Here is a 54,427-nt window from a genome sequence, read left to right as displayed (position 1 = left end):
GTCGCGGCCGAAGCAGCGCACCTTGCTCGCGCTCGCAAGCGCACTGGTCGAGCGGCGCTTCGCCTTCGAGGCGCTCGAACACGCCTCGCCGGAAGAGGTTCACGCGCAGATGACGGCGATCTCGGGCATCGGGCCCTGGACGGCGGATGTCTATCTGCTGTTCTGCCTCGGCCACCGCGACGGCTTCGCCGCCGGGGACCTCGCCATCCAGGAAGCCGCCCGCCACGCCTTCGGCCTCACGGCCCGACCGAAGCCGGCCGAGCTTCAGGTCATGGCGGAAGCCTGGCGGCCATGGCGCGGCGTCGCGGCGCGACTGCTCTGGGCGGACTACGCCCTGCTGAAACGCCGCGAGGGCATCAACGCCTGAGGCGCGTCGCATGTTTAAGAAGAGCGCGGGTCATCCCGGACGCAGCGAAGCGGAAATCCGGGATCCATGCCTGAACCTTTATCGGGACCGGTCCGGCATGGATTCCGGGTCAAGCCCGGGATGACGGCGTGTTTCCTCGTAAAAGCGAGAGGCGAGGAGACGTAATCCGAGATCAGCCCCGTGTGATCTTCAGCGCCGCCTGCGCAGCCGCCTTCAGCATCCCGGAATCGCTCATCACCGTGACCATGCGCGCGCCCATCTCGAGGCCCTGCTTGGCGCGTTCCGCCGTCGCGCAATAGAAAGCGACCGGCTTGTTCACCGCCGAGGCGCGGGCGACGACATGCTTGAGCGCTTCATCGACCTCGCGCGCGGTGGCATCGACCTTCGCCCCGCCGGACAATGCGATCGACAGGTCGGACGGCCCGACGAACAGGGCGTCGATCCCGTCCAGCGCCAGGATGTCGTCGACGATCGCCATCGCCTCGCGCGTCTCGATCATCGCGAAGGTCATCGAGAAGCTGTTGGCGGTCTTGAGATAGCTGTTCTGGTCGAGGCCCGAGGCGCCGAGACCGCCATAGCTGCCCCAGCTGCGCTCGCCCATCGGCGGATACTTGGCATAGGCCGCGAAGCGACGCGCATCCTCCATCGTGTTGATCATCGGCGCGATGACGCCGGAGACGCCGCTGTCGAACAGCTTCGAGACGTTCTGGAACTCGCCGACCGGAATGCGCGCGATCACCGGCTTGCCGGCAGCGTTGATCAGCGGGATCGCGCGAATGACCTCGGCGAGCGTGATCGGCCCGTGCTGCATGTCGAGCGTGATCGCATCGAAATCCTCCTGCGCCAGGATCGCCGAGACGGAGGGGTCGGGCAAACCGCACCAGGCCGAGACGACGCTGTCACCCCGGGCGAAACGATCGGCGAGGGAAGCGAGGACGGTGGGCTTGGCCATGATGCGTTCATCCGTGTCTGGCCGCATTTCGGGCGTTGCGGCGGTCGATGCAGGTTGAACAGTGTCAGCCCGGAAAAGCAAACGGGCGCCCATGCGCCCGTTTCAAAGACGTCCTGCGTCAGCCGGGACGCGGCCGAAGGCGTGCGCTTAGCGTGCGGCCTGGATGTCGTCGGCCGCCTTGATCAGCAGCTCGGTCATCACCGTGCGGATTTCGGTATCCGTGACGGAGACGCCGGCAAGCGCGAAGTCGTTCTTGACCTTGCGCACCACGTCCTCGTCGCCGGCCTCCTCGAAATCGGCCACGACGACCGACTTGGCATAGGCCTCCGCATCGGCGCCGCTCTTGCCGAGCTTCTCGGCAGCCCAGAGCCCGAGCAGCTTGTTGCGCCGGGCTGTCGCCTTGAAGCGCAGCTCCTCGTCATGGGCGAACTTGTTCTCGTAGGCATCCTTGCGCTGGTCGAAGGTCGTCATTCGGCGTCCATGTCCTTGTCTGGGGCGATATATAGCCCCAGACATATAGGCCGATGGCAGGGCAAGGACCAGCCTCGATCGGGATCTTCAGCGGTCTTTAAGCGTCCGGAGGCCTCCGGACGCCGATTTGTTGCGTTTGCGGCGCAGACACTCCATATAGCAGGCGCGAGGGCGCCCTTGGCGCTCCCGCTCACAACCGGCGCCGTTGCCGCCGCTGGATTCGCCTTGTGCGGCTCCGGCAAGCCGACGGCGAAGGACAAGAACAGATCAGGGGCCAGATCCCGCCGCGACCCCATCGCGTCCAGAGAAGGGCCAACCTTTGGATTTCCTCAAGCCACGGTACATACCCATGAATCGCCGCCGTCGCATTTACGAAGGCAAGGCGAAGGTCCTCTATGAAGGACCCGAGCCCGGTACGCTGATCCAGCATTTCAAGGATGACGCCACCGCCTTCAATGCCAAGAAGCATGAAGTGATCGACGGCAAGGGCGTGCTCAACAACCGCATCTCCGAGCACATCTTCTCGAATCTCAACGATATCGGGGTGCCCACGCATTTCATCCGCCGGCTGAACATGCGCGAGCAGCTCATCCGCGAGGTCGAGATCATCCCGCTCGAGGTCGTCGTGCGCAACATCGCCGCCGGCTCGCTGGCGACGCGGCTGGGCCTTGAGGAAGGCACGCAGCTGCCGCGCTCGATCATCGAGTTCTACTACAAGAACGACGCGCTGAACGATCCGATGGTCTCGGAAGAGCACATCACCGCCTTCGGCTGGGCGACGCCGCAGGAGATCGACGACATCATGGCGCTCGCCATCCGCGTCAACGACTTCCTCTCCGGCCTGTTCCTCGGCGCCGGCATCCGCCTCGTCGACTTCAAGATGGAGACGGGCCGCCTCTGGGAAGGCGAGATGATGCGCATCGTCGTCGCCGACGAGATCAGCCCGGATTCCTGCCGTCTCTGGGACATCAAGTCCAAGGACAAGATGGACAAGGACCGCTTCCGCCGCGACATGGGCGGCCTGATCGAGGCCTATTCCGAAGTCGCCCGCCGCCTCGGCATCTTGGGCGAGAACGAGAACCCCGGCCCATCCGGCCCGCGCCTCGTGCAGTGAAGGCCATCGCGGCGCCATTTTCGCGAATGACACGGGAGCGCATGCGCTCCCGTTTTCATGTCGCGGCCCTGCTCTTGACCGGCAGCCTCCTACTCGGAGCCTGCTCGCATCATTTCGGACCCGGCATCGCCGATCTGCCGGCTTCAGAAGGCTGGCAGCCCCTGCCGATCGGCTCCTGGGTGCTGAATGACGGGCTCGAAGCCCGCTCGATGGTGTTCTGTCCGCGCGACAGCTGCACGCGCCAGGGCTTTGCGGCGGTCGTCGCCCTCGAAGGCGGCCGGGCGCGCGACATGGAAAAGGCCCTGTCGGAAAGCCCAGCCAGCCTCGGGCAAGCCTTCGCTCAGCTCGCGGCTGCGAAGGCGGCCGAGCGCCGCAAGGCGCAGCGCAACCAGAAGAAGAAGCCGGAAGCGAAACCGGAAGCCCGCAGCACCACCGATGTCGCTCGCATCGATTCGGCTGAAGCCAAAGGCGTTCTCGTCACCATCCGCTCGCTTGACACCGCCGGCCGCCAGGCTGTCACCGCGATCCTCTACGGCCGCGAGAGCGACCGTCTCGTGCTGGCGCTTGCCGTGAGCGAGACCGCCGAAGCCGCCCGCCGCGACGCCGAGGCCGCCTGGCGCAGCCGCTGATTCACGTGAAACGGTGGGAAACGGTTGAGCCCGCCCCGATTCGCCTCTAAAGCACCCCGTAACAATCCGCGTCCGGAGAACACCATGAAAGCCCGCGTCACCGTCACCCTGAAGAACGGCGTGCTCGATCCGCAGGGCAAGGCGATCGAGGGCGCGCTGAAGTCGCTCGACATCGCCGGCGTGGAATCGGTGCGCCAGGGCAAGGTCTTCGATATCGAGCTCTCGGGCTCGGACAAGGCCGCCGCCGAGGCCGCCCTCAAGGCCGCCTGCGAAAAGCTCCTCGCCAATACCGTGATCGAGAACTACCGCGTCGAGATCGGAGCCTGAGCGATGAAAGCCGCCGTCATCACCTTTCCCGGCTCCAACCGTGAGGGCGACGTCGCCAAGGCGTTGAAGCAGGCCGGCGCCGAAGTCACCCATGTCTGGCACGGCGACACCGAGCTGCCGGCCGGGACCGATCTCGTCGTGCTGCCGGGCGGCTTCTCCTATGGCGACTATCTGCGCACCGGCGCCATCGCCGGCCGCGCCCATATCATGGACGCGACCCGCGCCCATGCCGCCCGCGGCGGCTATGTGCTGGGGATCTGCAACGGCTTCCAGATCGCCTGCGAGGCAGGGCTCCTGCCCGGTATCCTCGTGCGCAACGCCCATCTGAAATTCGTCTGCAAGCGCCAGTACCTCAAGGTCGAGCGCAACGATACGCCCTATACGAGCGCCTATGCCAAGGGTCAGGCGATCGATGTCTGCATCGCCCATGGCGAAGGCAACTACATCGCCGATGCCGAGACGCTCGCCCGCCTCGAAGGCGAAGGCCTCGTCGCCTTCCGCTATGCGGATGCCGAGGGCAATGTAACCCCGGCGGCAAACCCGAACGGCTCGCTCAACAACATCGCCGGCATCTATTCGCCCGGTTTCAACGTGCTCGGCCTGATGCCGCACCCGGAAAACCTGATCGATTCGCTGGTCGGCGGTACGGATGGGCGCGGCCTGTTCCAGAGCCTCGTCGGCTCCAGGCGCGCGGCCTGAGGCGCAGCCTTCCCTTCTCCCCCTGCGGGAGAAGGTGGCTCGGCAAAGCCGAGACGGATGAGGGGTCGCTCAGGCCTCTCCGGTTAGCGCACAACCGACCATAAAACGATTCAGCACAGCGCGACCCCTCACCCCACCCCCTCTCCCGCAAGGGGAGAGGGGGTGGGTCGTGCCTTGTCAGCGCGCCTTCAGCGCCCGCTGCAGCAGCTTGCTCGCCGCATTCTGGTCGAGCGGCCCGACATGCTTGTCGAGGATATGGCCATCCGGCCCGATGACGAAGGTCTCGGGCACGCCGTAGACGCCCCATTCGATCGCGCCGCGCCCGGCCCGGTCGACACCGACCGCCGAGAACGGATTGCCGAGCGCACCGAGGAAACGGCGGGCATTCTCGGCCTCGTCCTTGTAGTTCATCCCGACCAGCGCGACCTTGCCTTGCTTGACGGCGTCAGTCTCGGCGAGGCCCATCAGCACGGGATGCTCGACGCGGCAGGGCGCGCACCAACTCGCCCAGACATTGACCAGCGTCGCCTTCCCCCCCGCGAGATCGGCACTGCCGAAGGCCGGCACCGGCTTGCCGTCCCGCTGCAGCCCGTCCAGCGGCGCAAGCGTGATCGCCGGCGCGACACGCCCGATCAGAGCCGAGGGCACCTTGCTCTTGTCGCCACTGAACAGCCCGATGCCGAAGACGATGGCAAGCAGGCCGAAAATGATCAGCGGCGCGAGAAAAACCAGCGGCGAACGCCGCCGCGGCGTGACTTCGACCTGGCTCATGCCGCCTCCCGGCCCGAACGGCGACCGGCGCCGCGACGCTCCAGCGCATCGAGTGCCCGTTTCTGGGCGGCATGGTCGCGCAGGATCGCCAGCGTCAATCCGAGAAGGACGAGCGCCGAGGCGCCATAGGAAGCCAGGATGAAACCGGCATGCGGCCCGATTGCGTCCAGAAATCCGCTCATGCCGGCACTCCCTGCGCCGCCAAGCGGTCGAGCCGCTCGGCTTCGAGGATCGTCAGTGTCCGCACCCGCCTGCGCATGATCTCGGCGCGCATCGCAACCATGTGCAGCGACAGCGCCATCAGCGTGAAACCGACCGCCAGGATCAGCAGCGGCCACAGCATCGCGGGATGGATCGTCGGCCCGCCCATGCGCAGCACCGAGGCCGGCTGGTGCAGGGTGTTCCACCAGTCGACCGAGAACTTGATGATCGGCACGTTGACGAAGCCGACCAGCGTCAGGATGGCGACGGCCCGCGCCGCGCGCGAGGGATCGTCGAGAACCCGCCAGAGCGCGACGATGCCGAGATAGATCAGCAGCAGCACGAGCATGGATGTCAGCCGCGCGTCCCAGACCCAATAGGTGCCCCACATCGGCTTGCCCCAGAGCGCGCCGGTGATCAGGCAGATCAGCGCGAAGCAGGCGCCGATCGGAGCGGCCGCCTTCTGCGCGACATCGGCGAGGGGATGGCGCCAGACCAGCGTGCCCAGCGCCGAAAGCGCCATCATCGAATAGAACATCATGGCGAGCCAGGCGGCCGGCACATGGATGAACATGATCCGGATGGTCTCGCCCTGCTGGTAGTCGGCCGGCGCCTTGAACCAGGCGAGGTACAGGCCAACAATGATCGACAATGTCGCGATCGCGGCAAGCCACGGCAGCAGCACGGCCGAGAAGCGCATGAAGCGCGTCGGATTCGCGAGGTCGATCAGGCTGGCCATGATGCCGGCGATGTCAGTTGCGGGGGCTTGAGCGCCATGGTGGCAGCTTTAGCAATCTCGACGGGTTCCAAGCAATGCGTGGGAGCTGGCTGCGACATCACGAACCGGAGGGGCATCGCTCAATCGGCCGAGCGCAGGGCCGCCGCCGCGGCCACGGTGCCGACCACGATCGCGCCCAGCGAAATCGCGCACAGGATCAGGAACGGCGTCAGGAAAGGCACGGTGCCGCCGACAGCAGCGTTGGCGGAGGACACCCCGAAGATCAGCACCGGCACCGTCAGGGGCGCGACCAGCACCGGCACGATCAGCCCGCCCCGCTTCAGGCTCGCGGCAAGCGCCGCTCCGCCCGCCCCGATGAAGCTCAGGGCCGGCGTGCCCACCAGAAGCGTCGCGACCAGCGGCAACACACCTTCCCCCGGCAACGCCACCAGCAGGCCGAGCAGCGGCGAAACCAGCGCCAGCGGCAAGCCCGTCGTCAACCAATGCGCCAACCCCTTGGCCAGAACCGCCAGTTCCAACGGCAAGGCCGAAGCCCGGATCAGGTCGAGCGAACCGTCCTCCTCGTCGCTCTGGAACAAGCGGTCGAGCCCGATCAGCACCGAAAGCAGCGCGCCGAGCCAGAGGATCGCCGGACCGATCCGTGAGAGCAGGTTGAGATCGGGCCCCAGCGCGAAGGGCACGAGCACGACCATCGTCAGAAAGAAGACGAGCGCCAACTCGCCGCCCCCACCGGCCCGGCTGGCGACGGCAAGGTCGCGCTTCAGGATTGCGAGAAAAGCGCGCTTCATGCCCCGATCCTGATCTCGCGCGTGCCTTCGAGCCCGAGCGGGCCGTGAGTTGCGGCCAGGATCGCACCGCCCTGCGCGAGATGATCGCGCATCAATCCGGCGACCATCGCCTGCGAAGCCGTATCGAGCGCCGAAAGCGGCTCGTCGAGCAGCCAATAGGGACGGCGCGAGACCAGAAGCCGTGCCAGCGCGACCCGCCGCCGCTGCCCGGCCGAGAGATAGCCGGCCGGCAGTTCCGCGGCATGGCCGAGCCCGACCGCCGCCAGCGCCTCGTCCGGGGTCGCTGCGGCATGCCCAAGCACATCCTGCGCGAAGGCGAGGTTTTCGCGCGCGGTCAGCGCAGTCTTGAGTCCGTCGCGATGCCCGACGAGATGCGCGATCTCCGCGAGATCGGCCTCGTCCTCCACGCCCTCCAGCCGGATGCTGCCGCCATCCGGCCTGAGCCTTCCGCAGAGCATCGCGATCAGGCTCGACTTGCCGGCGCCGTTACGGCCGGTCAGCGCGATGGCCTCGCCCGGGCGCAGCGCAAAGCTCAAGCCTTCGAAGATCAACCGGCCGCCACGGCGGCAGGCGAGTTCTTCAGCGTGAAGGCTGGTCGGGGGAAAGGAAGCGGGTTTCAAGGCAGCGCTGCCGCAGATACGTCCGAGCTCATTTCGTTCATCTAGCGCGCTTCTTGGAATTGCTCTATAGAACCCGCGGCTACGCCGCACGCCGATCCGGCGCGGGGCTCGGGCACTCCCGAGGCGGCGCGCGCGTCATGCGCATTAGGCCTTCGAACGGCATCGTCCGCAAGGGCAGTATCCCTTGAAGACATGTCGGTCGCGACCGCAACCCCTTGATCAGGATCAAGCCCGAATGGCCTCGCTCGACTCATTCAAAGCCCGCAAGACGCTCACCGCCGGCGGCAAGACCTACACCTACTACTCCCTTCCCGATGCCGAGAAGAACGGCCTGCCCGGCATCTCCAAGCTGCCCTTCTCGATGAAGGTGCTGCTCGAGAACCTCCTGCAGTTCGAGGACGGCCGCTCCGTCACCAAGGCCGATATCGAGGGCTTCGTCGCCTGGCTCGACGACAAGGGCACCGCCGGCAAGGAGATCGGCTTCCGCCCCGCCCGCGTGCTGATGCAGGACTTCACCGGCGTTCCGGCGGTGGTCGACCTCGCCGCGATGCGCGACGGCGTCAAGGCGCTCGGCGGCGACCCGCAGAAGATCAACCCGCTCGTGCCCGTCGATCTCGTCATCGACCACTCGGTCATCGTCGACGAGTTCGGCACGCCCAAGGCGCTCTCGCAGAACGTCGAGCTCGAATACGAGCGCAATGCCGAGCGCTACAAGTTCCTCAAGTGGGGCCAGGGCGCCTTCGACAATTTCCGCGTCGTCCCGCCCGGCACCGGCATCTGCCACCAGGTCAACCTTGAGTACCTCGCCCAGACCGTCTGGACCCGCAAGGAGACCATCGACGGCGTCGAGGTCGAGGTCGCCTATCCCGATACGGTCGTCGGCACCGATTCGCACACCACCATGGTCAACGGCCTCGCCGTCCTCGGCTGGGGCGTCGGCGGCATCGAGGCCGAGGCCGCGATGCTCGGCCAGCCGCAGTCGATGCTGCTGCCTGAGGTGATCGGCTTCAAGCTGACCGGCTCGCTCAAGGAAGGCATCACCGCGACCGACCTCGTGCTCACCGTCACCCAGATGCTGCGCAAGAAGGGCGTCGTCGGCAAGTTCGTCGAGTTCTTCGGCCCCGGCCTCTACAACCTGACGCTGGCCGACCGCGCCACCATCGCCAACATGGGCCCGGAATACGGCGCGACCTGCGGCTTCTTCCCGGTCGACAGCGAGACGCTGGACTATCTCACCACCACCGGCCGCACGGCCGAGCGCATCGCGCTGGTCGAGGCCTACAGCAAGGCGCAGGGCCTCTTCGCCACGCCTGAGACGCCCGACCCGGTCTTCACTGACACGCTCGCGCTCGATCTCTCCACGGTCCAGCCCTCGATGGCCGGCCCGAAGCGCCCGGAAGGCCGCGTCGATCTCTCCGCCGTCAAGGCCGGCTTCGCCGCCGCGATGGACACCGACTACAAGAAGGGCGCCGAGATTTCGCGTCGCGTTGAGGTCGAGGGCGAGGATTTCGATCTCGGTCATGGTGACGTCGTCATCGCCGCCATCACCTCCTGCACCAACACCTCGAACCCCTCGGTGCTGATGGCGGCGGGCCTGCTCGCCCGCAACGCCGTCGCGAAGGGCCTCAAGGTCAAGCCCTGGGTGAAAACCTCGCTGGCCCCCGGCTCGCAGGTCGTCGCCGAGTATCTCGCCAAGTCCGGCCTCCAGACCGATCTCGACAAGCTCGGCTTCAACCTGGTCGGCTTCGGCTGCACCACCTGCATCGGCAATTCCGGCCCGCTGCCAGCGCCGATCTCGAAGGCGATCAACGAGAAGGGCCTGATCGCGGGCGCCGTCATCTCCGGCAACCGCAACTTCGAAGGCCGCGTCTCGCCGGACGTGCAGGCGAACTACCTCGCTTCGCCGCCGCTGGTCGTCGCCTATGCGCTCGCCGGTTCCATCCAGATGGACCTGACGACGCAGCCGATCGGCCAGGGCTCGGACGGCAAGGACGTCTACCTGAAGGATATCTGGCCCTCCAACAAGGAGATCCAGAGCTTCATCCAGCAGAACGTCACCCGCGCCATCTTCGAGGCGAAATATGCCGACGTCTTCAAGGGCGACGCGCATTGGCAGGCGGTCAACGCCCCGACCTCGGAAACCTATGCCTGGGACGATGCGTCGACCTATGTGCAGAACCCGCCCTATTTCCAGGGCATGGGCAAGAAGCCGGCCGCGATCGGCGACATCAAGGGCGCCCGCATCCTCGGCCTGTTCGGCGACAAGATCACCACCGACCACATCTCCCCGGCCGGTTCGATCAAGGCCGCCTCTCCGGCCGGTCACTACCTGACCGAGAACGGCGTCGCGGTGGCCGACTTCAACCAGTACGGCACGCGCCGCGGCAACCATGAGGTGATGATGCGGGGCACCTTCGCCAATATCCGCATCCGCAACCACATGCTTGGCCCGAACGGTCGCGAGGGCGGCTACACCATCCACTATCCCAGCAAGGAAGAGCTGCCGATCTACGACGCGGCGATGAAGTACCAGGCGGAGAAGGTGCCGCTGGTTATCTTCGCCGGCGTCGAATACGGCAACGGCTCCTCGCGCGATTGGGCGGCGAAGGGCACCAACCTCCTCGGCGTCAAGGCGGTGATCGCCCAGAGCTTCGAGCGCATCCATCGTTCGAACCTGGTCGGCATGGGCGTCGTTCCCTTCACCCTGCAGGAAGGCACGAGCTGGGCCTCGCTCGACCTGAAGGGCGACGAGAGCGTCACCATCCATGGCCTGGCCAACGTCAAGCCGCGCCAGATGATGGAAGCCGAGATCACCTATGCCGACGGCTCGGTGAAGAAGGTGCCGATCCTCTGCCGCATCGATACGCTGGACGAGATCGACTACTTCAAGAACGCCGGCATCCTGCATTACGTGCTGCGCGGCCTCGCCGCGTAAGCCGGAAACGTAGCGACGAGACAGATCATGGCCGGCGCAAGCCGGCCATGACGCATGGGGGACGCCTCCCGGTTGTCCTCGCGCCCGCCGCAGTGTAAGGGGGCGGTTCAGTCATCCTCGGTGGCGACTTGGGGCAAGCGCAGGGCGATATCCCGCGCTCGGATGTCGTCCGCCATCACCGATACCAGACGGGAGCACCCGCAGCATGTCCGCCACGTTCGAGACGGTCGCCGGCATCATTTCCGAAACCTGCGATATTCCGCGGGAGAAGATCACCCCGCAGAGCCACGCGATCGAAGATCTCGGCATCGATTCCCTGGCCTTCCTCGACATCGCCTTCGCGATCGACAAGGCCTTCGGCATCAAGCTGCCGCTCGAGCAGTGGACGCAGGAAGTCAACGAGGGCAAGGCGCCGGCCGAGCAGTATTTCGTGCTCGAGAACCTCTGCAAGCGCATCGACGATCTCGTCGCCGCCAAGAAGGCGTAAAGCCTGCGCTTGAGGCCGCCGGGCTTGAGCCGGCGTCCCTCTCCCGATAGAGCATAGGGGCCGTCGCGCGGATCATCCGATCCGTGTCGCGGCCTTGCGCCGTTCTGGTGCCCAGCAGACCTAAGGATCGCATGCGTCTCGAATATTTCGACATGATCGACAGGGTCGTGACCTTCGATCCGTCGCAGAAGCGCATCGTGACGCGCTCCACCGTCCCTGCCGAGAGCCCGGTTTTCGAGGGTCACTTCCCCGGCCACCCGCTGGTGCCCGGCGTGTTGCTGACCGAGACCATGGCGCAGGCCTCGGGCTATCTCCTGCTCGGTCTCAACGGCCTCTCGCAGATGCCCTTCCTGATGACGGTCGACAAGGCGCGGTTCCGCACCTTCGTCGAGCCTCGCACCGAGCTGGAAGCCAGTGCAGAGCTGATCATCGAGGGTTCCGGCTACGCCGCGACCAAGGTGAAGCTGACCAGCGAAGGCAAGCCGATCTGCGATGCCGAGCTGCGCTTCCGCCTGATGCCTTTCCCCGCCGATATGCGCGCGCTGATGCAGAGCCGCATCGCAGCTATCGGCCTGACACCGGAGCCTGCCCCATGAACCGCCGCGACGTGGTCATCACCGGCATCGGTATCGCCTCCAGCCTCGGCGAAGGCGTCGAGGCCCATGCCGCCGCGCTCGCCGCCGGCGGCCCGCCGGTCGTCGATACCGAGAGCTTCAAGCCCTATCCGCTCCACCCGCTGGCGCCGCTGGAGCTGGACAAGCAGATCCCGAAGAAATCCGACCAGCGCCAGATGGAACCCTGGCAGCGGCTTGGCGTTTACGCAGCCGGCCTCGCCCTCGATTCCGCCGGGCTGAAGGACGACACCGAGGCGAAGAGCGCGCTGCAGGTCATCGTCGCCGCCGGTGGCGGTGAACGCGATCACGCCGTCGATGCGGCGATTCTGGAAGGCCTGCGCGGCGCCAACGAGCCCGGTGCCTTCCTCAACGAACGCCTGATGAGCGATCTCAGGCCGACGCTGTTCCTGGCCCAGCTCTCCAACCTGCTCGCCGGCAATATCGCCATCGTCCACGGTGTCACCGGCCCCTCCCGCACCTTCATGGGCGAGGAGCAGGCCGGCGTCGACGCGGTCCGTACCGCCCATGCCCGCATCGCCTCGGGCCAATCCGACCTGATGCTGGTCGGTGGCGCCTACAATGCCGAGCGGCGCGACATGCTGCTGCTCTTCGAGCTCGGCGGCTATCTGCACCGCGACGATTTCAAGCCGGTCTTCGAACGCGAAAGCGCTCCGGGCCTGATCACCGGCAGTGCCGGCGCCTTCCTCGTGCTGGAATCGGCCGAGCGCGCCGCGGCTCGCGGCGCCAAGGCCTATGCGAAGCTCAAGCATACCGGCGCCGCGCGCAGCCGTCGCGAGGCTGGCACGGTCCAGTCGGCCCTGACGACGCTGCTCGGCGGCTTCGGCCCGGTCGGCGGCGACGCGCTCGCCATCTCCGCCGCGACCGGCTGCGCCGGCATCACCGGCGAGGAAGCGGCTGCCATCACCGCGGCCGCCCCTTCCGCCAAGCGCATCGCGGCCGGCGATCTCGTTGGCCATGGCGTCGAGGCAGCCTTCCCGGTTTCGGTGGCGCTCGCGGCAATCGCCCTGTCAGCCGGACAGGCCAGGGAAGCGATCGTCACCGGCGCCGGCCACTGGCGTGGCGAAGGCGCCGCGCATCTTGTTCAAGCGTGAGGGTAAAGCCATGACCACGCATCGCGACGCCAAGGGTCGTCCGCTCGTCGCCGTCACCGGGCTGGGCGTCGTCACCTCGCTCGGCCAGGGCAAGGACACCAACTGGCAGGCCCTGACGGCAGGCAAGTCAGGTATCCACCGCATCGATCGCTTCCCGACCGAGGGTCTGAAGACCAGCATCGGCGGCACCGTCGATTTCCTGTTCGACGGTCCCTTCACCGCCCCGCAGCTCTCCGAGAAGCTCGCGACGCTCGCGGCCGAGGAGGCCGTCAGCCAGAGCGGCATCGGCTCGGCCGGCGATTTCCCGGGCGAACTCTTCATGGCCGTGCCGCCCGTCGAGATGGAATGGCCGCAGAAGCAGGCGATGGCCCAGGCCACCTCCGGCGAAGCGGACTACGACGGCCTGCTGCGCACCGCTGCCACCGGCAAATTCCGGGCGATGCACGAGCTCTTCGTCTTCGGCGGCGTCGCCGACCATATCGCCGACCGGTTCGGCACCAAGGGCTCGCCGATCTCGCTCTCGACCGCCTGCTCGTCCGGCGCGACCGCGATCCAGATGGGCGTCGAGGCGATCCGCCGCGGCGATACCCAGGCCGCTCTCTGCATCGGCACCGACGGCTCGATCCATGCCGAGGCGCTGATCCGCTTCTCGCTCCTCTCCGCCCTCTCGACCCAGAACGATCCGCCGGAAGGCGCGGCCAAGCCGTTCTCGAAGAATCGCGACGGCTTCGTCATGGGCGAGGGCGCCGGCGCCCTGGTGCTGGAGGACTACGACCATGCTCTGGCACGCGGCGCGACCATCTTGGGCATCGTCGCCGGCTGCGGCGAGCGCGGCGACGGCTTCCACCGCACCCGCTCGAGCCCGGACGGCAAGCCGGCCATCCTCGCCATGCAGGACGCGCTGGCCGATGCCGGTCTGACGCCTGACGATGTCGATTACATCAACGCCCACGGCACTTCGACACCGGAGAACGACAAGATGGAGGCGATGAGCTGCGCCGCCGTCTTCGGCGAGCGCATGGCGACGCTGCCGATCTCCTCGAACAAGTCGATGATCGGCCACACGCTGACGGCGGCCGGCGCGGTCGAGGCGGTGATCTCCTTCCTCACCATCGCCAACGGCACGATCCCGCCGACGATCAATTATGTGAGCCCCGATCCGGCCATCGCACTCGACGTCGTGCCGAACGAGGCCCGCAAGGCGAAGGTCAGGACGGTGATCTCCAACTCCTTCGGCTTCGGCGGGCAGAACACCTGCCTCGTGCTGACGGCACCTCCGGAGGCTGCATGACCAAGATTCTTGTCACCGGCGGCGCCAAGGGTGTCGGCGCCGCGATCGTGCGCGCGCTCGCTGCGGCAGGGCACGATGTCGACTTCACCTTCCGCTCCTCCGCCGACCAGGCGAAGGCGTTGGCGCAGGAGATCGCCGCCAGCCATCCCGGCCGCGCCATCACGGCGCTGCCGCTCGACCTCTCCGACAAGGAGGCGCTCGACGCCTTCTGCGAGGCGCGCGAGGGCGAGAGCTATTTCGGCCTCGTCCACAATGCCGGCCAGCCCTATGATTCGCTCGCCGCGATGATGGTGCAGGACAAGGCGGAAGCGGCGATGCAGGTCAATTTCTGGGCCTTCACCCGCCTCGCCAAGAGCCTGATGCGCACCATGATCCGCGCCCGCGCGGGACGCATCGTCGCAATCGGCTCGGTCGCAGCTTTGCGCGGCAATCCCGGCAACGCGGCCTATGCGGCCTCCAAGGGCGCGCTGATCTCCTATGCCAAGACGCTTGCGGTCGAGACCGGCAAGCGCGGCGTCACCGTCAACGTGATCGCGCCGGGCTTCGTCGACACCGACATGATGGCGCCCTACGCCGCCTATCGCGACAAGATGCAGGCGCAGATCCCCGCCGGCCGCTTCGCCAAGCCCGAAGAGGTCGCCGGCCTCGCCGCCTTCCTGATGAGCGAGCCCGCCGCCTATATCAGCGGTACCGTGCTGCCGATCGATGGCGGCCTGACGGCGCAGCTCGGCGTGCATCGCTGAGTTCGACCAGGGCCGCCGTTCATGCTATGGTTCACCTCGAACCGGAGTGAACCGACATGACGGCAGCCTTCACCATCCGCCTCGACGACGAGATGCTGGCCAAGCTCGACGCGCTGGCCGCCGACACCGACCGCTCGCGCAACTGGATCGCGGCCAAGGCGATCCAGGACTATGTCGAACTGAATGCTTGGCAAATCCAGCGGATCAAGGAAGGCATTGCCGAAGCCGATCGGGGCGAATTCGCGACGGATGAGGAAGTCGCGGCGGTGTTCAATAAATACAAGGCCATGGCCGAGTGAAGCTCATCTGGACGAAGCGCGCGCTACGCGAACTCGATCAGATATTTGCGTTCGTCGCGCGGGATAGCCGATCCGCTGCGACAGCACTGGTCGATCTGGTCGAGAAGCGATCCGCGATGCTCGTCAGCCACCCGGAAATCGGGCGGCCGGGCCGGAGCGATGGGACCCGCGAACTCGTCCTCACTGGAACGCCCTATATCCTGCCCTACCGCGTCCGCGACGGCCGCGTCGAAATCCTCGCTGTGATTCATACCTCCCGGCAGTGGCCGGACCAGCTCTGAAAGAACTCGAACCCTCATGCGTTCCCTCCAACTCCATGGCGACCGTGATCTCCGTCTCGAGGAGATCGAGCCGCCGCCGCCGCCCGCTCCCGGCGAGGTGCAGATCCGTATCAAGGCAGTCGGGCTCAACTATCTCGACCTCTGGGGTTTCCGCGGCATGGCCTTCGCCAAGCGCAAGATGCCGCAGGCGGCCGGCGTCGAGGCGGCCGGCGAGATCGTCTGCGTCGGCGAGGGCGTCACTGGCTTCGCACCCGGCGACACCGTCACCGCCTATGGCGCCGATACCTGCGGCCAGTGCAAGGCCTGCCGCGAAGGCCGCGACAATCTCTGCGAGAACGTCGCCGGCATCATGGGCTTCCATATCGACGGATTCGCCCGCGAACTGCTCAATCGTCCGGCTCGCCTCACCATCAAGGCGCCCAAGGGCGTCTCCTTCGAAGATGCGGCCTGCGCGCCGATCGGCTTCGGCACGGTCCAGCACATGCTCTTCGACAACGCGAAGCTGGAGCCCGGCGAATCCGTGCTCGTCCATGCCGGCGGCTCCGGCATCGGCACGGCCGCGATCCTGATGGCCAAGGCCATCGGCTGCACGGTCTATACGACGGTCGGCGATGACGAGAAGGGCGCCAAGGCCAAGGCATTGGGCGCCGACCACGTCATCAACTACCGTGAGGACCGCTTCGAGGGCGTCGTCCGCAAGCTCACCGGCCGCAAGGGCGTCGATGTCGTGTTCGAGCACGTTGGCGCCGACACCTGGAACGGCTCGCTGCTGTGCCTGAAGCGCGGCGGCCGGCTCGTCACCTGCGGCGCGACCTCCGGCCCCTCGGCGACGATCAACCTGATGCAGCTCTTCCAGCAGCAATACCGCATCACCGGCTCCTTCGGCTGCCGCATCGAGAACATCGCGCAGTCGCTGGAGAAGATGGCCGGCGGCATGAAGCCGGTGATCGATTCGGTCTTCCCGCTTGCCGAATTCGAGAAGGGCCTCGCCCGGATCGAGGGCCGCAAGGTCTTCGGCAAGGTCGTCATCGCCTTCTGACCGGGAGCTGTTTCCCGCCAAGGACTTGACGCGGGCGGCTTCCTGCCCCAGATCGCCCGTTCAAGGCCCGGTCTTGCTCTCGGCACGGGCGATCTAGAGCATTTTCAAGCGAAGTGGGCACCGGTTCGCGTGAAGAAAATGCGACCAAACAAATGGGCGGAGCAGGTGTGCGTTGCGCAGCAACGCGGACTTGCTCTGAGGCAGGACCGACCTTGAGACGATTGAAGGCTATCGCCGCGCGCGCCGGCGCCGCGGTGATGATCGGCGTGATCCGCGCCCTGTTCGCATTCCTGCGCATGCTCGGCCCCGAGCGTGCCAGCGATCTCGGCGGCTGGCTGCTGCGCACCGCAAGCCCGCTGATCCCGGTCAATCGCGTCGCGCTGGCCAACATCCGCGCGGCCTTTCCCGAGAAGGACGAGGCCGAGGTCAAGCGCATCGCGCGCGGCGCCTGGGAGAATCTCGGCCGCGTCGCCGGCGAATACGCCCATCTCAAGACGCTCTTCGATTACGACTACCTCAACCCCGACAAGCCCTCGCGCGTCGAGGTCGCGGGGATCGAGCACTTCATCGCGCTGAAGGACGACGAGAAGCCCGGCCTGATCTTCTCGACCCATCTCGCCAATTGGGAGCTGCCGGCGATCTGCGCCCAGGCCTACGATCTCGAAACCACCGCCGTCTTCCGCGCCCCGAACGACCCGGCAATCGCTGCCGTCGTCCACGAGATCCGCTCCGGCACGATGGGCGGGCTAGCCGCTGCGAAGCAGGGTGCAGCCTTCGCCATGCAGGGCGTGCTGGAGAATGGCGGCCATCTGGGCATGCTGATCGACCAGCATTTCACACGTGGCGTCGTGGTGCCGTTCTTCGGCCGCCCGGCCTTGACCAACCCGATCATGGGCAAGTTCGCCAAGCGCTTCGAATGCCCCGTCCATGGCGTACGCGTCATCCGCCTGCCGAACCACCGCTTCCGGCTCGAACTGACGCCGCCGCTCGATCTGCCGCGCGACGCCAATGGCGAGATTGACGTGCAGGGCGCAATGGCGATGATGACGGCCGTGGTCGAGGGCTGGGTGCGCGAGTATCCCGAACAATGGCTCTGGATGCATCGCCGCTGGCGGCCCAATATGATCTCGGCCGTTGCGCGCGACGCCTTTGATCACGCCAGCGCGACCGTGCCCGTTTTCAAGGCAACGTGATTTCCCTCGCAAGCCGATTGCGGGCTTTGGTAACCTCCGGAAAAGACGTCACCCGCAGAGTCCCGATCATGTCCTCTCGCCCGCGCCATCTCGCAGCGACCGTTGCCGCCTTTGCCTTGGGCATGGCGGCCGCTCACGCGCAGACGCCGGCGAAGGCACCCAGGGCGGTCATCGAGCTCTTCACCAGCCAGGGCTGCTCCTCCTGCCCGCCGGCCGATGCTCTGGTCGTCGAGCTGGCCAAGAATCCCGAACTGATCGCCCTGACCCTGCCGGTGACCTATTGGGATTATCTCGGCTGGAAGGACACGCTCGGCAAGGATTCCTTCGCCCGGCGCCAGAAATTCTACGCCAAGGCCCGGGGCGACGGTCAGGTCTACACGCCGCAGGTGGTGATCAATGGCGCTGCCCACGCGATCGGCTCGGAGCGGGCGGAGATCGAGAAGGCGGTCAACCAGTTCGCGGCAACCGGCTTCGCCGCCCGCATCGCCTTGAAGGAAGAGAACGGCGCTCTCCAGATCAAGGTCGCCCCGGCCAGCGGCGAGAGCGAGGCCACGGCCGGCATCTGGGTGCTGCCGACCACGCATCAGGCAGCGGTGCCCATCACGCGCGGCGAGAACCAGGGCCGTACGCTGTCCTATGCCAATGTCGTGCGCGGCATGGTGCGCGTCGGCGACTGGACCGGCAGGGAAACGACCGTCACCGCCCCGCTTTCGGCGACACAGGCGCCGGAGGCCGATGGCTATGTCGTCGTCGTCCAGGCCGAGCGCCCCAACAAATACGGCCACATGATGCCGGGCGCGATCCTCGGCGCCGCGAAGGGGTTGGCCAAGCGCTGAGCGTTTTCCGCTCCACCGAGCGGTGTGGACGATGACCGGGTTGCCCCGGTCGCCTGCTTTGTCATTCCGGGTTCGCGCCTGCGGCGCGCCTCGGAATGACAAAGGTAGTGCACACGCTGCCTAAAGCAGGATCACCTTGTTCGAGAGCTCGTCGACATCGCCGGGCACGGGCGGCACATGCTGTCCCAGCACCGTCCCGACGGAACCCACGGCGGCGATCAGCCCTTCGGTCAGGCGATCCTCCCGCGCGGCAGCGAGCAGCGGCTCGATGATGCCGCGCCAGGTATCCTTCTCGACCAGCCCGTCGATGCCGGTATCGGCCAGGATCTCGGCATAGCGCTCCTGCAGGGCGATATAGAGCAGCACGCCGGTGCGCCCCTTCGTCCGGGTCAGGCCGCGCGCCGTGAACTCGCGCAGCGCCGCATCATGCGCACGTCGGCGCTTGACAAAACCCGGCACGAAGCGTCCGCCTCGGCCGTACCAGAGCAGGCTCGCCAGCAATCCGGCGGCGCAGATCAACTGGATCAGGAAGATGCGCTGCGCGCTCATCACCGTCAGCCACAGCAGCGGCCACGGCACGAACAGCGCGAGCGTCAGCGCCATCATCGCCGGGACATTGCGATAGCTCGACGCGGCCCGGTCGATCACCACGACGATCTCGCCTGCGGTCAGACTTTCGGCCCGGCGCACAGCCTCCGCGATCGCATCCCTGTCGGCTGAATCCATCACCAGTCTCCCGAAGCCCCGCCGCCGCCGGACGAACCGCCGCCACCTGAAAATCCGCCGCCGCCCGAGCTCCAGCCGCCTCCGCCGCCGCTCCAGCCCGAGCTGGAACCCGAGCCCGTGCTCCAGCCCGTGCTCTGCGGCAGCGTCACCCATTGCCCGTTGCGCAGGCGATGCCGGCGCGCGCCGCCCTGCTGGCTCAAGCCCCGCAGGAACGCGACGATGAACAGGAAGATGAAGATCATCGCGATGATCACCGCGATGTCCTCGCCCAGCGTGCTCTCGTCCGAGCGCACCTCGGCCCTGCGCTGCCATTCCTCGGCATCCCCCGCGAGAATGGTCAGTATGGCGTCGACGCCGCCCTCGATCCCCCCGGCGAAATCGCCGGTCTTGAACTTGGGCGCGATCGCCGTAGTGATGATTACCTTGGAGAGCGCGTCGGTCAGCGCCCCTTCCAGGCCGTAGCCGACCTCGATGCGGACCTTGCGCTCCTTCGGCGCGACGATCAGCAGCGCGCCGTTGTTCTTCGCCTTTTCGCCGAGCTTCCAGTGCCGGAAGAGCCCGTTGGCGAAATCCTCGATCGTCACATCCTGCAGCGAGGGCACCGTCGCGACCACGACCTGGTCGGAGGTCTTGTCCTCATGCGCCTTGAGCTTGTCTTCGAGCCGCTGCCGGACATCCGGCGCGAGCAGGTTGGCGCCATCGACGACCCGCCCGGTCAGTGCGGGATAGCGCGGCTCGGCGAATGCAGAGAAAGCGCAAAACAAAAAGAGGAAGAATGCGGAAACGCAACGCAGAACCCCTCTCCTGTAAGGAGAGGGGCAGGGGTGAGGTGTAGGCCGTTGGACCATTAGAGTTCCGAGCCAACCGCTGCCGCAGCAAGGGCTAGGCCAAGACGTTTCCCGTCCTGCCCTCACCCCTGCCCCTCTCCCACTCGGGAGAGGGGTTCCGCGTGCCTCTTTTGGCAAGACCATAGGCTCTTCAGAACTTCACCGCCGGCGGCCGGTCCGCTCCGGCGGTCGCCGCGAACGTCTCCATCGGCTTGGCGCCCCAGAACAGCTTCGCCCAGATCACACCCGGGAAGGTGCGAATCTCGGTGTTGAAGGCCAGCACCGCCTGGATGTAGTCGCGCCGCGCCACCGCGACCCGGTTCTCGGTGCCTTCGAGCTGCGACTGCAGGGCGAGGAAGTTCTGGTTGGACTTCAGCTCCGGATAGCGCTCGACCGTGACGAGCAGCCGCCCGAGCGCGCCGGTGAGCTGGTTCTGCGCGTCCTGGAATTCCTTGAACTTCGCGGGGTCGTTGATGGTCGAGGCGTCGACCTTGACCTGGCTCGCCTTGGCGCGGGCCTCGACCACCGCGGTCAGGACCTCGCGCTCCTGCGCGGCATAGCCCTTCACCGTCTCCACCAGATTCGGGATCAGGTCGGCGCGGCGCTGATACTGGTTCTGCACCTCGGACCAGGCGGCTTTCGCCTTTTCCTCCAGCGTCGGCACGTTGTTGTAGCCGCAGCCGGCCAGCACGACGCCGAGCATGCCGAGAATGAGCCAGGTGAGCGGCCGGCGAAGATGAGTCGAAAACGACATGCCGAAAACCCCTTTTGGCAACGTCAGAACTAGCGATTCGGACCTTACTCGCCAGCGCCCGCCCATCCAAGCTGTCACGCTGCGACGAATGGCCTATCGTGCGATTCTCACTGGAGCTTCGCCCATGCGCCTGTCTCTCTTTCTCTCTCTGTCATCCGCCCTGCTGGCCGCGCAGATCGCCGTCGCCCAGCCACAAGCGCCCGCCCCCGAGGCTGCGACCGGGCGCGCCACCAAGACCCTGGGCACAGCCCAGCGCTTCATGGCCGCCGCCGCCAATCCGCTGGCCGCGACGGCCGGCCGCGAGATCCTGCGCGCCGGCGGCAGCGCGGCGGACGCCGCCATCGCGATCCAGCTCGTCCTGAACCTCGTCGAGCCGCAGAGTTCCGGCATCGGCGGCGGCGCCTTCTTCGTCCATTGGGACGAGGCCGGCCGCAAGGTCACGACGCTGGACGGGCGCGAGACCGCGCCCGCCGCCGCCAAGCCCGACCGCTTCATGAGGGACGGCAAGCCGATGCCGTTCCGCGAGGCCGTGGTCGGCGGCCGCTCCGTCGGCGTGCCCGGAACGCTGAAGCTGCTGGAAGAGGCGCATCGCCGCTGGGGCAAGCTGCCCTGGGCCGATGTCGTCGCGCCCGCGGTAAAACTGGCGGAAGAAGGCTTCGCGATCTCGCCGCGCCTCAACGGCCTGCTGGCCGGTGAAAAGGACCTCCCGAAGAACGCCCTGGCTGCTGCCTATTTCTACGAGCCGGACGGCAAGCCCAAGACCGTCGGCACCATCCTGAAGAACCCGGCCTTCGCCGCGACGCTGCGCGCCGTGGCCGCACAGGGCTCGGAAGCCTTCTACAAAGGACAGATCGCCGAGGACATCGTCGCGACGGTGACCGGCCACCCGACCAATCCCGGCGACATCACGCTGGCCGACCTCGCGGGCTACAAGGTCGAGGAACGCGACCCGGTCTGCGGCGCCTACCGCATCTGGCGCCTCTGCGGCATGGGCCCGCCGAGCTCGGGCGCCGTCGCGCTCCAGCAGATGCTCGGCATCCTCGAAGGCCAGGACCTGCGCCGCATCGGGCAGGGCGCCGATGCAGCCCACTGGTTCACGGAGGCAGGCCGGCTCGCCTTCGCCGATCGCGCGCTTTATCTCGCCGATCCCGCCTTCATCAGTGTGCCCGTGCGCGGCCTGATCGATCGCGACTATATCCGCTCGCGCGCCGGCCTTGTCAGTCCCGAGCGCTCGATGGGCCGCGCCAAGCCCGGCGATCCGCCACATCGGCGCGCGCAGCTCCTTGCCCCCTCCGACGGCATCGAGAACGGCACCAGCCATATTTCGGTGGTCGATGCGGACGGCAATGCCGTCGCCATGACCACGACGATCGAGGACGGTTTCGGCTCCCGGCTGATGACCAAGGGCGGTTTCCTGCTCAACAACGAGCTGACCGATTTCAACTTCGCACCCGAGGAGGACGGCAAGCCCGTCGCCAACCGCGTCGAGCCCGGCAAGCGCCCGCGTTCCTCGATGGCGCCGACGCTCGTCTTCGACGCTTTCGGCCGGCTCCATGCCGTGGTCGGCTCGCCCGGCGGCAGCCAGATCATCGGCTATGTCGCCAAGACGCTGGTTGCCCTGCTCGACTGGAAGATGGACCCGCAACAGGCCGTCGATTTCGGCAATTTCGGTAGCCGCAACGGCCCGACCGAGCTGGAGAAGGGCACCGAGGCCGAAGCCTGGAAAGCGGCTCTGGAGGCCAGAGGCCACGAGGTCCGCCTGCTGGAGATGACCTCGGGCACGCAGGCCATCGTCAAGACGCCGGAAGGCTTTCTGGGCGGCGCCGACGGCCGCCGCGAAGGCGTCGCGATCGGCGACTGAGCAGGATTACTGTTGCGCCGGGCGCTCGCCACCAGCGCCGCGCCCGGCGATCAGCCAGTAGACGAAGCCCGTCGCCGCGCCGACCAGGAAGAGCCCGGAGATGATCTGGATCTCGGCCGTGCTCGGCGCGCGCGACAGCCGCAGCATCGCGAGCGGCAGGAGCGCAGCCAGAAGCCCGGTGAAGCCGCTCTGGAGCAGGCCGCTGCGCAGACGGAAGAGTTCGGAGCCAACCGCGACCAGCACCACCGGCGCCACGATGATCGCCATGCCGAGCTTGCCGATCAGGGCAAAGGCCGCCTGAGCGGCCGGCGCCGGATCGATCCCGCTCTCGGCGAGCCCGAACAGGATATCGATCAACCGCTCGATACCGCCGCCGATCAGCATGGCCACGGCGGGCGAAGCAAAGCTCGCCGCTCCCAGGAAGAACACGCCCGCCCCCATCGCGACGAGGCAGGCGAACGGGATCAGCAGGAGCCAGCGCAGCAAGGCTTATTCCGCCGCCACAGCCGGAGCGTCGGCCTGCGCCTCGTCCAGCATGAGCCGGGCGCGGGCGGAGAGTTTTTCCGTCTCGCTCTTGAGCTGGCCGCAGGCGGCGAGGATGTCGCGCCCGCGCGGCGTGCGCACCGGCGAGGCATAGCCGGCGCGGAAGACGATCTCGGAGAAGCGCTCGATCCGGTCCCAATCCGAGCACTCGTATTTAGTGCCGGGCCACGGGTTGAACGGGATCAGGTTGATCTTGGCCGGGATGCCCTTGAGCAGGCGGACGAGCTCGCGCGCTTCGGCGTCGGAATCGTTCACGCCCTTCAGCATCACGTATTCGAAGGTGATGCGCTTGGCGTTCGACAGGCCCGGATAGTTCCGGCAGGCCTCGAGCAGGTCCTTGATCGGGTATTTCTTGTTGAGCGGCACCAGCTCGTTGCGCAGGTCGTCGCGCACGGCATGCAGCGAGATCGCCAGCATCGTGCCCATCTCCTCGCCGAGCGGGCCGATCTGCGGCACCACGCCCGAGGTCGAGACGGTGATGCGGCGGCGCCCGATCGACAGGCCCTGATCGTCCGTGATCACGGCGATCGCATCGCGCACGCCGTCGAAATTATAGAGCGGCTCGCCCATGCCCATGAAGACGATGTTCGAGACGAAGCGCCCGCCATCGTTGGGAACGAAAGCGCCGTCCGGTGCCGCGCGATTCGGGAAATCGCCAAGCCGGTCGCGCGCCACCATCACCTGGGCGACGATCTCCTCGGTCTTGAGGTTGCGCACCAGGCGCTGCGTGCCGGTATGGCAGAAGGTGCAGGTCAGCGTGCAGCCGACCTGGCTGGAGACGCAGAGCGTGCCGCGATCGACCTCGGGGATATAGACGCATTCGATCTCGGCGCCGCGATCATGCGGGCCAGTCGAGGGCATGCGCATCAGCCATTTGCGGGTGCCGTCGGTCGAGACCTGCTCGGCCGTGACGGTCGGTAGGTCGAGCGAGAAACGCTCGGCGAGCTCACCGCGCAGCCCCTTGCCGATCGTCGTCATCGCGTCGAATTCGCGCACGCCGTAATGGTAGATCCAGTTCCAGAGCTGGCCGACGCGCATGCGCCGCTCCTTCTCGGGCACGCCGATCTCGGCCAGCGCCTCAAGCAAGCCAGCGCGGGTGCGCCCGACCAGCGAAGGGCGTCGCAAAACGGGTTCGGCCGCCGGAGCGGCGGTAGCGGGAACGGATGCGGTCATCGGAGCTCTGTCGTCGCCCATCGGGGAAGGCGCGGGATTTCGCGGCTCCCTAGCACAATTCGGGCAAAAGCGGAAATCCGCCCTCCACGCGGATCATCCCAGCCACGGCGAAACGGAAAGCCGGGATGACGGCGTGGAGCCTTTCAGCCTTACTTGCAGGCGTCCTCAGCCCGCTTCACGATCTGGCTGATGCCGGCGAGCGAGTACTTGTCGCTGGTCGGGTTGCCGCGCTTGGAGGTGCCCTTGATCTCCAGCCCGGAGCCACGGCGCAGCGAGTCGAGCATGCGCGGCTCCTCGGCCGGGTTCTTCAGCCACATGTTCTGGCCCTTGGCGACCAGCGCGAAACGCTCGTTGCCGACGATCGCCTGATGCTCGACCCCTTCCTTGAGGTCGAAATTCATCACGAAGCTGATCTCGTTGCGCACGCCCTCGCCCGGCCGGCTGGAGACGAAGAGCAGGCCTTCGACATCCTTGAGATTGGCGGGGATGCGGGTCTCGGCCTTGGACAGAGCGTAGCAGACCTTGGAACGACCCTGCTGCGACGAGAAGGCCTGCCATTTTCCGGCCGTCTCCAGCAGCATGGCCTGGCCCTGGCCAGGACTGGCGGCAGCGGCGGCGGCCGGAGCGGGCTTGGCGCGCTGCTGGGCGGCTGCGCCTGTCGGCAGCAACAAAACAGCAATGCCGCCCGCCGCGAGGGTGGCAGCAAGAGCGGAACGGGGGGCAGCGGCGCGGGAGGTGCGGAGGAACGAGTTGATCATGGACCGCCATCAGTCACTAAAAAACTTAATACCGCGTTTACCACCTGTTGATCAGGCGATCGCGCGGGAACGGCGGAATAGAGTGTCACGATCCTGGCGAAAATACGAATGATGACGGGGCGGTTCCGTGCCGCCTCCGGCCATGCCAAAATCGGGCGCGATGAGGACGAAGGCGGATCGACGATGAAGGCCCTGCTCTGCGACCATTACGGCTCGGCCGGTGAGCTGGCGATCCGCGACCTGCCCGATCCGATCCCCGGCCCCGGCGACGTCGTGATCGCAGTAAAGGCCGCCGCCCTCAACTTCTTCGACACATTGATCATTCAGGGCCGCTACCAGACGAAACCCGCATTCCCGTTCTCACCCTCGGCCGAATGCGCCGGCACGATCAGCGCCGTCGGCGAGGGCGTGACCGGCTGGCAGGTCGGCGAGCGCGTCGCGGCCTGGCTGGGTTACGGCGCAGCGCGCGAAAAGGTTGCGGTTTCCGCCGATCAGCTCATCCGCATTCCCGAGCGGCTCGACGATGCGCAAGCGGCCGGCCTCTTCGTGACCTACGGCACCGCGATGCATGGCTTGATCCAGCGCGCCGGACTGAAGGCCGGCGAGACGCTCGCCGTCCTCGGCGCCTCCGGCGGGGCGGGTCTGGCGGCGGTCGAGATCGGCGCGCTGCTCGACGCCCATGTCATCGCCTGCGCCTCCTCGGCCGACAAGCTCGCGCTCGCCCGCGAGCACGGCGCGCAGGAGGAGATCGATTATGCCCGCGACGACATTCGGGCCGAATTGAAGAAGCTCACCGAAGGCCGCGGCGTCGATGTGCTCTACGACACGGTGGGCGGCGAATTGGCCGAGCCGGCCCTGCGCTCGATGGCCTGGGAGGGGCGCTATCTGGTGGTCGGCTTTGCCGGCGGCGAAATCCCGAAAATCCCGCTCAACCTCTTGTTGTTGAAGGGCTGCGACCTGCGCGGCGTGTTCTGGGGCCAGTTCGTCGCGCGCGACCCGGCCGGCCACCGCCGCAACATGGAGCGCCTGCTGGACTGGGCAGCGGGCGGTCATATCCGCGCCCATGTCCATGCCACGATCCCGCTCGAACGCTGGACCGAGGCCTACGCGCTGATCGCCGACCGCAAGGCCAAGGGCAAGATCGTCCTGACGCTCTGACAATCGCGTTCCACGAAGACCTCGAAAAAGCCCACCGCCGTCATCCCGGGCGACCGGAGGGAGACCCGGGATCCATGCCTGAACCTCTACCGTAGGCGCTCCGGCATGGATCCCGGATCGGCGCCGCTCACGCGGCTTGTCCGAGATGACCGCGTGTTTCCGGTGAAAGCGAACTAAAGCTCCGCCATCGCCTGCTTCGCCCGCTCGCGATGCTCGATCGTGATCGAGCCGGCAACGGCTGCGATCGCAGCCGCGATCACCGCCGCATCATCGGTGAAGCCGAGCAGCGGCATGATGTCCGGCAGCGCATCCACCGGCAGCACGAAATAGCCGAGCGCGGCGAGCAGCGTCAGCCGGACGCGCCGCGGCGTCGCCGGATCGCGGGCGCAGAACCACGCGGCCAGCAGATCCTCCGCGAACGGAATACGCTTCGCGACGCGCTTGAGCCGGGCCATGAAATCGGCGCCGAACTTCGCCTCGTCGCGCAGGCTCTTGCGGATCGCCTCCATCTCCTCCCGGCTGAAGCTTGCGCTGAACCCCTCGCTCATCCCTGTCTCACTCCTTGGCGGTCGATGACGCCGATGATCGCGCAACCATAATCGGCGCGCCCTATCGAAAGATGGCCCCGGCGCAATCCTGCACAAGAGGCGGTTCCGAAAACCCGCTTGGAGCGGCGCGAAACGCCCTCTAAACCGGCTATCACAACAAGATTGACGGGAAACGCGCCATGAAACTCGATTCCTCCCTCGCCGCCATCGTCACCGGCGGCGCCTCCGGCCTCGGCGAGGCGACCGCGCGCATGCTGGCCGGCCAGGGCGTCAAGGTCGCGCTGCTCGATCTCAATGCCGAGCGCGGCGAGGCCATCGCCAAGGAGATCGGCGGCGTCTTCGCCCTCTGCGACGTCACCAGCGAGGCCTCGGTTGACGAAGCCTTGGCCAAGGCCCGCGCCGCCCATGGCGTCGCCCGCATCATCGTCAACTGCGCCGGCATAGCGCCCGGCCGCCGCGTCGTCTCGAAGAAACGCGACACCGGCGAGCTGATCGCCCATGACCTCGCCACCTTCGAAAAGGCGGTCGCGATCAATCTGACCGGCACCTTCCGCATCATCGCCAAGTCGGCGGTCGCGCTCGCCGGGCTCGATCCGGTGACGGAGGATGGCGGCCGCGGCGTCATCATCTGCACGGCCTCGGTCGCGGCCGAGGACGGCCAGATCGGCCAGGCGGCCTATGGCGCCTCCAAAGCCGGCGTCGTCGGGCTGACCCTGCCGGTCGCGCGCGATCTCGCCGGGGTCGGCATCCGCATCGTCACGATCATGCCCGGCCTGTTCGAAACCCCGATGTTCGCCGGCTTGCCCGACGACGCCAAGGCCTCGCTCGCCGTCTCCGTGCCGCATCCCTCGCGCCTCGGCCGCCCGGCTGAATATGCGGCGCTCGCCCGCAGCATCATCGAGAACGACATGCTGAACGGCACCGCGATCCGCCTGGACGGCGCGATCCGGCTGGCGCCGAAATAGTACCGTCATTGCGAGCGTAGCGAAGCAATCCAGGGGCAGCAGAGCTCTACGTCCTCCTGGATTGCTTCGTCGCTACGCTCCTCGCAATGACGCCCTCAGACGATGCGATAGACCTCGCCGGCGCTGCGATCCCGGTAGAGGTCCACGCGCTCGCCGTTCCAGTGATAATCGAGATGCCGGCCCTGAACCGGGTGGCTGGCGCCGTCGGGGTAGAACAGCCCCGCGCATTCGCCGCCGGGGCAGCGCACGCTGGGATAGGCGATGCCGGCAGAGCCCAGCCCACGCAAGCCGATGCCGAGCGCCTGGCTCTCGGTGTAATCCGTGGGATCGAGCGCCGGGGCAGCTTCGACCCCGAGCGAACGGATATCGTGAAGCTCCGCGTCGACCTCCATTACGATCTCGCGGAATTGCGAGGTCCAGCCCGGTGGCTGGGCCGTCGCCCGCATGAAGCGGGCGTGGTGATGGATCGTCTCCAGCAGCGCCACTTCGAAGCTGTCCCCCACATAGAGCACGCCAAAACTGCCATCGCTGAAGCGGCTCGGCCGGTCCGGGCTGACATGGGTGAAGGGTGCCATCAACCAGCTCGCGCCCGGCCCCGAAACGCGCCGCTCCGCCGGCACAAGATCGAGATTGCCGATCGTCTCCATCAGGCGTGGATTGGTCTTCTGCTCGGCCGCGATCAGAAGCGGCCAGTCGGCGGGATCGGCGATATCCTCGAACAGGTCGATCGGCGGGAAGATGCTGCGGATGATCCGGACCGCACCGCGCCACTCGACCTCCGCGACCGGCAGAATAGCCGGATCGATCACCAGGCGCCCCGTTCGGCATCGAGCAGACGGCGCACCCGCATCAGATCGGTGAGTTCGCCGCCGAGCATGACATCAACAGCCGACTTGCCACCGAAATCAGCATTGGCCCGCTTGATCCAGTCATAGCCGCGCTGCGGCTCGGTGAAGATCAATCGCAGCGCCTTGTGAATACCCATCAGGTTCGACAGGCGAGCCTTGCCGTCGCGCGAGATGCGGCCGATCTCGCCGGCCTTCCAGCGCCGATAGCTCCTGACCGGCAGGTCGATCAGAACAGCCGCTTCCTCGTCGGTGATCCGCCAGAGCCGGAACAGATTCACGGCGGCGCGGAACATCGCGGCGGCCTCGTCATCCGTGATCGGATCGGGGACGAAATCGCGCTGGGCCGTCTCGATGCGCAGCAGGGCCGTCATGGCATCGCTCTCCATTTGGCATAAAATGGAGACAACCCTGCCAAATGGCAAGAGACATCCAAAACACCGCCATCATCCCGGACAAGCCGCGTCAGCGGCGCCGATCCGGGATCCATGCCTGAGCCTCCATCGGAAACGCTCCGGAAAGAACCCGGGTCTGAGCTTCGCTCCGCCCGGGATGACAGCGTGGAGATTGCTGGACCTTACTCGTCCGTCTTCGCCGGCTTGATCTCGTGCTTCAGGATCAGGGGCGTCTGCGCCAGCGCGAAGGCCATGGTCAGCGGCATCACGCCCCAGACCTTGAAGGCGACCCAGAAATCCTGGGTCTGCGTGCGCCAGACCACCTCGTTGATGGCTGCCAGCACGAAGAAGAACAGCCCCCAGCGGAAGGTCAGCTTGCGCCAGCCTTCCTCGTCGAGCTGCAGCACCGTCTCCAGCACCAGCGAGAGCAGCGCGCGGCCGAAGAGCAGCCCGCCGAGCAGCACCGAGCCGAACAGCGCATTCACGATGGTCGGCTTGACCTTGATGAAGAAGGCATCGTCCAGCGCCAGCGTCAGCCCGCCGAAGACGGTGACGACGATCGCGTTCACGATCGCCATGCGCGGCAGATAGCCCATCAGCGCCCGCGACAAGGCCAGTGCGATCAGAGACGCCGCGATGAAGATGCCGGTCGCGACGAAGATGCGCCGGTCCTCGGCCACGCCGAACAGCCGGTCGCCATAGGAATTGGCGAAGAAGAAGATCGCCAGCGGCCCGAATTCCAGCGCGAGCTTGAGCAGCGGATTGACCGCCTTGCCCTTCTCAACTGCGCCCGCCGGTTGCTGCATCGTCTCGCTCACGCCGCCTCTCCCGAAGCTGATTCCATGCCCGCCACGGCCCGCGCGAAGTCGCGCGCCGAGAACGGTTCCAGATCGTCGACGCTCTCGCCGACGCCGATGAAATGCACGGGCAGGCCGAACTGCGCCGCCAGCGCCACCAGGATGCCGCCGCGCGCGGTGCCATCGAGCTTGGTCATGACCAGCCCGGTCACGCCCGCCGTCTCGCGGAAGGCCTCGACCTGCGAAATCGCATTCTGGCCGACGGTGGCGTCGAGCACGAGCAGGGCCGCATGCGGCGCGCTCGGATCCTGCTTGCGGATGACACGCACAACCTTGGCGAGCTCGTCCATCAGTCCCTGCTTGTTCTGCAACCGACCGGCCGTGTCGATCAGCAGCACGTCGGTATTGTTCGCCTTGGCCTTCTGCAGCGCCTCGAAGGCGAGGCCCGCCGCATCGGCGCCCTGCTGGCCATAGACGACCTCGGCCCCGGTGCGCTCACCCCAGACCCGCAACTGCTCGATCGCCGCGGCGCGGAAGGTATCGCCGGCCGCGAGCATCACGGATTTGCCCTCGCTGCGGAACTTCGCGGCGAGCTTGCCGATCGTCGTGGTCTTGCCGGAGCCATTGACCCCGACCATCAGCAGCACGAACGGCTTTTTCGTGGCGTCGATCGCCAGCGGCTGCGCGACCGGCAGGAGGATCGTCTCGACCTCGCGCGCCAGGATCGCCTTCACCTCGGCCGGCTCGATCTGCTTGTCGTAGCGCCCGTCACCGACCGCTTTCGCGATCCTGGCGGAGGTCGCGAGGCCGAGATCGGCCTGGATCAGGATGTCTTCGAGATCCTCCAGCGTGCCGGCATCGAGCTTGCGCTTGGTGAAGAGGTCGGTGATCCCCGTCGTCAGCGCCGAGGAGGTCCGCGACAGCCCCTCTGTCAGCCGCCGCCACCAGCTCCGCTTCGGTTGCGGCGCAGGGACGGGGGCAGGTTCGGCGGCCACAACGGGCTTGGGCTGCGGAACGATGGCGACGACTGGTTCCGGCTCCGGCTCGACCGGAGGCGCAACCTCTTCAACCGAAACAGGAGGCGCGACGGGCTCAGGGGTCGGCGCCTCGACGATAACCGCTTCCGTCTCGACAGCCGTCGCAGGAGAGATCTCTTCAACGTCCGGCTTCGGCGCCTCGACCGGTTCGGCAACCGGCTCGGTCACCGCCTCCGGGGCTGGCGCCGGCTTGGCCGGCTCCTCGTCGCGTCCGAACAGCCTCGAAAAGAAGCCGCGTTTCTTCGGTTCGGTCTCGCTCATCGTCGTCCTGTCTTCGGTTCGGCGGGCATATCGGGTTGCGCCGCCGGGCCGGCTTCGCTAGCGCAATGCCATGGCAGCGCCGGACCGACCAGAAAATTCGCAATCCCACGGGCAGATCGACGACGAGTTGCCGGTGCCGCTGCTCTATCGCGACGCCATGATGCTCGTCATCGACAAGCCCGCCGGATTGCCGTCGCATCGGGGTCCGCAGGCCAAGCGCCGGATCATCCCGGTCCTGACCGATTATCTCGACGCGCTCCGCTTCGGCCTGCCGCGCAAGCCGGAAGCAGCCCACCGCCTCGACAAGGACACCTCAGGCTGCCTCGTGCTCGGCCGGCATCCCCGCGCCATGGCCGAGCTCAACCAGATGTTTCGCGACGGGCGCATCGGCAAGACCTATTGGGCGATCGTGCAAGGCGAGCCTGCGCAGGACGAGGGACTGATCGACTTGCCCTTGGCCAAGCGCTCGCCCGAGCGCGGCTGGTGGATGAAGGTCGATCCCGCCGGCCTGCCCTCCCAGACCCGCTACCGCGTGCTGGGCCGGGGCGAGAGCGAGCACGGCCCGCTCGCCTGGCTCGCGCTGGAGCCGTTGACGGGTCGCACCCACCAGTTGCGCGTCCATTGCCAGGCTTCGGGCTGGCCGATGCTCGGCGACGAGATCTATGGCGATGCCCCGCGCGAGGGCGGGCCGGGCCTCCAGTTGCACGCCCGGTCGATCGCGATCCCGCTCTACAAGAAGCGCGATCCGATCGTCGTCGAGGCGCCGCCACCGCCGCATATGCTGGCGGCGCTCGGCGCCTGCGGCTGGAACAGGGTTTAGAACGCGTCAACGCGGCGTCTGCGACATACTGGCGGCGATCAACCCTTCGCTAATCCGGGGCTGCTATGCCACGGCTGCAACATCTCTCGTCATGCAGCCATGACCGATAGCGCCGTCGCCGAACAAGAGCTTCTGCCCCTGCACGAAGCCCGCGCCCGAACCCCGGACGGCGCCGTGCCGCCGCTTGCCGTGCTCGTCGGCTGGGTCGAGACCTACCTGATGAGCGCCCATGCCGATCTCGGTCGCTCCGGCGCCGTCTGTCCCTTCACCCGCCAGGCCGCGAAGCTCGACACGGTCCGTCTCGGCATCTCCACGGCGACCGCTGCCGATGCGGAGGCGGCCTTTGCAGCCGTCAGCCGGAGCTTCGCCGAGCTCGATGCGATTCCCGCCCCGCCGGCCATGCAGCATTTCCGCACCGTGATCATCGGCTTTCCCGGCTGCGCCGATCCGGCCGGCACGGCGATGCTGCAAGGCATTCAGAAGCGCTTGAAATTCGCCTCCCTGCGCCGCCTCCGCATGATTGGCCTGATGCATCCGGACTCGGAGGCGCCCGGCCTGTGGAACCCGCAGTTCCGTCCCTTGCGCGCACCCTTCCCGGTCGTCGCCGTCCGCCACATGGTCGAGCATGACGCGCCCTTCGCCGCGCGCCACCCGCTCCTGATGCTGCCTTATCTCGCCCGCTTCCGCATGGCCGGCGCCAGGCGCTTGATTCAGCATCTGCGCGCGGGCCCATGAACGCATCCCTGCCTTTGCCGGCCCGGCGGGACGGTGCCGTGACGCTCGATCTTGTCGAGGATGTGGCTGGCTTCCTGGAGCTGCGCCGCGACTGGGAGGCCCTCTTCGAACGCTCCGCCACCCCCGCGCAGCTCTTCCAGAGCCATGTCTTCCTGCGCCATTGGGCGACGCATTACCTGCCCCCCGACACCCGGCTCAGCATCGTCATAGCGCGCCAAGGCGGTGAACTGGCGATGGTCTGGCCGCTCGTCCGCCAGAGGCGTTACGGTCTCGATACCCTCCGCTTCATGGGCGTCCCGGTCGCCCAGTTCGGCGACGTGCTCGTTGGCGATGGCCAGAAAGCGCTGCTGGAAGCAGGCTGGGCATTCATTCAAAGCCGAGGCGCCGATCTCTTCGAGGCCCGCAAGCTGCGGGCCGATTCCCGCCTCGCCCTGAGCGGCCTGCTCGACGACGCCGTGCAGGGCGATCGGCAGGAAGCGCCCTTCGCGAAGCTCGGCCGCCGCGTCGGCGAAACCGGGCCGAGCCTCGCCTACCCCGCACGCGAGCGCTCGAACCATCGCCGTCGCCTGCGTCGTCTGGAGGAATGCGGCCCGATTGCCTACGCCATGCCGGCGCCCGGCCCGGAGGCGGCACGGCTCGCCGCCGCCGCCATCGCGATGAAGCGCATGACGCTCGCCCGGCGCGGCATCGTCGCGCCGGTCATCAACGATCCCCGCTTCGCCGCCTTCTTCACCGATCTGGCCGCCGACGCCTCCGGCGAGGCTTCACTGCGAATCGCAGCGCTATCGATCAACGATGCCCCGATCGGCATCGACCTGTCCTTTGACTGCAAGGGCCACAGCTTCGCCCATGTCCTCGCGACGGACTCCGAGCACGAACAGGCCGGCATCGGGAAGATTCTGATCCACCACAGCTTCGCCAGTGCCCGCGCCCGCGGCAGCGCGGTCTTCGACCTGCTGGCACCGGCCGAGCCTTACAAGCTGGAACATGCCGATGGCAGCGTCGCGGTCAGCGACCGCCTCCGGCCGCTGTCGCTGAAGGGGCGGCTCGCCTGTCATCTCGGCATCCAGCATTGGCGGCCGATGCTGAAAACCCTGGTGAAACGCCTGCCGGCGGGCCTCTCGCGTCAGGTCATGCCGGCGCCGCGGCAAGGCCCGTAGCCCGGAACGATGGTTTCGACTCAATCCGAAATCGCGTCGATGGCTCGTGCCAGCTTGACGTCGAGCTCGGTCAACCCGCCCGCATCATGGGTCGCAAGCGTGACGTCCACGGTACGGTAGACATTCGACCATTCCGGATGGTGGTTCATTGCCTCCGCGAGCAAGGCGACGCGCGTCATCCAGCCGAAGGCTTCGCTGAAATCGCGGAAGACGAAGCGCTTGGCGATGGCTTCGCGCCCCTGCGCCAACTTCCAGCCGGTCAGCGTCGCCAGTGCTTCGGCCTGCGCTTCCGGGGATAGCCGCTTCGGCCGGGTCATCGCCGCATCTCCCGTGACAGGCGGTTCGGGTAGGCGGGGCCGAGCGGACAGGCCGCCTCCAGCACATAAGGTCCGCCGCCGATCGAATCGCGCGAGGACATCAGCGCCACCCGGCGCGCGGTGAAGGTGAAGGGGCGGACGATCGGGTGCAGGCTGAGGAAATGCGCGAGTTCGACGGGGGTCGTGTCGCGCAAGCGTGCCAGCGTGACATGCGGCACGAATTTGCGCGCTTCCGCCGGCAGCCCGAGACGGCGCATCTGCCGTTCGAGATCGCCCTGCAGATCGGTCAGCGCCTTGCTCGGCTGCGCCCGCGCGAAGACCGCACGCGGCTTGTCGCCGCCGAAGCTGCCGAGCGCATCGAGTGTGATTTCGAACGGATAGGCCGTGAGATCGGAGAGCATGTGGTCGACATCGTTCGCCATGCGGCGGTCGACATCGCCGAGGAAGCGCAACGTGATGTGGTAGTCGGCCGGCTCGATCCAGCGCGCACCCGACAATCCGCCGCGATGCAGTGTCAGCCCGGTCGCGACCTCGGCGGGAATTTCCAGAGCGATGAACAGCCTCGGCATGAGCGAATCCCTGCCAAGCGATTGTGACTCTGGCGAGACGGTAGAGCAGGAAGCCGGCTTAGGGGAATTGTTTTTGCACTGTCGCTGCAGCCCACACCCTCGCCGTCATCCCGGACAAGCCGCAAAGCGGCGCCGATCCGGGATCCATGCCGGAGCGTTCCCCATAGGGGTTCAGGCATGGATCCCGGGTCTCCCTCCGGTCGCCCGGGATGACCCGCGTTTGGGTAAGAAATCAGAACTTACGGGCAGGGATTGCCCGCGAGCTGATGAATCGCGTCGATTTGCGCCTCAACCTCCGGCGAAAGCTTGACGTCGATCGAGGCGATATCGGTCCTGAGCTGCTCCATCGAGGTCGCGCCGATGATATTGGCGGTGACGAAGGAGCGGCTGTTCACGAAAGCGAGCGCCATCTGCGCGGGATCAAGGCCGGCATCGCGAGCGAGCGCGATATAACGCTTGATCGCGTCCTCGGCTCCGGCCGTCTGATAGCGCTGGCCCCGGTCGAACAGCGTCGTGCGTGCCCCGGCCGGGCGGGCACCATCGAGATATTTGCCGGTCAGATAGCCCTGCGCCAGCGGCGAATAGGCGAGCAGGCCGACATCCTCGTGCAGCGCGACCTCGGCGAGCGCCGTCTCGAAGGTGCGGTTGAGCAGATTGTAGGCGTTCTGGATCGACTGCACCCGCGGCGTGCCGCGCGCTTCCGAATCGGTCACGAAGCGCATCGTCCCCCAGGCGCTCTCGTTGGAGAGGCCGAGATGGCGGATCTTGCCGGCCTTGATCACCTCCGCGAAAGCGTCGAGCTGCTCGGCGATCGGGGTCTCGTCAGCCGCAGGCGCAAAGGCGTCCTTGGCGAAGCGCGTCGGATTCGAACCCCAGGGCATCGGCCGCTCGGGGAAATGCAGCTGGTAGAGGTCGATGTAATCCGTCTGCAGCCGTTGCAGGCTCTTGTCGACGGCCTCGAAGATCTGCTTGCGCGTCACCCGCGTCGGGCTCTTGTCGTCGCGGAACCAGGTATTGCCGCCGCGCCCGCAGACCTTCGACGCCAGGATGACCTTGTCGCGATTCTTCCGCGCCTTGAACCAGCTGCCGATGATCCGCTCGGTCGAGCCTTGCGTCTCCGGCCTCGGCGGGATCGCATAGAGTTCGGCCGTGTCGAAGAAATTGACGCCCTGCTCGATGGCGTAATCCATCTGGGCATGGCCTTCGGCTTCGGTGTTCTGCTCTCCCCAGGTCATGGTCCCCAGGCAGATCACCGAGACCTTGAGATCGGTACGTCCAAGGCGGCGGTATTCCATGGCGAAGCAACTCCGGAAGCGGGGGCCGGCAGGCGGCAATACGGGAATCGGGGATACGCGCGCGGAGAACCCGCAGGCGGATCAGGACCTGGGCGGCAAGGTAGCGATGAAGCGCTCGACCGTCGGCAGGATGGTCCGGACGATGACGGAGACGCCATCGGCCGTGGGATGAAGCCCATCCGCCTGGTTCAGGGCGCGGTCGCCCGCGATGCCTTCCAGGAAGAACGGGTAAAGCACCAGCCCGTGCTTCTTCGCAAGCTCCGGATAGATCGCATCGAAGCGTTTCGCGAAATCCTCGCCGAGATTGCGCGGCGCATACATGCCCGCGAGCAGCACCGGGATCTTCCGTTCGATCAGACGGGCGATGATCGCTTCGAGATTTTTCCGGGTTACGGCCGGATCCACCCCGCGCAAGGCATCGTTGGCGCCGAGTTCGAGGATGACGCCGTCGGCCCCCTCCGGCACCGACCAGTCGAGCCGTTCGAGCCCGCCTTGCGTCGTGTCGCCGGACACGCCGGCGTTCACGATTTCGACAGCGAGGCCTTTCTGGCGCAACGCCTGCTCCAGCACGGCCGGAAAGGCGGCGCTGGCGGGCAGATTGTAGCCTGCCGAGAGCGAATCGCCGAAGGCGACGAGCTTCAGCGAGCGCCCGGCACTCGAAGCGGATGGTGAAGTCTGGGCGCCGGCCATGTCAGGGGAACCGATGAAAAGCAGCAGGAAGGCGACGAAAAACGTCGCAGCCGATTGGACAAGCGCGAGCCTGAACCCATATGGCCGCAGACCGTGCCGCGCCGCGGTTCCGCCCCGCTCGGGACGCGATCCGGTGCGAACGGGGATGGCGATGGAAGCGCAAGTCAGGATCATGGCGTGATGAGCGAGAAGGCCGTTTCGGCAATCGAGTTGCAGGATGTCCACTTGAGTTTGGGGCGTGGCGCCGCCCGCGTCCATATCCTCAAGGGCGTCTCGGTGTCGCTGGCCGACGGCGAGGCGACCGGGCTCGTGGGCCCCTCCGGCTCCGGCAAGTCGACCCTGCTGATGACCATGGCCGGTTTGGAGCGCCCCGATTCAGGCCTGGTCAAGGTCGCCGGCCAGGATCTTGGCGCGCTCGACGAGGATGGGCTCGCCGTCTTCCGCGGCCGGCATATCGGCATCGTCTTCCAGTCCTTCCATCTCGTGCCGACAATGACCGCCCGCGAAAACGTCGCGCTGCCGCTGGAACTCGCCGGCCATCCCGACGCCTTCACTCGCGCCGAAGCCGAACTGCGCAATGTGGGCCTGGGCCACCGCATGGACCATTACCCGGCCCAGCTTTCCGGCGGCGAGCAGCAGCGCGTCGCCATCGCGCGCGCCGTCGCGCCGGACCCGGCGATCCTCGTCGCCGACGAGCCCACCGGCAATCTCGACGAATCGACCGGCCGCGCGATCGTGGACCTGATCTTCGCCCTGAAACGCGAGCGCGGCGCGACGCTGGTGCTGGTCACCCATGATCTCTCGCTCGCCGCGCTTTGCGAACGCACGGTCCGCCTGCGTTCCGGCGTGATCGAGGCCGAGCCCGAGACGGTGGTCGCCTGACGATGCACGCCCCCGTCAAGCCGACCTCGCACCCTCCCGCGCATTCCCCGGGCATCGGCCTCGTCCTGCGCCTCACCATTCGCGACCTGCGCGCCGGCTTGCGCGGCTTCGGCATCTTCATTGCCTGCCTGGCGCTCGGCGTCATGACCATCGCCGCCGTCGCCTCCGCCTCGCGCGGCCTGACCGAGGGCCTCGCCCGCGAAGGACGCCGCATCCTCGGCGGCGACGCCGCCTTCAGCCTGATCCATCGCGAGGCGACACCGCCCGAACTCGCCTTTCTGACGGCCCGCGGCGCCGTTTCCAGCATCGCAACCATGCGCGGCATGGCCAATGCCGGCGAGAAGGGCGCGGCCCTGGTCGAGATCAAGGCGGTCGATGCCGCCTATCCGAGCATCGGCACCGTCGAGACCGATCCTCAGGCGCCGCTGCCCGGCCTGCTCGACCAGCGCGACGGAGCCTATGGCGCCGTCGCCGATCCCGTCCTGTTCGGCCGGCTCGACCTCAAGCCCGGCGACATCGTCACGGTCGGCGGTGCAAAGATTCAGCTGCGCGCCAACCTGATCTCCGAACCCGACAAGATCGCAGCCGGCGTCGGCTTCGGCCCGCGCCTCCTGATGTCGCAGGACGCGCTGAGGGCGACCGGCCTGATCCAGCCCGGCAGCCTGATTCGCTGGACCTACCGCCTCCAGCTGCCGCAGACTGCGACCAGCGACGCCGAGCTTGAAAAAGTCATCGCGGATGCCGGCACGCAGCAGCGCGATGCCGGCTGGGAAATCCGCTCCCGCGCCAACGCCGCGCCGAGCTTCCAGCGCAATCTCGAACGCTTCACCCAGTTCCTGACGCTGGTCGGCCTCACTGCCCTTCTGGTGGGGGGCGTCGGCGTCGCCAATGCGGTGCGCCGCTTCGTCGAGGCCAAGAAGCTCGATTTCGCCACGATGAAGGCGGTCGGCGCCACCGGCGGGCGCGTCGTCGCGATCCACCTGACCGAGGTGATGCTCGTCGCCGCCATCGGCACGGCGATCGGCCTCGTGCTTGGCGCCGCCGCGCCTTTCGGCCTTGGCGCCGTCGTCCAGAGCATCCTGCCGGTGCCGTTCGAGCCAACGCTGGCGCCGGGCGAGCTCGCCATCGCCGCGCTCTACGGCCTGCTCACCGCGTTCGTCTTCGCGATCATCCCGCTCGGGCGCGCCCATGATATTTCCGTCTCCGCCCTGTTCCGCGACAAGGTCGAGCCCGATCCGCGCCGCCCCCGCGCGATCTATCTGGTGCTCTGCGCGCTCGCGCTCGCGGGTTTGGCCGGCGTCGCCATCGGCTTCGCCTATGACCGCCGGATCGCGCTGATCTATATCGGCGTGATGTTCGGCGTCTTCCTGCTGCTGCGCGCCGTCTCGCTCGGCCTGATGGCGCTGGCCCGCCGTATTCCGCGCCCGCGCCGCCCGGCCCTGCGCATGGCACTGGCCAACAGCCACCGGCCGGGCGCCTTGACGCCGGCGCTCGTGCTCTCGCTCGGCCTCGGCGTCGCCCTGCTTTCGGCGCTGTCCTTCATCGATGTCAGCCTGACCCGGCAGCTCACCGGCGCCTTGCCCGACAAGGCGCCGAGCTTCTTCTTCCTCGACGTGCCCAGCCGCGATTCCGAGCGCTTCGACGCCTTCCTCGCGGCCGAGCGGCCGGGCGCCAGGACCGAGCGCGTGCCGATGATGCGCGGCCGCATCGTCTCCGTGAACCAGACCCGCGCCGAGGACATCAAGGCGAGCGAGCAATCCGCCTGGGTGCTCGACGGTGACCGCGGTATCACCTATGCCGCCACGCTGCCGGAAGGCTCGCGCGTCGCGGCCGGCGAGTGGTGGCCGGCCGATTATCGCGGCGAGCCGCTGGTCTCCTTCGACGCCCAGAATGCCGCCGGCATCGGCCTGAAGATCGGCGACAAACTCACCGTCAACGTGCTCGGCCGCAACATCACCGCCCGCGTCGCCAATTTCCGCACGGTCGACTGGCGCTCCTTCGGCATCAATTTCGTGATGGTGTTCTCGCCCAACACCTTTGCCGGGGCGCCACACACCAATCTCGCCACCATCGCGACGAGCCCGGACGGCAAGGGCGCGACCGATGCCGCGCTGATGCGCCGCCTCGCGCTCGACTTCCCGGCTGTCACGGCGGTGCGGGTCAAGGACGCGCTCGAAGCAGTCAATACGATTGTCGCCCAGCTCGCCATGGCGATCCGCGGCGCCTCCGGGCTCGCCATCGCCGCCAGCCTGCTCGTGCTCGGCGGCGCGCTCGCAGCCGGACAGCGCGCGCGGCTCTATGACGCGATGATCCTGAAGACCCTCGGCGCGACCCGCCGCTTCATACTTTCGTCGTACGCCCTTGAATACGCCGCCATCGGCTTCGTCGCAGCCGTTTTCGGCGTTCTCGCGGGTACAGCGGCGGGCTGGGGCATCGTCACGCAAGTGATGCGGATCGAGTTCGTCAGTGATCCCAGAGGGGCTATACTGGCTGCGACTGCCGCCGTTGGTGTTACCGTCCTGTTCGGGCTTGTCGGTACGATAAAAATACTAACGAAAGCGCCGGCTTCTCATCTCAGAAATTTATGATGACTATCTGAGAACGACTCTCGATAGACATTAAGATCCTGTAATTCTGCATGGGTGCGGCGCCGAACTTCTATACCGGCGTCGGCCTTAACCATGGCGGGCTCTTGTAAGAACCGGCAAAGCCGCCCATATTCCCATCATCGCGACTTTTCGTGCGCGAGGACGGCTGGCGCCTATGCGCTTGTCCGTCGTCCGAAACTACGTCAGGGGAAACTCTCTTAATGAGCAACTTCGACCGCAATGCTCCAGTCTGGGGTGCCGGCCGCGCACAGCAGACCAGCGCCGTCGAGATGGATCAGGGCCTGCGCTCGTTCATGCTCGGCGTCTACAACAACATGACGATCGGCTTGGCCATCACCGGCCTCGCCGCGATCGGCATCAGCATGCTGGCGATCGCCGGCGTCTCGCCCACCGGCAAGGTGACGGCGCTGACCCCGCTCGGTCAGGCCCTGTATCTCAGCCCGCTGAAATGGGTCGTGATGCTGGCCCCGCTCGCCTTCATCCTGTTCTTCTCGTTCAAGGCCGAGAGCATGAGCTCCACGGCTGCGCGCGCCATGTTCTTCGCCTTCGCGGCGGTGATGGGCGTGTCGATGTCCTCGATCTTCGTCGTCTTCACCGGCGAGTCGATCACCAAGGTCTTCTTCATCACGGCCGCGGCCTTCGGGGCGCTCAGCCTCGCCGGCTACACCACGAAGAAGTCCCTGTCGGGCATGGGCTCGTTCCTGATCATGGGCCTGATCGGCCTCGTGATCGCCTCGGTGGTCAACCTGTTCCTGGCCTCGAGCGCGCTGTCCTTCGCCATCTCGGCGATTGGCGTGCTGGTCTTCGCTGGCCTGACCGCCTGGGATACGCAGCGCCTGAAGGAGATGTATCTCTATTCGGATCTGGATGCGGAATCGGCCGCGAAGCTCTCGGTGAACGGCGCCTTGTCGCTCTACCTGAACTTCATCAACATGTTCCAGATGCTGCTCTCGCTGTTCGGCACGAAGAGCGAATGATCTGATCCCGCTCCGCGGGTGAGACGAGCCCCGGCCCCACGGCCGGGGCTTTTTCTTTGGGCCAAATCTTCCCTCGAGTTAGGCCTTCCCTTCTGGCACGGACATTGCTCATGCTTTGGGCATGACAACGCCTTCGATCCGCCCTGCCATCCCAGCCGATATCGCCGCCATCGCCGCGATCTACGCCCATGCGGTGCTGCACGGCACCGCCTCCTGGGAGCTGGAACCGCCCGATGAAGCCGAGATGCAGCGGCGTTTTGAGGCGATCCTGGCCGGCGGCTATCCCTATCTCGTCGCGGAGCGGGACGGCGCCATCCTTGGCTACGCCTATGCCGGCGCCTATCGGCCGCGCCCCGCCTATCGCGCCACCGTCGAGAACTCGATCTACATCGCCCCCGCCGCACAGGGGCTCGGCATCGGCACCCTTCTGCTCGATGCCCTGATGCAGGCCTGCACCGAGCGCGGCTTCCGCCAGATGATCGCGGTGATCGGAGATGGCACCGGCGCCTCGATCGGCTCGCGCCGCCTGCATGAGCGCGCCAGCTTCCGCCTGATCGGCGTGGCCGAAAGGATAGGATTCAAGCACGGCCGCTGGCTCGACCAGATGCTGATGCAGAAGGAGCTGGGCGAGGGCGACCGTACGCCGCCCGGCCTCTGACGTTCAGCAGCCCTCGTCCCAAGGGCTTGAACAATGATGGGCCGGATGACGTGTCAGCTCACCACGCTGAGCTTGTTGTCGAGCACCTTGAGCACGCGCGAGAGTTCCGGGCCGCGCTTCAGGATCAGCCCGGTCGCCGCGACGACGGAATAGGCGCCCTGCCGCCGCGCCAGCGCCGGATCCTTGACGATGCGATAGAGCGGCATCTCCGACGAGCGCCGGAACACCGAGAACTGCGCCTTGTCCTTCAGGAAATCGATGGCGTAGTCGCGCCATTCGCCGGCCGCGACCATCCGGCCATAGAGATTGAGCAACTCGCTGAGTTCGCGCCGGTCGAAGGTCACGGCGGTCGGTCTCGCCGGCGCCGGGAAGTTCACAACCGCGCTCGCGGCCTGCGGTTGTGGCGTTTCGCTTTCGCTCATGGCGCCTCCCTGGTCGGAGCCTCACCAAATCACCACTGGATGATGCGCCCGCGGCCCTGCGCTGGCAAGGGAGCAAGCCGGCAAGGGACCACGCGTTGGGTCGGCATTGTCAGCGACTGCCCCATTTTCGCCGCGAACACGCCAAGCGAGCGCCAAGTTGCGACGTTCAACTCTCTTCGTTGCCTCGACGGCCCGGTTTCACTGATCGCCGGTTTGTCAGCCCCCCAGCCCCCCGGAGTTCGGGCGGAGCCGGGCCACCGAGTCGGGGCCAACTAGCGGCTGGCATTGCGCCGGCCGTTTTTCTTTTGGGGCTACCCTCCCGGCCGGCGTCGCGAGATGCCGGTGTTGGAAAGCGATCTTACCGCGCCTGCCCGTGATAATCCGCATTGGGCCGCATATCGACCGCCGAGGCCATCCGGTTCGACATGTTGTAGAAGGACGCGACGGCGCCGATATCCCAGATGTCGCGCTCACCGAAGCCCGCCTTGCGCAGGGCCTGTCGGTCCTCCTCGCCGATCAGATGCGGGGTTTCCGTCAGCTTGACCGAAAAATCGAGCATGGCGCGATGCCGAACCGACAGCGCCGCCGCCCGGTAATTCATCACCATGAGCTCGCCCAGCACGGGATCGCCAGAGAGCTGGCGCACCGCCGCGCCATGGGCGGTCAGGCAGTAATAGCAGCGGTTCACGCTGGAGACCGCGACCGCGATCATCTCCCGCTCCAGCTTCGACAGGCCGGACGGCGCCAGCATCAGGTCGTTGTAAAAGGCCGCGAAGGCCGTGAGCTTGGCGTCGTCATGGGCATAGGAGCTCAGCACATTCGGCACAAATCCGAGCTTCTCCTCGCATTTCGCGAAATAAGCCTGGTTTTCGGCTGAAAGCGCGCCCGGCTTCAGGTCCAGAGCCATGACGGCGGGCGGCGAATCCTGACGCGCCGGCTCTTCTCCCACCTTGGGTTTGTCATGCTTTATTGCCATGGTGCGTCCTGTCGAGTCGGGGGGAGCGTCAGTTTGCCGCTTTTTCAGGCACGGCAAGTTGAAAGGCTCCGCAGCCTATGTCATCGCTGCGGCAAAACAACTGGGGTTGGGACATGGGCAAACGGGTGACGAACGCGACCGCAGGCGCGATCGCAGCGATCGAGGCCGCAGCCACCGGATTGAAGAATTCGATGCCCGCCGAGTTCCCCCGCCTGCTCTTCGGCCGCTCCGTCGCCGAGGATCTCGACGCTCTCCCGGCCGAAATGCTCGCCCGCACCGCCGCCGCCGCCTTCGAGCACCTCGCTCAGCCGCGCAAGCCCGACACGATCAACCTGCGCTTCCGTGACGAGGAATTCGGCGAGGACGAGCGCAAGCACCAGCTCACCGTTCTCGAGGTCGTCAACGACAACAAGCCGTTCCTGCTCGATTCGACGCTCGCCGAACTGCAGGAGCAGGGCCATGAGCCCCGCCTCGTCGCCCACCCGATCCTGGCCGTCGCCCGCGACGCCAAGGGCAAGTTCACCTCGCTCGCCGGCGAAGCCGCCGGCCGCGCCCCCGAGGGCACGCGCCGCGAGAGCCTGCTCCATATCCATGTCCCGCGCATCGATACGCCGGAAGCCCGCGAGAAGCTGCGCGCCGGGCTCGACCACGTCTATGCCGATGTCGCGCTCGCCGTCGACGACTGGGCCGCGATGCGCGGCCGCATCACCGAGGTGATCCAGGCCTATCGCGCCAATCCGCCGCCGCTGCCGGAGGACGAGATCAACGAGGCGCTGCAGTTCCTCGAATGGATCGCCGGCGACAACTTCACCCTGCTCGGCATCCGCGCCTACCGCTTCCCCGGCGGCGACGTCGCGGCCGACCCGATCGAGGGCTCGGGCCTCGGCATCCTGCGCAACCCCACGGTCAAGGTCCTGCGCAAGGGCCGCGAACTGGTCACGGTCACGCCGGAGCTGCGCTCCTTCCTGGCCAAGCCCCAGGCGCTGATCATCACCAAGGCCAACGTCAAGAGCCGCGTCCACCGGCGCGTCCATCTCGACTATGTCGGCGTCAAGCTGTTCACTCCGGACGGCCGGCTCGACGGCGAATTGCGCATCGTCGGCCTGCTCACCTCGAACGCCTATACCGGCTCGGCCCGCGCCATCCCCTATCTGCGCCTGAAGGTCGCCCGCGTCGCCAAGAATATCGGCTTCGACCCGGCGAGCTATTCCGGCCGGGCGCTGATGAATGTGCTCGATGCCTACCCACGTGATGAGCTCTTCCAGATCGACACCCCGACGCTGGAGCAGTTCGCGCTCGACATCCTGCAGCTCACCGAGCGGCCGCGCATCCGCGCGCTCGCCCGCGTCGACGAGTTCGACCGCTTCGTCTCGATCCTCGTCTTCATCCCGAAGGACCGCTACGACACCACGGTGCGCCTGCGCGTCGGCGATTTCCTGGCGCGGATCTATGCCGGGCGCCTCTCGGCCGCCTATCCCGCCTATCCCGAGGGTCCGCTCTCGCGCACCCACTACATCATCGGCCGCGACGAGGGCAAAACCCCGCGCGTCGAGCGCTCGACGCTCGAAGCCGGCATCAGCGCCATCGTCCGGACCTGGGGCGACGGGCTGAAGGACGTGCTCGATCAGGAAAAGGCCGGCCCCGCCGCCCGCGCGCTGGCCGAGCGCTATGCCGAAGCCTTCGGCGCCGCCTATCGTGAGCGCTTCTCGGCCGCCGACGCGCTCGTCGATATCGAGATGCTCCAGCAGCTCACGCCGGAGCGCGGCCGCGCCGTCAATCTCTACCGGCGCGAAGGCGACGACGCCAAGCGCGCCAATCTCAAGGTGTTCTCGCGCGGCGCCCCGATCTCGCTCTCGGCCCGCGTGCCGGTGCTCGAGAACATGGGCTTCCGCGTCGTCAACGAGCGGACCTACAACGTCATGCCGCAGGGCAATGGCGATGCGGTCCGCATCTGGCTGCACGACATGACGCTGGAGCGCGCCGACGACGGCGAGATCGATGTCGAACATCTCGATCCGACCATCGAGGCGGCGCTGATGGCGCAGTTCCGCGGCTTCGCGGAATCCGACCGTTTCGACCAGCTCGTGCTCGTCGCCGGCCTCGCCTGGCGCGAGGCGGCGCTGCTGCGCGCCTTCGGCCGCTACCTGCGCCAGGCCGGCGCGCCCTATGCCCAGGGCTATATCGCCGATGCGCTGACCAGCCATCCCGGCATCGCCGCCGGGCTCGTCGCCTATTTCGCCGCCAAGTTCGACCCGCGCGTCCCGGCGGGCGAACGCGAGCAGCGCATGGCCCAGAAACATGCCGAGATCGAGGAGGCGCTCGACGCCGTCACCAGCCTCGACGACGACCGCATCCTGCGCCGCCTCGTCAATCTGGTCGATGCCGCCTTGCGCACCAACTTCTTCCAGATCGGCCCGGACGGACAGCCGCGCCAGACCATCACCTTCAAGTTCGACTGCGCCAGGGTCGACGGCCTGCCGCTGCCGCGCCCGCTCTACGAGATCTTCGTCTATTCGCCGCGCGTCGAGGGCGTCCATATGCGCTTCGGCAAGGTCGCCCGCGGCGGCCTGCGCTGGTCCGACCGGCCGCAGGATTTCCGCACCGAGGTGCTCGGCCTCGTCAAGGCGCAGCAGGTCAAGAACGCTGTGATCGTGCCGGTCGGCGCCAAGGGCGGCTTCTTCCCGAAGCAGCTCCCGCCGGCTTCCGACCGCGCCGCCTGGCTCGCCGAAGGCACCGAGAGCTACCGCATCTTCATCCGCAACCTGCTCGAACTCACCGACAATCTCGACGGTGAAACCATCGTGCCGCCGCCGGACACGGTGCGCCATGACGGCGACGACCCCTATCTCGTCGTCGCCGCCGACAAGGGCACCGCGACCTTCTCCGACACCGCCAATGCGATCTCGCTGGAGAAGCACCACTGGCTCGGCGACGCCTTCGCCTCGGGCGGCTCTCAAGGGTACGACCACAAGGGCATGGGCATCACGGCGCGTGGCGCCTGGGAAGCGGTGAAGCGCCATTTCCGCGAGGTCGATATCGACATCCAGACCACGCCCTTCACCGTTGCCGGCGTCGGCGACATGTCGGGCGACGTCTTCGGCAACGGCATGCTGCTCTCGCCCGCGATCAAGCTGGTCGCAGCCTTCGACCATCGCGACATCTTCCTCGATCCCGATCCGGACACGGCAAAATCGCTGGCCGAGCGCCAGCGCCTCTTCGCCCTGCCGCGCTCGTCCTGGGCCGATTATGACAAGAGCCTGATCTCGAAGGGCGGCGGCATCTTCTCGCGCCAGGCCAAGAGCATCCCGCTCTCACCCGAGGTTCGCGCGCTGCTCGACCTCGACAAGAAGGAGGTTTCGCCGCCCGAGCTGATGACGGCGATCCTGAAGAGCCGCGTCGACCTGCTCTGGTTCGGCGGCATCGGCACCTATATCCGCGCCTCCGACGAGACCGACGCGCAGGTCGGCGACCGCGCCAATGACGCGATCCGCATCGCCGGCAACGATCTCCGGGCGCGGGTCATCGGCGAGGGCGCCAATCTTGGCATGACCCAGCGCGGACGCATCGAAGCGGCCCGCAAGGGTGTCAGGATCAACACCGACGCGATCGACAACTCCGCCGGCGTCAACACCTCCGACGTCGAGGTCAATATCAAGATCGCGCTCGCGGGCCCCGTGGCAGACGGCCGCCTCAAGGAAGACAAGCGCAACGAATTGCTCGCCACGATGACCGACGAGGTCGGCGATCTCGTGCTGCGCAACAACTACCTGCAGACGCTGGCGCTTTCGCTGACCGAGGCGCAGGGCTCGGCCGCGACGCCCGGCCTGCGCTTCCTGATGCAGAAATTGGAACAGGACGGAAGGCTCGACCGTGCGGTCGAGTACCTGCCGAGCGACGCCCAGCTCGCCGAGCGCGAGAAGCGCAGCGAAGGTCTCACCCGGCCGGAACTCGCCGTGCTGCTGGCCTATGCCAAACTCTCGCTGCACGACGCTCTGCTCGAATCCCCGGTGCCGGACGATCCCTATCTCGCCAGCGAGCTCGTCCGCTATTTCCCGAAGGCGCTGCGCGAGGCCTATCCGGACGCGATCGCCAGCCACAAGCTGCGCCGCGAGATCGTCGCGACCCAGCTCGCCAACGCGATCGTTAACCGTGGCGGCCCGGCTCTCGTGCCGGTGCTCGCGGCTCTGACCCGCTCCGACGCGCCGGCCATTGCGGCTGCCTACGCGATCGCGCGGGATTCCTTCGATCTCATCGCCCTCAATGGCGAGATCGACGCGCTCGATGCGAAAATCCCCGGCAAGACCCAGCTCGGCCTCTACGGTGCCGCACAGGAACTCGTCACCAACCGCATGGGCTGGTTCCTGCGGCGCGGCGTCGCCAAGCCCGGCACGATCGAGCCGACCATCGCCCGCTACGCCAAGGGTGTGAAGGAGCTGGCCGGCGAGCTCGGCTCGCTCCTACCCGAGGCGGCGTCCCAGGCGAGGCTCGCCCGCATCGCCGTGCTGACCTCCGAGGGCGTGCCGGAAGCGCTGGCCACGCGCATCGCCAGCCTGCCGGCGCTCGCCGAGGCGACCGACATCGTCGACATCGCCGAACGTAGCAAGCGCAAGATCGGCGACGTCGCCCGCATCCATTTCGGCATCGACGCGCTGTTCGGCCTGTCGAGCCTGAAGGCGGCGGCCGCGGCCGTGCCGGCAACGGACGATTACGAGCGTCTCGCCCGCGAACGGGCGATCGAGACCCTCGACGACGCCCAGTCCAACCTGACGCAGGAGGCTGCGGCCTCGGCCAAGGGGCAGGGTACGCTGGAGAGCTGGCTCAGCGAGCGCGGCGAGGATGCGGAGCGCACCCGCAGCACCGTCAACGCGATCGCGAGCTCCGGCCTGACCTTGCCGAAACTGATGGTGGCGGCCGGCATGCTGGCCGACCTGCCGCGCAAGCGGTAGATTGCGGCGCCTCTGCGCGCGAAGCGATCTGAGCATAGTGTCCTGACATCGGACCGGAAGGCGGCATCCGCTTTTCGGTCCGATGCACTTGTTGAACGGAAAGACCGATGACCGGCGAAGCCGACACGACCACCCGCATCGACCCCAAGCTGCTCGAAATCCTGGTCTGCCCACTGACCAAGGCGACGCTGGAATACGACGCCGCGAAACAGGAACTGATCAGCCGCCCCGCAAAGCTGGCCTATCCGATCCGCGACGGCATCCCGATCATGCTGCCGGAAGAGGCGCGGCCGCTGGAGGATTAAGGCGGTTTGGCCCGCCTAGACGAGGCCCTTAAAGCGCCTCGCCCCGGAGCAATCGTGGCGGTGCGCCGGCGACGCCCGCCGCCTCCCGGATGAAGAAGCGCTTCAGGCCCGGCAGTCGGTCGACGAGGCCGAGGCCGAGATCGCGCGCCAACCTGAGCGGCGTCGCATCGTTCGAGAACAGGCGGTTCAACCCGTCGGTCACCGCGCCCATCGCCACCGTGTCGAAGCGCCGCGCCTTCTCGTAATCCTCCAGGACGTCTGCCGAGCCGGGGTCGAGCCCGAGCCGGGCCGCATCGACGATAGCCTCGGCCAGCGCCGCGACGTCCTTCAGGCCGAGATTGAGCCCCTGCCCGGCGATGGGGTGGATCAGATGCGCGGCATCGCCCAGCAGGGCCAGACGCTCGCCCACGAAGCGGCGTGCCACGCCGAAGCCGAGCGGATGCGCGCTCACCTTGCTTTCGAGCGCGATCTCGCCGAGTTCGAGCCCGAAGCGCCGCTCGATCTCGGCGAGCATGTCCTGCGCATCGAGCGAGAGCAGCGGCGCGACATTCTCTGTCCGCTCCGTCCAGACGATCGAGGAGCGGTGTCCGAGCCTGCCGCCATCGGCCAGCGGCAGGATGGCAAAGGGGCCCGACGGCAGGAAATGCTCGACCGCCCGGCCATCATGCGGCCGCTCATGTCCGATCGTGGCGACGATGCCGGACTGGCCATAGTCCCAGCCGACCCAGCCGATCCCCGCCAGCTCGCGCAGTTTCGAGCGCGCGCCATCGGCTGCAACCAATAGCGCCGCCTCGCAGCGCGTGCCGTCGGCAAAAATGATCTCGACCGACGCATCCTCGGCGGAGAAGCGTCGCACGCCGGCGCTGCGCAATTCGACGCCGGCATCGCCGCACGCGGCTTTCAGGGCTGCGACCAGCGCCGCATTCTCCACCATATGGGCGAAGGGTTCGCCGGGTTCGACCTCGCCGTCGAAGGTCAGGAAGACCGGGCGGACGGCGTCCTCGGTCCGGCTGTCGGAGACGATCATCTCCAGCATCGGCTGGGCCGTATGCGCGATTCCCTCCCAGATGCCCAGCGTCTTCAGCATGGCCCGGCCGCCCGCCGCGACCGCATAGGCACGGTTATCGGCACGGGGCGCGGCCGACAGCGCCGGATCGGCCAGGATCACCGAGAAATCCTCGCCCAGCCCCTGCTTCAATGCGAGCGCCAGCGCCAGCCCGGCGATGCCGCCGCCCGCGATGACGATGCGCATGGCGCTGCTGCCCTGCTCGATAGCCATGTCGTCCTTCTCTCCGCGCCGACTTGACGCCACGGGATGCCTCGGTGCTGATGCCAACGAAGCCGGCTGCCCCTGTGCGGGGCGCCGGCCCGTCCGTCAACTAGACCGCGATACCGCCGACCATGTCCCAGATCAGCGCTTCCCTGACGGCGATCCTCGACCTCGAGCAGCTCGAGCGCAACCTGTTCCGCGGTCGCAGCCCCAAATCGAGCTGGCCGCGCGTCTTCGGCGGGCAGGTCATCGCGCAATCGCTCTATGCCGCCTGCAAGACGGTCGAAGGCCGGCAGCCGCATTCGCTGCATGCCTATTTCCTGCTGGCAGGCGACCCCGAAGTCCCGATCGTCTACGAAGTCGATCGCCTGCGCGATGGCCGCTCCTTCACCACGCGCCGCGTGCTGGCCATCCAGAAGGGCGAGGCGATCTTCGCCATGTCCGCCTCCTTCCATGTCGAGGAACCCGGCTACGAGCACCAGATGCCGATGCCGAAGGTGCCGATGCCGGAGGAGCTGCCGGACCGCGAGGAGATGGTGAAGCTGTTCAGCGCGCCGGAACACAACCCGCTCCAGACCTTCTACCAGCGCAAGCGACCGATCGAGATCCGTCCGGTCGAGCTTGAACGCTATCGGGGTGCCGCGAACCTGGAGCCGAAATTCAATGTCTGGATCCGCGCGATCGAGCCGCTGCCGGATGAGCCGGCCTTCCACCAGAGCGTGCTCGCCTATGCCTCGGACCTGCTGTTGCTCGATTCCAGCCTGATCGCCCATGGCGCGACGGTCTTCGACCAGAAGATCCAGGCCGCCAGCCTCGACCACGCGCTCTGGTTCCACCGTCCGTTCCGGGCCGATGACTGGCTGCTCTATTCGCAGGACAGCCCTTCGACCTCGGGTGCGCGCGGCTTCTCGCGCGGTCTCGTCTTCGACCGGCAAGGCCGCCTCGTCGCCTCGGTCGCGCAGGAAGGGCTCGTCCGGCCCCGGCCCGATCTCGGCTGATCGGATTTCAGGCATCTGCGCAGAATCCAGCCTATTGCCTAAATCTTAGGCAATAACGCCTGTCATTCTCCTCGGACCTTTCTGATTCCGCCTCCGGAAGCGGCTTCGCAGTGTCCGGAGCGGGTTGGCACGTCCCTTGAATTGCGTGTTGCGACGCAACTGCGATCCCGCAGGCGCGAGAGTGCAACGAGATCGCCGGGGCTGACGACCGGGCGGCGCAGACGGGGAAACCCAGCACATGAAAATCGTGATGGCGATCATCAAGCCGTTCAAGCTGGAGGAGGTGCGCGACGGGCTCACCGCCGTCGGCGTGCACGGCCTGACCGTGACCGAGGTGAAAGGCTACGGCCGCCAGAAGGGTCATACGGAAATCTACCGCGGCGCCGAATATGCCGTGAGCTTCCTGCCGAAGATCAAGATCGAGGTCGCGGTCTCCGACGAGCTCGTCGACCGGGTGATCGAGACGATCACCGCCGCCGCCCGCACCGGCCAGATCGGCGACGGCAAGATCTTCGTCTCCTCGATCGAGAAGGCCGTGCGCATCCGCACCGGCGAGACCGACGCCGACGCCCTCTGAGCCCCGACCTTCAGGAGTTTTCGACGATGACTTTCAGGACTTCCCTGCGGGCCGGATTGGCTGGCCTCTCGCTGGCGGCGCTGACGGCCGGCGTTGCGCTGGCCCAGGCTCCCGCCACCCCGCCCGTTCCCAACAAGGGCGACGTCGCCTTCATGATGAGCTCGACGATCCTCGTCCTGCTCATGACCATTCCCGGCCTCGCCCTGTTCTATGGCGGCCTCGTCCGCTCGAAGAACATGCTCTCGGTTCTGACGCAGGTCTTCGCCATCGTCAGCGTCGTCTGCATCCTCTGGGTGACCTATGGCTACTCGCTCGCCTTCACCAATGGCGGCGGCCTCAACGATTTCGTCGGCGGCTTCTCCAAGGCCTTCCTGCGGGGCGTCGACGCCACCACCGTGGCCGGCACGTTCTCGAACGGCGTCTACATCCCCGAATTCGTCTATGTCTGCTTCCAGATGACCTTCGCCTGCATCACGCCGGCGCTGATCGTCGGTGCCTTCGCGGAGCGCATGAAGTTCTCGGCGCTGCTGCTCTTCACCGTGCTCTGGGTCACCTTCATCTATTTCCCGATGGCCCACATGGTCTGGTACTGGGGCGGGCCTGACGCGGTCGGCAACGCCGCCAAGGCGCTCGCCGAGGCCGGCGCGGACGGCAAGGTTGCCGCTCAGGCCGCGCTCGACGCCGTCAATGCCGATGCCGGCATGCTCTTCAAGTGGGGCGCGCTCGACTTCGCCGGCGGCACGGTCGTCCATATCAACGCAGGCATCGCCGGCCTCGTCGGCTGTATCCTGATCGGCAAGCGCGTCGGCTTCGGCAAGGAACTGATGGCGCCGCATTCGCTGACCATGACGCTGATCGGCGCCGCACTCCTCTGGGTCGGCTGGTTCGGCTTCAACGCCGGCTCCAACCTCGAGGCGAACGGCACCGCCGCGCTCGCCATGCTCAACACCTTCGTCGCAACGGCGGCGGCGGCGCTGGGCTGGCTGTTCGTGGAATGGGCGGTCAAGGGCAAGCCCTCGATGCTGGGCATGGTCTCCGGTGCGGTCGCCGGCCTCGTCGCCGTCACCCCGGCCGCCGGCTTCGCCGGCCCGATGGGCTCGATCGTGCTCGGCCTCGCCGCCGGTGCCGTCTGCTTCGTCTTTTGCACGACCGTGAAGAACGCCCTCGGCTACGACGACTCGCTCGATGTCTTCGGCATCCACTGCGTCGGCGGCATCATCGGCGCGATCGCGACCGGCATCCTCGTCAACACCACGCTCGGCGGCGCCGGTATCCCGGACTATTCCAGCAAGCCGGGTGAGCTTGCCGTGAGTGCGTATGAATTCGGCCCGGCCGTGATGGCCCAGATCAAGGCGGTGCTGTTCACCATCGTGTTCAGCGCCGTCGGCTCGGCGATCCTGTACAAGATCGTCGACCTGGTCGTCGGCCTGCGCGTCACCACCGACCAGGAGCGCGAAGGCCTCGACATCGCCGAGCATGGCGAGCGCGCCTACCACAGCTGATCCTCCCGCCGCTCCCAGCGGCAACTCGGCCCCGGCAGCGCTGCCGGGGCCTTTTTGTTGCTCCCGACCATCATGCCCGGGCGTCTCCCGAAGAGAAGACGCCTCTTTCGACACGAGATTCCCGCGCCGTCGCTTCGCCCGCTCGATAATGACGGAGCTCCGCCCGGCAAGGTTAAGCGGGTCTTAACCTCGGCTTCCTAACCTTCCGCGGATGGCCGAATGGTGCGGCCCGACAGTCCGGACAAGACCCGAAACCGCATGCGCACGATCCGCCGCTCCCAATCGCTCATGGACCGCCTGCCGGACCCGGTGCGCGAGTTCCTGTCGCGCCGTGCCTCGGAGCTGACTGGCATGGGCGTGCTCGCTCTGATGGTCGCTGTCGCCACAGCTCTGGCAAGCTGGTCGGTCGACGACCCCAGCCTGAACAACGCCACCAGCGGCGCCGTCCGCAACTGGCTCGGCCGTCCGGGCGCCATGGTCGCCGATCTCCTGATGCAGCTCATCGGGCTCGGCGTCATCGCCCTGCTGTTCCCGCCGGTGATCTGGGCGCTCAGGCTCGTCCGCTTCCACATCTTCGATCGCGGCGCGCTGAAGCTCGGCCTCTGGGTTGTCGGCGTCGCCGCGACCGCCGCCGTCGCCAGCGCCTTGCCGGCGACACCGCGCTGGCCCCTGCCCACCGGCATGGGCGGCGTCATCGGCGACGGCCTGCTGTTCGGCACGCGCAATATCGCAGGCATCGCCGGCAGCGCAGTCGGCAGCCTGGTCGGTTTCCTCTATGCCGGCATCGCCATTCTCGCGGTCACCGCCGCCGCCGGCTTCGGCTTCGTCACCGACGAGGACCCGGCTCTCGACAACGACGAGGCCGAGGATAGCTGGTCCGACGCCGACGAGCGCCGTGACGACGAGCCCGGCATCGCGGTCATCCTGATCGGCTGGCTTGCCCATGGCGCGATGGCGCTGCGCTCCGCGATCCTGCGCCGCCTGCCGCAACCGCCCGAGCCTGCCGTCGATACCGGCGTGGTTCCGACCCGTGACAATGGCCGCGTCCGCCGTGAGCCTCAATTCGGCGAGACACCGGCCGGCCGCCGCGGCCTGCCCGATTTCGATCCCGAGCCGCTGCCGGGCGCCCGTTCTGTTACGGGCCCGAATCGAGCGGCCGACGACTATGACCCGCCCTTCGATCTCGACGACGAGCCGCAGGACCTGCGCGACCTCAACGCCCCGCGCGTGACCATGCCGCGCGCGGCGCCGAAGCCGGGCAAGCGCATGCAGCGCGAGGCCCAGCCCTCGCTGCTCGACCGCGACACGTTCGAATTGCCGCCGCTGACCTATCTGGCCGAGCCGAAGAAGGTCGCCGCCAATGCGGTCTCGACCGACGCGCTGGAGCAAAACGCCACACTGCTCGAAGGCGTGCTGGAGGATTTCGGCGTGCGCGGCGAGATCTCGCAGGTGCGCCCCGGCCCCGTGGTCACGCTCTATGAGCTGGAACCGGCGCCGGGCACGAAATCCTCCCGGGTGATCTCTCTCGCGGACGACATCGCACGTTCGATGAGTGCTGTGTCG

General features: G+C 67.1%; 57 protein-coding genes (1 of these 57 cut by a window edge). 32 read left to right on the top strand and 25 right to left on the bottom strand.

Annotation, left to right across the window (positions count from 1 at the left end):
* A protein-coding gene (locus tag ACODTJ_RS25055; RefSeq protein ID WP_454654469.1) for a DNA-3-methyladenine glycosylase family protein crosses the window boundary here: on the top strand, positions 1-367 show its 3' portion. It extends 278 nt beyond the left edge of the window; only the last 367 of its 645 coding nucleotides appear in the window; its start codon lies beyond the left edge, outside the window; the stop codon is at positions 365-367.
* Positions 368-539: 172 nt separating this feature from the next.
* Here ACODTJ_RS25055 and ACODTJ_RS25050 read toward each other — a convergent pair whose 3' ends face one another.
* Positions 540-1,319 (bottom strand): HpcH/HpaI aldolase family protein, encoded by a 780-nt coding sequence (locus tag ACODTJ_RS25050; RefSeq protein ID WP_454654468.1) that lies wholly within the window; start codon positions 1,317-1,319, stop codon positions 540-542.
* A 147-nt stretch (positions 1,320-1,466) separates the two neighbouring features.
* Positions 1,467-1,790 carry a DUF1476 domain-containing protein gene (locus ACODTJ_RS25045; protein WP_454654466.1) on the bottom strand — a complete coding sequence of 108 codons (324 nt, stop codon included), beginning with the start codon at positions 1,788-1,790 and terminating at the stop codon, positions 1,467-1,469.
* A gap of 319 nt (positions 1,791-2,109) precedes the next feature.
* On the opposite strand from ACODTJ_RS25045, the gene purC reads away from it, so the two are divergent.
* From purC to purQ, 4 genes are all read left to right on the top strand, one after another.
* On the top strand, positions 2,110-2,904 hold the full coding sequence (purC, locus tag ACODTJ_RS25040; protein ID WP_257735084.1) for a phosphoribosylaminoimidazolesuccinocarboxamide synthase: 795 nt from the start codon (positions 2,110-2,112) through the stop codon (positions 2,902-2,904).
* A gap of 41 nt (positions 2,905-2,945) precedes the next feature.
* Positions 2,946-3,533 carry a hypothetical protein gene (locus tag ACODTJ_RS25035; protein ID WP_454654463.1) on the top strand — a complete coding sequence of 196 codons (588 nt, stop codon included), beginning with the start codon at positions 2,946-2,948 and terminating at the stop codon, positions 3,531-3,533.
* A gap of 84 nt (positions 3,534-3,617) precedes the next feature.
* Positions 3,618-3,860, top strand: coding sequence for a phosphoribosylformylglycinamidine synthase subunit PurS (gene purS / locus ACODTJ_RS25030; protein WP_061966532.1), 243 nt, complete (start codon positions 3,618-3,620; stop codon positions 3,858-3,860).
* A 3-nt stretch (positions 3,861-3,863) separates the two neighbouring features.
* Positions 3,864-4,559 carry a phosphoribosylformylglycinamidine synthase subunit PurQ gene (gene purQ, locus ACODTJ_RS25025; protein ID WP_454654462.1) on the top strand — a complete coding sequence of 232 codons (696 nt, stop codon included), beginning with the start codon at positions 3,864-3,866 and terminating at the stop codon, positions 4,557-4,559.
* A 177-nt stretch (positions 4,560-4,736) separates the two neighbouring features.
* Here purQ and ACODTJ_RS25020 read toward each other — a convergent pair whose 3' ends face one another.
* The 5 genes from ACODTJ_RS25020 to ccmA form a co-directional block, all read right to left on the bottom strand.
* Positions 4,737-5,330 carry a DsbE family thiol:disulfide interchange protein gene (locus tag ACODTJ_RS25020; RefSeq protein WP_454654461.1) on the bottom strand — a complete coding sequence of 198 codons (594 nt, stop codon included), beginning with the start codon at positions 5,328-5,330 and terminating at the stop codon, positions 4,737-4,739.
* Positions 5,327-5,512: a heme exporter protein CcmD gene (gene ccmD / locus ACODTJ_RS25015; protein ID WP_454654460.1), complete on the bottom strand. Its 186-nt coding sequence runs from the start codon at positions 5,510-5,512 to the stop codon at positions 5,327-5,329. Before ccmD ends, ACODTJ_RS25020 begins: the two co-directional genes overlap by 4 nt.
* Entirely contained in the window at positions 5,509-6,270 is a 762-nt protein-coding gene (locus tag ACODTJ_RS25010; protein ID WP_454654458.1) for a heme ABC transporter permease, read from the bottom strand. Before ACODTJ_RS25010 ends, ccmD begins: the two co-directional genes overlap by 4 nt.
* A 119-nt stretch (positions 6,271-6,389) precedes the next feature.
* On the bottom strand, positions 6,390-7,058 hold the full coding sequence (gene ccmB / locus ACODTJ_RS25005; protein ID WP_454654457.1) for a heme exporter protein CcmB: 669 nt from the start codon (positions 7,056-7,058) through the stop codon (positions 6,390-6,392).
* Positions 7,055-7,678 (bottom strand): heme ABC exporter ATP-binding protein CcmA, encoded by a 624-nt coding sequence (ccmA, locus tag ACODTJ_RS25000; protein ID WP_454654456.1) that lies wholly within the window; start codon positions 7,676-7,678, stop codon positions 7,055-7,057. Before ccmA ends, ccmB begins: the two co-directional genes overlap by 4 nt.
* Positions 7,679-7,913: 235 nt before the next feature.
* Between ccmA and acnA the strand changes: the two genes are divergently transcribed.
* The 11 genes from acnA to ACODTJ_RS24945 all read left to right on the top strand — a co-directional run bounded on the left by acnA (position 7,914) and on the right by ACODTJ_RS24945 (position 18,508).
* On the top strand, positions 7,914-10,613 hold the full coding sequence (gene acnA, locus ACODTJ_RS24995) for an aconitate hydratase AcnA (protein ID WP_454654455.1): 2,700 nt from the start codon (positions 7,914-7,916) through the stop codon (positions 10,611-10,613).
* A 205-nt stretch (positions 10,614-10,818) separates the two neighbouring features.
* Positions 10,819-11,100: an acyl carrier protein gene (locus ACODTJ_RS24990; protein WP_047580420.1), complete on the top strand. Its 282-nt coding sequence runs from the start codon at positions 10,819-10,821 to the stop codon at positions 11,098-11,100.
* A 131-nt stretch (positions 11,101-11,231) separates the two neighbouring features.
* Complete coding sequence (locus ACODTJ_RS24985) at positions 11,232-11,696, top strand: 3-hydroxyacyl-ACP dehydratase FabZ family protein (RefSeq protein WP_454654453.1); 465 nt, start codon at positions 11,232-11,234, stop codon at positions 11,694-11,696.
* Positions 11,693-12,826, top strand: coding sequence for a beta-ketoacyl-ACP synthase (locus tag ACODTJ_RS24980; RefSeq protein ID WP_454654451.1), 1,134 nt, complete (start codon positions 11,693-11,695; stop codon positions 12,824-12,826). Before ACODTJ_RS24985 ends, ACODTJ_RS24980 begins: the two co-directional genes overlap by 4 nt.
* Before the next feature lie 10 nt (positions 12,827-12,836).
* On the top strand, positions 12,837-14,117 hold the full coding sequence (locus ACODTJ_RS24975; protein WP_454654449.1) for a beta-ketoacyl-ACP synthase: 1,281 nt from the start codon (positions 12,837-12,839) through the stop codon (positions 14,115-14,117).
* A complete protein-coding gene (locus tag ACODTJ_RS24970; protein WP_454654448.1) occupies positions 14,114-14,860 on the top strand; it encodes an SDR family oxidoreductase in 747 nt (248 codons plus the stop codon). The genes ACODTJ_RS24975 and ACODTJ_RS24970 overlap by 4 nt, the downstream gene beginning before the upstream one ends.
* A gap of 56 nt (positions 14,861-14,916) precedes the next feature.
* A complete protein-coding gene (locus ACODTJ_RS24965; protein WP_454654447.1) occupies positions 14,917-15,159 on the top strand; it encodes a CopG family ribbon-helix-helix protein in 243 nt (80 codons plus the stop codon).
* Positions 15,156-15,440 (top strand): type II toxin-antitoxin system RelE/ParE family toxin, encoded by a 285-nt coding sequence (locus ACODTJ_RS24960; protein ID WP_454654445.1) that lies wholly within the window; start codon positions 15,156-15,158, stop codon positions 15,438-15,440. Before ACODTJ_RS24965 ends, ACODTJ_RS24960 begins: the two co-directional genes overlap by 4 nt.
* 16 nt (positions 15,441-15,456) lie before the next feature.
* Positions 15,457-16,479 (top strand): zinc-binding dehydrogenase, encoded by a 1,023-nt coding sequence (locus ACODTJ_RS24955; RefSeq protein ID WP_091862509.1) that lies wholly within the window; start codon positions 15,457-15,459, stop codon positions 16,477-16,479.
* Between the two features lie 212 nt (positions 16,480-16,691).
* On the top strand, positions 16,692-17,672 hold the full coding sequence (locus ACODTJ_RS24950; RefSeq protein ID WP_454654443.1) for a lipid A biosynthesis lauroyl acyltransferase: 981 nt from the start codon (positions 16,692-16,694) through the stop codon (positions 17,670-17,672).
* 68 nt (positions 17,673-17,740) lie between these two features.
* Positions 17,741-18,508, top strand: coding sequence for a DUF1223 domain-containing protein (locus tag ACODTJ_RS24945; RefSeq protein WP_454654442.1), 768 nt, complete (start codon positions 17,741-17,743; stop codon positions 18,506-18,508).
* Positions 18,509-18,628: 120 nt separating this feature from the next.
* On the opposite strand, the gene ACODTJ_RS24940 is transcribed toward ACODTJ_RS24945, so the two are convergent.
* From ACODTJ_RS24940 to ACODTJ_RS24930, 3 genes are all read right to left on the bottom strand, one after another.
* On the bottom strand, positions 18,629-19,234 hold the full coding sequence (locus tag ACODTJ_RS24940; protein ID WP_454654440.1) for a TPM domain-containing protein: 606 nt from the start codon (positions 19,232-19,234) through the stop codon (positions 18,629-18,631).
* Entirely contained in the window at positions 19,234-20,082 is an 849-nt protein-coding gene (locus ACODTJ_RS24935; protein WP_454654439.1) for a TPM domain-containing protein, read from the bottom strand. The genes ACODTJ_RS24940 and ACODTJ_RS24935 overlap by 1 nt, the downstream gene beginning before the upstream one ends.
* Positions 20,083-20,212: 130 nt before the next feature.
* Positions 20,213-20,815: a LemA family protein gene (locus ACODTJ_RS24930; protein ID WP_454654437.1), complete on the bottom strand. Its 603-nt coding sequence runs from the start codon at positions 20,813-20,815 to the stop codon at positions 20,213-20,215.
* Between the two features lie 124 nt (positions 20,816-20,939).
* Between ACODTJ_RS24930 and ggt the strand changes: the two genes are divergently transcribed.
* Positions 20,940-22,676 carry a gamma-glutamyltransferase gene (gene ggt, locus ACODTJ_RS24925; protein WP_454654435.1) on the top strand — a complete coding sequence of 579 codons (1,737 nt, stop codon included), beginning with the start codon at positions 20,940-20,942 and terminating at the stop codon, positions 22,674-22,676.
* Between the two features lie 6 nt (positions 22,677-22,682).
* Here ggt and ACODTJ_RS24920 read toward each other — a convergent pair whose 3' ends face one another.
* The 3 genes from ACODTJ_RS24920 to ACODTJ_RS24910 form a co-directional block, all read right to left on the bottom strand.
* Positions 22,683-23,162: a hypothetical protein gene (locus ACODTJ_RS24920; RefSeq protein ID WP_454654434.1), complete on the bottom strand. Its 480-nt coding sequence runs from the start codon at positions 23,160-23,162 to the stop codon at positions 22,683-22,685.
* 3 nt (positions 23,163-23,165) lie between these two features.
* On the bottom strand, positions 23,166-24,392 hold the full coding sequence (gene rlmN / locus ACODTJ_RS24915) for a dual-specificity RNA methyltransferase RlmN (RefSeq protein WP_454654433.1): 1,227 nt from the start codon (positions 24,390-24,392) through the stop codon (positions 23,166-23,168).
* 149 nt (positions 24,393-24,541) lie between these two features.
* Entirely contained in the window at positions 24,542-25,150 is a 609-nt protein-coding gene (locus tag ACODTJ_RS24910) for an invasion associated locus B family protein (protein ID WP_454654432.1), read from the bottom strand.
* Positions 25,151-25,333: 183 nt separating this feature from the next.
* Here ACODTJ_RS24910 and ACODTJ_RS24905 point away from each other — a divergent pair, with 183 nt between their 5' ends.
* Positions 25,334-26,308, top strand: a complete 975-nt coding sequence (locus ACODTJ_RS24905) for an NADPH:quinone oxidoreductase family protein (RefSeq protein WP_454658915.1) — start codon at positions 25,334-25,336, stop codon at positions 26,306-26,308.
* 173 nt (positions 26,309-26,481) lie between these two features.
* Here the strand turns inward: ACODTJ_RS24905 and ACODTJ_RS24900 are convergent, their stop codons facing one another.
* Positions 26,482-26,817: a YkvA family protein gene (locus ACODTJ_RS24900; RefSeq protein WP_454658914.1), complete on the bottom strand. Its 336-nt coding sequence runs from the start codon at positions 26,815-26,817 to the stop codon at positions 26,482-26,484.
* A gap of 218 nt (positions 26,818-27,035) precedes the next feature.
* Here ACODTJ_RS24900 and ACODTJ_RS24895 point away from each other — a divergent pair, with 218 nt between their 5' ends.
* On the top strand, positions 27,036-27,821 hold the full coding sequence (locus tag ACODTJ_RS24895) for an SDR family NAD(P)-dependent oxidoreductase (protein ID WP_454654430.1): 786 nt from the start codon (positions 27,036-27,038) through the stop codon (positions 27,819-27,821).
* A gap of 95 nt (positions 27,822-27,916) precedes the next feature.
* Here the strand turns inward: ACODTJ_RS24895 and ACODTJ_RS24890 are convergent, their stop codons facing one another.
* The 4 genes from ACODTJ_RS24890 to ftsY all read right to left on the bottom strand — a co-directional run bounded on the left by ACODTJ_RS24890 (position 27,917) and on the right by ftsY (position 31,156).
* Entirely contained in the window at positions 27,917-28,633 is a 717-nt protein-coding gene (locus ACODTJ_RS24890; RefSeq protein WP_454658913.1) for an RES family NAD+ phosphorylase, read from the bottom strand.
* Complete coding sequence (locus ACODTJ_RS24885) at positions 28,627-29,040, bottom strand: MbcA/ParS/Xre antitoxin family protein (protein ID WP_454654429.1); 414 nt, start codon at positions 29,038-29,040, stop codon at positions 28,627-28,629. The genes ACODTJ_RS24890 and ACODTJ_RS24885 overlap by 7 nt, the downstream gene beginning before the upstream one ends.
* Before the next feature lie 203 nt (positions 29,041-29,243).
* Positions 29,244-29,867 carry a septation protein A gene (locus ACODTJ_RS24880; RefSeq protein WP_454658912.1) on the bottom strand — a complete coding sequence of 208 codons (624 nt, stop codon included), beginning with the start codon at positions 29,865-29,867 and terminating at the stop codon, positions 29,244-29,246.
* 8 nt (positions 29,868-29,875) lie between these two features.
* Positions 29,876-31,156, bottom strand: coding sequence for a signal recognition particle-docking protein FtsY (ftsY, locus tag ACODTJ_RS24875; protein WP_454654428.1), 1,281 nt, complete (start codon positions 31,154-31,156; stop codon positions 29,876-29,878).
* A gap of 157 nt (positions 31,157-31,313) precedes the next feature.
* Between ftsY and ACODTJ_RS24870 the strand changes: the two genes are divergently transcribed.
* The 3 genes from ACODTJ_RS24870 (at position 31,314) to ACODTJ_RS24860 (ending at position 33,871) form a co-directional block, all read left to right on the top strand.
* Positions 31,314-31,976, top strand: a complete 663-nt coding sequence (locus tag ACODTJ_RS24870) for an RluA family pseudouridine synthase (protein ID WP_454658911.1) — start codon at positions 31,314-31,316, stop codon at positions 31,974-31,976.
* Positions 31,977-32,075: 99 nt separating this feature from the next.
* A complete protein-coding gene (locus ACODTJ_RS24865) occupies positions 32,076-32,711 on the top strand; it encodes a DUF6875 domain-containing protein (RefSeq protein WP_454654426.1) in 636 nt (211 codons plus the stop codon).
* 38 nt (positions 32,712-32,749) lie between these two features.
* On the top strand, positions 32,750-33,871 hold the full coding sequence (locus tag ACODTJ_RS24860) for a GNAT family N-acetyltransferase (protein ID WP_454654424.1): 1,122 nt from the start codon (positions 32,750-32,752) through the stop codon (positions 33,869-33,871).
* 20 nt (positions 33,872-33,891) lie between these two features.
* Here ACODTJ_RS24860 and ACODTJ_RS24855 read toward each other — a convergent pair whose 3' ends face one another.
* The 4 genes from ACODTJ_RS24855 to ACODTJ_RS24840 all read right to left on the bottom strand — a co-directional run bounded on the left by ACODTJ_RS24855 (position 33,892) and on the right by ACODTJ_RS24840 (position 36,742).
* Positions 33,892-34,188 carry a 4a-hydroxytetrahydrobiopterin dehydratase gene (locus ACODTJ_RS24855; protein ID WP_454654423.1) on the bottom strand — a complete coding sequence of 99 codons (297 nt, stop codon included), beginning with the start codon at positions 34,186-34,188 and terminating at the stop codon, positions 33,892-33,894.
* Positions 34,185-34,757 carry an RNA 2',3'-cyclic phosphodiesterase gene (gene thpR, locus ACODTJ_RS24850; RefSeq protein WP_488850542.1) on the bottom strand — a complete coding sequence of 191 codons (573 nt, stop codon included), beginning with the start codon at positions 34,755-34,757 and terminating at the stop codon, positions 34,185-34,187. The genes ACODTJ_RS24855 and thpR overlap by 4 nt, the downstream gene beginning before the upstream one ends.
* Positions 34,758-34,996: 239 nt before the next feature.
* Complete coding sequence (locus ACODTJ_RS24845; protein ID WP_454654420.1) at positions 34,997-36,052, bottom strand: aldo/keto reductase; 1,056 nt, start codon at positions 36,050-36,052, stop codon at positions 34,997-34,999.
* Positions 36,053-36,133: 81 nt separating this feature from the next.
* Complete coding sequence (locus tag ACODTJ_RS24840) at positions 36,134-36,742, bottom strand: arylesterase (RefSeq protein WP_454654418.1); 609 nt, start codon at positions 36,740-36,742, stop codon at positions 36,134-36,136.
* A 180-nt stretch (positions 36,743-36,922) separates the two neighbouring features.
* On the opposite strand from ACODTJ_RS24840, the gene ACODTJ_RS24835 reads away from it, so the two are divergent.
* The 4 genes from ACODTJ_RS24835 to ACODTJ_RS24820 all read left to right on the top strand — a co-directional run bounded on the left by ACODTJ_RS24835 (position 36,923) and on the right by ACODTJ_RS24820 (position 41,868).
* Complete coding sequence (locus tag ACODTJ_RS24835; RefSeq protein WP_454654416.1) at positions 36,923-37,624, top strand: ABC transporter ATP-binding protein; 702 nt, start codon at positions 36,923-36,925, stop codon at positions 37,622-37,624.
* Between the two features lie 2 nt (positions 37,625-37,626).
* Positions 37,627-40,212, top strand: coding sequence for an ABC transporter permease (locus ACODTJ_RS24830; protein WP_454654414.1), 2,586 nt, complete (start codon positions 37,627-37,629; stop codon positions 40,210-40,212).
* Between the two features lie 221 nt (positions 40,213-40,433).
* Positions 40,434-41,210 (top strand): Bax inhibitor-1/YccA family protein, encoded by a 777-nt coding sequence (locus ACODTJ_RS24825; protein WP_454654413.1) that lies wholly within the window; start codon positions 40,434-40,436, stop codon positions 41,208-41,210.
* A gap of 121 nt (positions 41,211-41,331) precedes the next feature.
* Entirely contained in the window at positions 41,332-41,868 is a 537-nt protein-coding gene (locus ACODTJ_RS24820) for a GNAT family N-acetyltransferase (protein WP_488850538.1), read from the top strand.
* A gap of 53 nt (positions 41,869-41,921) precedes the next feature.
* On the opposite strand, the gene ACODTJ_RS24815 is transcribed toward ACODTJ_RS24820, so the two are convergent.
* Positions 41,922-42,290, bottom strand: coding sequence for a DUF2794 domain-containing protein (locus ACODTJ_RS24815; protein ID WP_454654410.1), 369 nt, complete (start codon positions 42,288-42,290; stop codon positions 41,922-41,924).
* Positions 42,291-42,648: 358 nt separating this feature from the next.
* Positions 42,649-43,197: a peroxidase-related enzyme gene (locus ACODTJ_RS24810; RefSeq protein WP_454658910.1), complete on the bottom strand. Its 549-nt coding sequence runs from the start codon at positions 43,195-43,197 to the stop codon at positions 42,649-42,651.
* 182 nt (positions 43,198-43,379) lie between these two features.
* On the opposite strand from ACODTJ_RS24810, the gene ACODTJ_RS24805 reads away from it, so the two are divergent.
* Both ACODTJ_RS24805 and ACODTJ_RS24800 read left to right on the top strand, forming a co-directional pair.
* Positions 43,380-48,212, top strand: coding sequence for an NAD-glutamate dehydrogenase (locus ACODTJ_RS24805; protein WP_454654408.1), 4,833 nt, complete (start codon positions 43,380-43,382; stop codon positions 48,210-48,212).
* 107 nt (positions 48,213-48,319) lie between these two features.
* Positions 48,320-48,517: a Trm112 family protein gene (locus ACODTJ_RS24800; RefSeq protein WP_047580901.1), complete on the top strand. Its 198-nt coding sequence runs from the start codon at positions 48,320-48,322 to the stop codon at positions 48,515-48,517.
* Between the two features lie 28 nt (positions 48,518-48,545).
* Here ACODTJ_RS24800 and ACODTJ_RS24795 read toward each other — a convergent pair whose 3' ends face one another.
* Positions 48,546-49,796, bottom strand: coding sequence for a ubiquinone biosynthesis hydroxylase (locus ACODTJ_RS24795; protein ID WP_454654407.1), 1,251 nt, complete (start codon positions 49,794-49,796; stop codon positions 48,546-48,548).
* A 122-nt stretch (positions 49,797-49,918) separates the two neighbouring features.
* Between ACODTJ_RS24795 and tesB the strand changes: the two genes are divergently transcribed.
* The 4 genes from tesB to ACODTJ_RS24775 all read left to right on the top strand — a co-directional run.
* A complete protein-coding gene (gene tesB, locus ACODTJ_RS24790; RefSeq protein ID WP_454654406.1) occupies positions 49,919-50,785 on the top strand; it encodes an acyl-CoA thioesterase II in 867 nt (288 codons plus the stop codon).
* A 238-nt stretch (positions 50,786-51,023) separates the two neighbouring features.
* Entirely contained in the window at positions 51,024-51,362 is a 339-nt protein-coding gene (locus ACODTJ_RS24785; RefSeq protein ID WP_306224151.1) for a P-II family nitrogen regulator, read from the top strand.
* 26 nt (positions 51,363-51,388) lie between these two features.
* Positions 51,389-52,864 carry an ammonium transporter gene (locus ACODTJ_RS24780; RefSeq protein ID WP_488850534.1) on the top strand — a complete coding sequence of 492 codons (1,476 nt, stop codon included), beginning with the start codon at positions 51,389-51,391 and terminating at the stop codon, positions 52,862-52,864.
* 219 nt (positions 52,865-53,083) lie between these two features.
* A partial coding sequence (locus ACODTJ_RS24775) for a DNA translocase FtsK 4TM domain-containing protein (protein WP_488850532.1) occupies positions 53,084-54,427 on the top strand: 1,344 nt, incomplete at its 3' end.

The sequence above is a fragment of the Allobosea sp. FG18 genome (genome assembly GCF_057809495.1).
The sequence above is the reverse complement of the archived record's forward strand: the minus strand, read 5'-3'. Positions and strand labels throughout refer to the sequence as shown.

Bases quoted from the DNA above. Each gene is read 5' to 3' on its own strand.
- ACODTJ_RS24900 (WP_454658914.1), bottom strand. From the start codon at position 26,817: ATGGAGGCGATCCGCAAGAGCCTGCGCGACGAGGCGAAGTTCGGCGCC.
- ACODTJ_RS24835 (WP_454654416.1), top strand. From the start codon at position 36,923: ATGAGCGAGAAGGCCGTTTCGGCAATCGAGTTGCAGGATGTCCACTTG.
- ACODTJ_RS24825 (WP_454654413.1), top strand. From the start codon at position 40,434: ATGAGCAACTTCGACCGCAATGCTCCAGTCTGGGGTGCCGGCCGCGCA.
- ACODTJ_RS24870 (WP_454658911.1), top strand. From the start codon at position 31,314: ATGATGCTCGTCATCGACAAGCCCGCCGGATTGCCGTCGCATCGGGGT.
- ACODTJ_RS24830 (WP_454654414.1), top strand. From the start codon at position 37,627: ATGCACGCCCCCGTCAAGCCGACCTCGCACCCTCCCGCGCATTCCCCG.
- ACODTJ_RS24785 (WP_306224151.1), top strand. From the start codon at position 51,024: ATGAAAATCGTGATGGCGATCATCAAGCCGTTCAAGCTGGAGGAGGTG.
- thpR (WP_488850542.1), bottom strand. From the start codon at position 34,757: ATGCCGAGGCTGTTCATCGCTCTGGAAATTCCCGCCGAGGTCGCGACC.
- ACODTJ_RS24880 (WP_454658912.1), bottom strand. From the start codon at position 29,867: ATGCAGCAACCGGCGGGCGCAGTTGAGAAGGGCAAGGCGGTCAATCCG.
- ACODTJ_RS24865 (WP_454654426.1), top strand. From the start codon at position 32,076: ATGACCGATAGCGCCGTCGCCGAACAAGAGCTTCTGCCCCTGCACGAA.
- ACODTJ_RS24910 (WP_454654432.1), bottom strand. From the start codon at position 25,150: ATGATCAACTCGTTCCTCCGCACCTCCCGCGCCGCTGCCCCCCGTTCC.
- ACODTJ_RS24800 (WP_047580901.1), top strand. From the start codon at position 48,320: ATGACCGGCGAAGCCGACACGACCACCCGCATCGACCCCAAGCTGCTC.
- ACODTJ_RS24815 (WP_454654410.1), bottom strand. From the start codon at position 42,290: ATGAGCGAAAGCGAAACGCCACAACCGCAGGCCGCGAGCGCGGTTGTG.
- tesB (WP_454654406.1), top strand. From the start codon at position 49,919: ATGTCCCAGATCAGCGCTTCCCTGACGGCGATCCTCGACCTCGAGCAG.
- ACODTJ_RS25045 (WP_454654466.1), bottom strand. From the start codon at position 1,790: ATGACGACCTTCGACCAGCGCAAGGATGCCTACGAGAACAAGTTCGCC.
- ACODTJ_RS24805 (WP_454654408.1), top strand. From the start codon at position 43,380: ATGGGCAAACGGGTGACGAACGCGACCGCAGGCGCGATCGCAGCGATC.
- ggt (WP_454654435.1), top strand. From the start codon at position 20,940: ATGCGCCTGTCTCTCTTTCTCTCTCTGTCATCCGCCCTGCTGGCCGCG.
- ACODTJ_RS24895 (WP_454654430.1), top strand. From the start codon at position 27,036: ATGAAACTCGATTCCTCCCTCGCCGCCATCGTCACCGGCGGCGCCTCC.
- ACODTJ_RS24885 (WP_454654429.1), bottom strand. From the start codon at position 29,040: ATGACGGCCCTGCTGCGCATCGAGACGGCCCAGCGCGATTTCGTCCCC.
- ACODTJ_RS24930 (WP_454654437.1), bottom strand. From the start codon at position 20,815: ATGTCGTTTTCGACTCATCTTCGCCGGCCGCTCACCTGGCTCATTCTC.
- ACODTJ_RS24795 (WP_454654407.1), bottom strand. From the start codon at position 49,796: ATGGCTATCGAGCAGGGCAGCAGCGCCATGCGCATCGTCATCGCGGGC.
- ACODTJ_RS25010 (WP_454654458.1), bottom strand. From the start codon at position 6,270: ATGGCCAGCCTGATCGACCTCGCGAATCCGACGCGCTTCATGCGCTTC.
- ACODTJ_RS24810 (WP_454658910.1), bottom strand. From the start codon at position 43,197: ATGGCTCTGGACCTGAAGCCGGGCGCGCTTTCAGCCGAAAACCAGGCT.
- ACODTJ_RS24985 (WP_454654453.1), top strand. From the start codon at position 11,232: ATGCGTCTCGAATATTTCGACATGATCGACAGGGTCGTGACCTTCGAT.
- ACODTJ_RS25020 (WP_454654461.1), bottom strand. From the start codon at position 5,330: ATGAGCCAGGTCGAAGTCACGCCGCGGCGGCGTTCGCCGCTGGTTTTT.
- ACODTJ_RS24935 (WP_454654439.1), bottom strand. From the start codon at position 20,082: ATGGTCCAACGGCCTACACCTCACCCCTGCCCCTCTCCTTACAGGAGA.
- acnA (WP_454654455.1), top strand. From the start codon at position 7,914: ATGGCCTCGCTCGACTCATTCAAAGCCCGCAAGACGCTCACCGCCGGC.
- ACODTJ_RS24990 (WP_047580420.1), top strand. From the start codon at position 10,819: ATGTCCGCCACGTTCGAGACGGTCGCCGGCATCATTTCCGAAACCTGC.
- ccmD (WP_454654460.1), bottom strand. From the start codon at position 5,512: ATGAGCGGATTTCTGGACGCAATCGGGCCGCATGCCGGTTTCATCCTG.
- ACODTJ_RS24975 (WP_454654449.1), top strand. From the start codon at position 12,837: ATGACCACGCATCGCGACGCCAAGGGTCGTCCGCTCGTCGCCGTCACC.
- ACODTJ_RS24840 (WP_454654418.1), bottom strand. From the start codon at position 36,742: ATGGCCGGCGCCCAGACTTCACCATCCGCTTCGAGTGCCGGGCGCTCG.
- ftsY (WP_454654428.1), bottom strand. From the start codon at position 31,156: ATGAGCGAGACCGAACCGAAGAAACGCGGCTTCTTTTCGAGGCTGTTC.
- ACODTJ_RS24965 (WP_454654447.1), top strand. From the start codon at position 14,917: ATGACGGCAGCCTTCACCATCCGCCTCGACGACGAGATGCTGGCCAAG.
- rlmN (WP_454654433.1), bottom strand. From the start codon at position 24,392: ATGACCGCATCCGTTCCCGCTACCGCCGCTCCGGCGGCCGAACCCGTT.
- ACODTJ_RS24845 (WP_454654420.1), bottom strand. From the start codon at position 36,052: ATGGAATACCGCCGCCTTGGACGTACCGATCTCAAGGTCTCGGTGATC.
- ACODTJ_RS25035 (WP_454654463.1), top strand. From the start codon at position 2,946: ATGCGCTCCCGTTTTCATGTCGCGGCCCTGCTCTTGACCGGCAGCCTC.
- ccmB (WP_454654457.1), bottom strand. From the start codon at position 7,058: ATGAAGCGCGCTTTTCTCGCAATCCTGAAGCGCGACCTTGCCGTCGCC.
- ACODTJ_RS24820 (WP_488850538.1), top strand. From the start codon at position 41,332: ATGACAACGCCTTCGATCCGCCCTGCCATCCCAGCCGATATCGCCGCC.
- ACODTJ_RS24970 (WP_454654448.1), top strand. From the start codon at position 14,114: ATGACCAAGATTCTTGTCACCGGCGGCGCCAAGGGTGTCGGCGCCGCG.
- ACODTJ_RS24945 (WP_454654442.1), top strand. From the start codon at position 17,741: ATGTCCTCTCGCCCGCGCCATCTCGCAGCGACCGTTGCCGCCTTTGCC.
- ACODTJ_RS24780 (WP_488850534.1), top strand. From the start codon at position 51,389: ATGACTTTCAGGACTTCCCTGCGGGCCGGATTGGCTGGCCTCTCGCTG.
- ACODTJ_RS24955 (WP_091862509.1), top strand. From the start codon at position 15,457: ATGCGTTCCCTCCAACTCCATGGCGACCGTGATCTCCGTCTCGAGGAG.
- ACODTJ_RS24940 (WP_454654440.1), bottom strand. From the start codon at position 19,234: ATGGATTCAGCCGACAGGGATGCGATCGCGGAGGCTGTGCGCCGGGCC.
- purS (WP_061966532.1), top strand. From the start codon at position 3,618: ATGAAAGCCCGCGTCACCGTCACCCTGAAGAACGGCGTGCTCGATCCG.
- ACODTJ_RS24980 (WP_454654451.1), top strand. From the start codon at position 11,693: ATGAACCGCCGCGACGTGGTCATCACCGGCATCGGTATCGCCTCCAGC.
- purQ (WP_454654462.1), top strand. From the start codon at position 3,864: ATGAAAGCCGCCGTCATCACCTTTCCCGGCTCCAACCGTGAGGGCGAC.
- ACODTJ_RS24855 (WP_454654423.1), bottom strand. From the start codon at position 34,188: ATGACCCGGCCGAAGCGGCTATCCCCGGAAGCGCAGGCCGAAGCACTG.
- ACODTJ_RS24905 (WP_454658915.1), top strand. From the start codon at position 25,334: ATGAAGGCCCTGCTCTGCGACCATTACGGCTCGGCCGGTGAGCTGGCG.
- ACODTJ_RS25050 (WP_454654468.1), bottom strand. From the start codon at position 1,319: ATGGCCAAGCCCACCGTCCTCGCTTCCCTCGCCGATCGTTTCGCCCGG.